46 protein-coding genes (1 of these 46 only partly in view) are annotated in these 45,828 nt (G+C 60.5%); 27 read left to right on the top strand and 19 right to left on the bottom strand.

Annotated features, from left to right (window positions below; genetic code table 11):
- From RHSP_RS35365 to cysQ, 3 genes are all read right to left on the bottom strand, one after another.
- On the bottom strand, positions 1 to 286 hold a 286-nt coding region (locus RHSP_RS35365; protein WP_210161676.1), incomplete at its 3' end, for a hypothetical protein.
- Positions 287 to 358: 72 nt separating this feature from the next.
- Positions 359 to 634, bottom strand: coding sequence for a CtrA inhibitor SciP (gene sciP, locus RHSP_RS00500; protein ID WP_004107124.1), 276 nt, complete (start codon positions 632 to 634; stop codon positions 359 to 361).
- 293 nt (positions 635 to 927) lie between these two features.
- Positions 928 to 1,722, bottom strand: a complete 795-nt coding sequence (gene cysQ / locus RHSP_RS00495; protein WP_004107122.1) for a 3'(2'),5'-bisphosphate nucleotidase CysQ — start codon at positions 1,720 to 1,722, stop codon at positions 928 to 930.
- Between the two features lie 326 nt (positions 1,723 to 2,048).
- On the opposite strand from cysQ, the gene RHSP_RS00490 reads away from it, so the two are divergent.
- From RHSP_RS00490 to ureG, 23 genes are all read left to right on the top strand, one after another.
- Positions 2,049 to 3,299: a sarcosine oxidase subunit beta family protein gene (locus RHSP_RS00490; protein ID WP_004107120.1), complete on the top strand. Its 1,251-nt coding sequence runs from the start codon at positions 2,049 to 2,051 to the stop codon at positions 3,297 to 3,299.
- Between the two features lie 13 nt (positions 3,300 to 3,312).
- The gene (locus tag RHSP_RS00485; RefSeq protein ID WP_004107117.1) at positions 3,313 to 3,591 is read left to right on the top strand and encodes a sarcosine oxidase subunit delta; all 279 of its coding nucleotides are present in this window, start codon (positions 3,313 to 3,315) and stop codon (positions 3,589 to 3,591) included.
- Complete coding sequence (locus RHSP_RS00480) at positions 3,588 to 6,545, top strand: sarcosine oxidase subunit alpha family protein (protein WP_004107114.1); 2,958 nt, start codon at positions 3,588 to 3,590, stop codon at positions 6,543 to 6,545. The genes RHSP_RS00485 and RHSP_RS00480 overlap by 4 nt, the downstream gene beginning before the upstream one ends.
- A 7-nt stretch (positions 6,546 to 6,552) precedes the next feature.
- Positions 6,553 to 7,107, top strand: coding sequence for a sarcosine oxidase subunit gamma (locus tag RHSP_RS00475; protein ID WP_004107111.1), 555 nt, complete (start codon positions 6,553 to 6,555; stop codon positions 7,105 to 7,107).
- Between the two features lie 220 nt (positions 7,108 to 7,327).
- A complete protein-coding gene (locus tag RHSP_RS00470; protein WP_037148662.1) occupies positions 7,328 to 9,754 on the top strand; it encodes a GcvT family protein in 2,427 nt (808 codons plus the stop codon).
- Between the two features lie 308 nt (positions 9,755 to 10,062).
- Positions 10,063 to 10,965, top strand: a complete 903-nt coding sequence (locus RHSP_RS00465; protein WP_004107106.1) for a branched-chain amino acid ABC transporter permease — start codon at positions 10,063 to 10,065, stop codon at positions 10,963 to 10,965.
- A 4-nt stretch (positions 10,966 to 10,969) separates the two neighbouring features.
- Complete coding sequence (livM, locus tag RHSP_RS00460) at positions 10,970 to 12,394, top strand: high-affinity branched-chain amino acid ABC transporter permease LivM (RefSeq protein ID WP_004107105.1); 1,425 nt, start codon at positions 10,970 to 10,972, stop codon at positions 12,392 to 12,394.
- Positions 12,394 to 13,266 carry an ABC transporter ATP-binding protein gene (locus RHSP_RS00455; protein WP_004107104.1) on the top strand — a complete coding sequence of 291 codons (873 nt, stop codon included), beginning with the start codon at positions 12,394 to 12,396 and terminating at the stop codon, positions 13,264 to 13,266. Before livM ends, RHSP_RS00455 begins: the two co-directional genes overlap by 1 nt.
- On the top strand, positions 13,266 to 13,994 hold the full coding sequence (locus RHSP_RS00450) for an ABC transporter ATP-binding protein (protein WP_037148658.1): 729 nt from the start codon (positions 13,266 to 13,268) through the stop codon (positions 13,992 to 13,994). The genes RHSP_RS00455 and RHSP_RS00450 overlap by 1 nt, the downstream gene beginning before the upstream one ends.
- A 24-nt stretch (positions 13,995 to 14,018) precedes the next feature.
- Positions 14,019 to 14,372 (top strand): DUF6867 family protein, encoded by a 354-nt coding sequence (locus RHSP_RS00445; protein ID WP_004107102.1) that lies wholly within the window; start codon positions 14,019 to 14,021, stop codon positions 14,370 to 14,372.
- A 181-nt stretch (positions 14,373 to 14,553) separates the two neighbouring features.
- Positions 14,554 to 15,675 (top strand): branched-chain amino acid ABC transporter substrate-binding protein, encoded by a 1,122-nt coding sequence (locus RHSP_RS00440; protein ID WP_004107099.1) that lies wholly within the window; start codon positions 14,554 to 14,556, stop codon positions 15,673 to 15,675.
- A 149-nt stretch (positions 15,676 to 15,824) separates the two neighbouring features.
- On the top strand, positions 15,825 to 16,796 hold the full coding sequence (locus RHSP_RS00435) for a 2-hydroxyacid dehydrogenase (RefSeq protein ID WP_004107096.1): 972 nt from the start codon (positions 15,825 to 15,827) through the stop codon (positions 16,794 to 16,796).
- A gap of 218 nt (positions 16,797 to 17,014) precedes the next feature.
- The gene (locus RHSP_RS00430) at positions 17,015 to 17,836 is read left to right on the top strand and encodes an urease accessory protein UreD (protein WP_004107093.1); all 822 of its coding nucleotides are present in this window, start codon (positions 17,015 to 17,017) and stop codon (positions 17,834 to 17,836) included.
- A 142-nt stretch (positions 17,837 to 17,978) separates the two neighbouring features.
- Entirely contained in the window at positions 17,979 to 18,281 is a 303-nt protein-coding gene (locus RHSP_RS00425; protein WP_004107086.1) for an urease subunit gamma, read from the top strand.
- Positions 18,282 to 18,288: 7 nt separating this feature from the next.
- Positions 18,289 to 18,543 carry a DUF1272 domain-containing protein gene (locus RHSP_RS33250; protein ID WP_081615271.1) on the top strand — a complete coding sequence of 85 codons (255 nt, stop codon included), beginning with the start codon at positions 18,289 to 18,291 and terminating at the stop codon, positions 18,541 to 18,543.
- A 10-nt stretch (positions 18,544 to 18,553) separates the two neighbouring features.
- Positions 18,554 to 18,859: an urease subunit beta gene (locus tag RHSP_RS00420; RefSeq protein ID WP_004107083.1), complete on the top strand. Its 306-nt coding sequence runs from the start codon at positions 18,554 to 18,556 to the stop codon at positions 18,857 to 18,859.
- Between the two features lie 20 nt (positions 18,860 to 18,879).
- Complete coding sequence (locus RHSP_RS00415; protein ID WP_004107081.1) at positions 18,880 to 19,314, top strand: lysozyme inhibitor LprI family protein; 435 nt, start codon at positions 18,880 to 18,882, stop codon at positions 19,312 to 19,314.
- 20 nt (positions 19,315 to 19,334) lie between these two features.
- The gene (locus tag RHSP_RS00410) at positions 19,335 to 19,958 is read left to right on the top strand and encodes a hypothetical protein (RefSeq protein WP_037148681.1); all 624 of its coding nucleotides are present in this window, start codon (positions 19,335 to 19,337) and stop codon (positions 19,956 to 19,958) included.
- A gap of 3 nt (positions 19,959 to 19,961) precedes the next feature.
- Positions 19,962 to 21,674: an urease subunit alpha gene (gene ureC, locus RHSP_RS00405; RefSeq protein WP_037148655.1), complete on the top strand. Its 1,713-nt coding sequence runs from the start codon at positions 19,962 to 19,964 to the stop codon at positions 21,672 to 21,674.
- A gap of 272 nt (positions 21,675 to 21,946) precedes the next feature.
- Positions 21,947 to 22,807 carry a GGDEF domain-containing protein gene (locus tag RHSP_RS00400; RefSeq protein WP_037148652.1) on the top strand — a complete coding sequence of 287 codons (861 nt, stop codon included), beginning with the start codon at positions 21,947 to 21,949 and terminating at the stop codon, positions 22,805 to 22,807.
- A 78-nt stretch (positions 22,808 to 22,885) separates the two neighbouring features.
- Entirely contained in the window at positions 22,886 to 23,377 is a 492-nt protein-coding gene (gene ureE, locus RHSP_RS00395) for an urease accessory protein UreE (RefSeq protein WP_037148650.1), read from the top strand.
- Between the two features lie 21 nt (positions 23,378 to 23,398).
- Positions 23,399 to 24,070, top strand: coding sequence for an urease accessory protein UreF (locus RHSP_RS00390; protein ID WP_037148677.1), 672 nt, complete (start codon positions 23,399 to 23,401; stop codon positions 24,068 to 24,070).
- 106 nt (positions 24,071 to 24,176) lie between these two features.
- A complete protein-coding gene (ureG, locus tag RHSP_RS00385; protein ID WP_004107069.1) occupies positions 24,177 to 24,788 on the top strand; it encodes an urease accessory protein UreG in 612 nt (203 codons plus the stop codon).
- A 38-nt stretch (positions 24,789 to 24,826) separates the two neighbouring features.
- Here the strand turns inward: ureG and RHSP_RS00380 are convergent, their stop codons facing one another.
- The 7 genes from RHSP_RS00380 to RHSP_RS00350 all read right to left on the bottom strand — a co-directional run bounded on the left by RHSP_RS00380 (position 24,827) and on the right by RHSP_RS00350 (position 33,975).
- Positions 24,827 to 28,150: an efflux RND transporter permease subunit gene (locus RHSP_RS00380; RefSeq protein WP_004107066.1), complete on the bottom strand. Its 3,324-nt coding sequence runs from the start codon at positions 28,148 to 28,150 to the stop codon at positions 24,827 to 24,829.
- Positions 28,151 to 28,164: 14 nt separating this feature from the next.
- Positions 28,165 to 29,325 (bottom strand): efflux RND transporter periplasmic adaptor subunit, encoded by a 1,161-nt coding sequence (locus RHSP_RS00375; RefSeq protein WP_240535330.1) that lies wholly within the window; start codon positions 29,323 to 29,325, stop codon positions 28,165 to 28,167.
- Between the two features lie 422 nt (positions 29,326 to 29,747).
- Positions 29,748 to 30,716: an ABC transporter substrate-binding protein gene (locus tag RHSP_RS00370; RefSeq protein ID WP_037148641.1), complete on the bottom strand. Its 969-nt coding sequence runs from the start codon at positions 30,714 to 30,716 to the stop codon at positions 29,748 to 29,750.
- Positions 30,717 to 30,773: 57 nt separating this feature from the next.
- Positions 30,774 to 31,907, bottom strand: a complete 1,134-nt coding sequence (locus RHSP_RS00365) for an ABC transporter permease (RefSeq protein WP_004107058.1) — start codon at positions 31,905 to 31,907, stop codon at positions 30,774 to 30,776.
- Entirely contained in the window at positions 31,904 to 32,791 is an 888-nt protein-coding gene (locus RHSP_RS00360) for an ABC transporter permease (RefSeq protein WP_004107056.1), read from the bottom strand. The genes RHSP_RS00365 and RHSP_RS00360 overlap by 4 nt, the downstream gene beginning before the upstream one ends.
- Before the next feature lie 2 nt (positions 32,792 to 32,793).
- Positions 32,794 to 32,961 (bottom strand): hypothetical protein, encoded by a 168-nt coding sequence (locus RHSP_RS35045; protein ID WP_167332636.1) that lies wholly within the window; start codon positions 32,959 to 32,961, stop codon positions 32,794 to 32,796.
- A 222-nt stretch (positions 32,962 to 33,183) separates the two neighbouring features.
- Entirely contained in the window at positions 33,184 to 33,975 is a 792-nt protein-coding gene (locus RHSP_RS00350) for an ABC transporter ATP-binding protein (protein WP_004107055.1), read from the bottom strand.
- Positions 33,976 to 34,099: 124 nt separating this feature from the next.
- Between RHSP_RS00350 and RHSP_RS00345 the strand changes: the two genes are divergently transcribed.
- Positions 34,100 to 34,513 carry a cupin domain-containing protein gene (locus tag RHSP_RS00345; protein WP_004107053.1) on the top strand — a complete coding sequence of 138 codons (414 nt, stop codon included), beginning with the start codon at positions 34,100 to 34,102 and terminating at the stop codon, positions 34,511 to 34,513.
- Between the two features lie 135 nt (positions 34,514 to 34,648).
- Here RHSP_RS00345 and hydA read toward each other — a convergent pair whose 3' ends face one another.
- Together hydA and RHSP_RS00335 are read right to left on the bottom strand one after the other, a co-directional pair.
- Positions 34,649 to 36,103, bottom strand: coding sequence for a dihydropyrimidinase (gene hydA, locus RHSP_RS00340; RefSeq protein WP_004107051.1), 1,455 nt, complete (start codon positions 36,101 to 36,103; stop codon positions 34,649 to 34,651).
- Positions 36,104 to 36,151: 48 nt separating this feature from the next.
- Positions 36,152 to 37,405: a Zn-dependent hydrolase gene (locus tag RHSP_RS00335; RefSeq protein WP_037148635.1), complete on the bottom strand. Its 1,254-nt coding sequence runs from the start codon at positions 37,403 to 37,405 to the stop codon at positions 36,152 to 36,154.
- A 307-nt stretch (positions 37,406 to 37,712) separates the two neighbouring features.
- On the opposite strand from RHSP_RS00335, the gene RHSP_RS00330 reads away from it, so the two are divergent.
- Positions 37,713 to 38,357, top strand: coding sequence for a TetR family transcriptional regulator C-terminal domain-containing protein (locus RHSP_RS00330; RefSeq protein WP_004107047.1), 645 nt, complete (start codon positions 37,713 to 37,715; stop codon positions 38,355 to 38,357).
- A 137-nt stretch (positions 38,358 to 38,494) separates the two neighbouring features.
- Here RHSP_RS00330 and preA read toward each other — a convergent pair whose 3' ends face one another.
- From preA to RHSP_RS00310, 4 genes are all read right to left on the bottom strand, one after another.
- Positions 38,495 to 39,808: an NAD-dependent dihydropyrimidine dehydrogenase subunit PreA gene (preA, locus tag RHSP_RS00325; protein ID WP_004107044.1), complete on the bottom strand. Its 1,314-nt coding sequence runs from the start codon at positions 39,806 to 39,808 to the stop codon at positions 38,495 to 38,497.
- 13 nt (positions 39,809 to 39,821) lie between these two features.
- Positions 39,822 to 41,180, bottom strand: coding sequence for an NAD(P)-dependent oxidoreductase (locus RHSP_RS00320; RefSeq protein ID WP_037148631.1), 1,359 nt, complete (start codon positions 41,178 to 41,180; stop codon positions 39,822 to 39,824).
- Between the two features lie 476 nt (positions 41,181 to 41,656).
- Positions 41,657 to 42,688 carry a sensor histidine kinase gene (locus RHSP_RS00315; protein WP_004107040.1) on the bottom strand — a complete coding sequence of 344 codons (1,032 nt, stop codon included), beginning with the start codon at positions 42,686 to 42,688 and terminating at the stop codon, positions 41,657 to 41,659.
- Between the two features lie 147 nt (positions 42,689 to 42,835).
- Positions 42,836 to 43,630, bottom strand: a complete 795-nt coding sequence (locus RHSP_RS00310; protein WP_004107038.1) for a response regulator — start codon at positions 43,628 to 43,630, stop codon at positions 42,836 to 42,838.
- Positions 43,631 to 43,895: 265 nt separating this feature from the next.
- Here RHSP_RS00310 and RHSP_RS00305 point away from each other — a divergent pair, with 265 nt between their 5' ends.
- Positions 43,896 to 44,102: a NepR family anti-sigma factor gene (locus tag RHSP_RS00305; protein ID WP_037148628.1), complete on the top strand. Its 207-nt coding sequence runs from the start codon at positions 43,896 to 43,898 to the stop codon at positions 44,100 to 44,102.
- A 12-nt stretch (positions 44,103 to 44,114) separates the two neighbouring features.
- Complete coding sequence (locus RHSP_RS00300; RefSeq protein WP_004107036.1) at positions 44,115 to 44,666, top strand: RNA polymerase sigma factor; 552 nt, start codon at positions 44,115 to 44,117, stop codon at positions 44,664 to 44,666.
- Between the two features lie 154 nt (positions 44,667 to 44,820).
- On the opposite strand, the gene RHSP_RS00295 is transcribed toward RHSP_RS00300, so the two are convergent.
- The 3 genes from RHSP_RS00295 to RHSP_RS00285 form a co-directional block, all read right to left on the bottom strand.
- Positions 44,821 to 45,225 carry a hypothetical protein gene (locus tag RHSP_RS00295; RefSeq protein ID WP_004107032.1) on the bottom strand — a complete coding sequence of 135 codons (405 nt, stop codon included), beginning with the start codon at positions 45,223 to 45,225 and terminating at the stop codon, positions 44,821 to 44,823.
- Between the two features lie 9 nt (positions 45,226 to 45,234).
- Entirely contained in the window at positions 45,235 to 45,585 is a 351-nt protein-coding gene (locus RHSP_RS00290) for a glycine zipper domain-containing protein (protein WP_004107029.1), read from the bottom strand.
- A gap of 167 nt (positions 45,586 to 45,752) precedes the next feature.
- A protein-coding gene (locus RHSP_RS00285) for a heme ABC transporter ATP-binding protein (RefSeq protein WP_004107026.1) crosses the window boundary here: on the bottom strand, positions 45,753 to 45,828 show its 3' portion. The gene runs 716 nt beyond the window's last position; only the last 76 of its 792 coding nucleotides appear in the window; its start codon lies off the right edge, out of view; the stop codon is at positions 45,753 to 45,755.

Genomic DNA, 45,828 nt, shown 5'->3' with positions numbered 1-45,828 from the left:
AGAGCATTTCCAGGAAAAGTGCGCGGCGGTTTTCCGTCCGGAATGCGTTGGGAAATAAGAGGATAGAGCGTTTTCGCGATTCGAAGAAAAGCGGAAATGCTCTAAAGGAGGTTAATGGCCTTTTACGTTCAACGGGAAAGTTCGCGACAAGCCGAAGTTGAAGTCCTTCTTCGTCAGTCGGATCAGATCGCTGCGCGGCTCCATCCGGGCGAATTCCGCCGATAAGCCTGTTCTTCGAAAAGGTGATTGAGACGTAAGTTCGCGCTTTAGAGCGGGCTTCGCCCAATAATTCGGGCCTCTGTCCCGTTTGGGAAAAGAGGCCCGAACAAAAGCTCAAAAATTGGTGCTGTCGCTGCGGTCAGTGGCGATACTGCTGTATACGCGTCGTCCGGAGACCGGCAAGGCCATGAGTATTAATGGACGACTGCCAGGAGAGGAATTCCTCGACAGTCAAAGTATAACGTTCGCAGGCTTCTTCCAAGCTGAGTAGACCACCACGCACGGCGGCGACAACCTCTGCCTTGCGACGAATGACCCAGCGGCGCGTATTCGGCGGCGGAAGGTCGGCTATCGTCAGCGGGCTGCCATCGGGGCCGATGACATACTTCACTCGGGGACGTATCATTTCGGTCATTGGACTCTCTACACACACTCAAGACCACGAGTGGCACTCTAGCTTGCCACATTTAAAAATTGCCTAAGCACATGGTAAGACTTTGCTAATAATTTTAATGATTGTGACAGGTGCCTGATTTGCTCTTGCCTTAGCCGGGTAAAGTGCCTTGTCTTTCCGCCATTTCAGAAGGAAGCGGCCGCCGGACCTATCATTTTTCGTCAGTGAAAACTTACGCTTTGAGGGCGATTATACTTGCGCAGAATACTTCTCCGCCGCAGGCTGAAACACTGCTCTACCTCTCAAAGGCAGCACTATGCGTGCAGGCCGTTCTTCTTTCCGCCCCAGCAGACGAAGCTCGGATTGGCGAAGTCGCAATCTTCGCTTTGGTTGGTTTTGCCGTAGGTCAGAAGATCGCCTTGCGTGGTTACGGTAGTGCCCCCGGCGGCGCGCAGCACGGCGTCGCCGGCTGCGGTATCCCACTCCATGGTGCGGGCAAAGCGCGGATAGACATCGGCCTTGCCTTCAGCGAGCAGACAGAATTTCAGCGAGGAGCCAATCGAGGTGCAGGCGGAAATCGGGTTGCCCGTCAGGAAGCTCTCGGTTTTTTCATTGCTGTGACAACGGCTGGCAAGCGCAGTCATCTTGTCTGGCCGTTCGCGCACGGCGATCGCAAGACGGTCAACGACGGTAAAGTGCTCGTCGACGATCAGCTTGCGGGCTTTGCCCGGCTCGCCCGTGAAGGCCAATCCCAATGCAGGAGCGTAGACGATGCCGGCGACGGGAATGCCGTTGACGATATAGGCGATGTTGACGGTGAACTCGTCGCGGTGCTCGATGAATTCGCGCGTGCCGTCGAGCGGATCGACCAGAAAGAAGGGGCGGCCGCGAATATCGGGAATCTTGCCGGCGGAGACGGATTCTTCCGCGATGGCCGGAATATCGGGGAAGTCACGCGCCAGATGCTCGAGAATGATGTGTTCGGCACGCTCGTCGGCGAGGGTGACCGGGCTCATATCCTGTTTGAGGACAACGGCATAACCGGCGCGGTAGACCTCCAATATGGCCTTTCCCGCCTCGAGTGCCGCCATTTCAAATGTTGCGAGCATTTGTCTGTTCGTCTTCCGCGCCATGTTCGCGCTTAAAGTGTCCGGACATTATAGATAGGAAGTCGCAAACACGGAGTTTAGAGGATGGATGATCCGGCTCCCTATGCCTTAGCGCCAGGGCGAGGCTTTCGCAACAAGGCTCTGCATGGCGGGCCGTCGTTAAACCCGCCGAGCGGCGGGGCGTGTCGTTTGAGAGACAATCGCTCAACGCCCGTGCGCATTCGGGAAAGAACATGTCCTGTTTGCGAAGCTTTTTCGTCCTTTCGGGACTTGTCGTTTTTATTGCATGTGCGAATGTGCGGCCGGGGTAGCATCGGGATGAATGCATGCGATATTCGGCATATCAGCTTCTAAAACAGGCATTTTCAGGCAATCGTCACTGGCAGCCGGTGTGGCGGACGCCCGAGCCTAAACCGCATTATGACGTGATCATCGTCGGCGGTGGCGGGCATGGGCTGGCGACGGCCTATTATCTCGCCAAGGAATTCGGCATCACCAATGTGGCGGTGCTGGAAAAGAGCTATATCGGCTCGGGCAATGTCGGGCGCAACACGACGATCATCCGCTCCAACTATCTGCTGCCGGGCAACGAGCCGTTCTACGAGTTCTCGATGAAGCTTTGGGAAGGGCTGGAGCAGGACTTCAACTACAATGCCATGGTCTCTCAGCGCGGCATCGTCAACCTGTTCCATTCCGATGGGCAGCGCGATGCCTATGCCCGGCGCGGCAACGCCATGCGCATGCACGGCGTCGATGCGGAGCTGCTCAATCGCGAGCAGGTCCGCCGGATGATGCCTTACCTGAATTTCGATCATGCCCGCTTTCCGATCCTCGGCGGCCTCTTGCAGCGGCGCGGCGGCACGGCGCGGCACGATGCGGTCGCCTGGGGCTATGCGCGCGGCGCCGACAGCCGCGGCGTCGATCTCATCCAGCAATGCGAAGTCATCGGCATCCGCCGCGAGAACGGTATCGTCACCGGCGTCGAGACCAATCGCGGCTTCATCGGCTGCAACAAGCTGGCGCTTGCGGCTGCCGGCCATATCTCGATCCTTGGCAATATGGCCGATCTTGATCTGCCGATCGAAACCCATGTGCTTCAGGCCTTCGTTTCCGAAGGGCTGAAGCCCGTCATCGACAATGTCATTACCTACGGCGCGGGACACTTCTATATCTCGCAGTCGGACAAGGGCGGTTTGGTCTTCGGCGCCGATATCGATTACTACAGCTCCTATGCCCAGCGCGGCAATCTCGCTACCGTCGAGCATACGATGGAGGAGGGCGTTTCGCTCATTCCCGGCCTGTCGCGTGTCCGCGTGCTGCGCACCTGGGGCGGCGTCATGGATATGAGTATGGATGGCTCGCCGATCATCGATCGCACCCCCATCGACAATCTGTATCTGAACTGCGGCTGGAACTATGGCGGCTTCAAAGCGACGCCGGCCTCGGGCTTCTGCTTAGCGCATCTGATCGCCAGGGGCGAGAGCCACGACGTCAGCCGCCTTCTGCGTCTTGACCGCTTCGAGCGCGGCTTTGCGATCGACGAAAGCGGCAAGGGTCCGCAGCCGAACCTGCATTAAGGGCACAATACCAATGGCAAGCTTGATCAACTGCCCGCATTGCGGCGTGCGACCCAAGGAAGAATTCTCCATTCGCGGCTCGGCGTCCGTCGTCCGCCCGGCGCAGACTGCGCCGGATGAAGACTGGAACCGCTACGTCTTCGTCCGCGACAACGAGCGCGGCCGAATTCAGGAATATTGGCATCACAGCGCGGGATGTCGCCGCTGGCTGGTCGTCGACCGCAGCAATGTCACCCACGAGGTCTTTTCCGTTACCGATGCCGAAGTCAAGGCGAAGGAGGCGGCACGATGACTGCTTATCGTCTGTCGGCCGGCGCCCTCGTCAATCGCAGTCGCCCGCTTTCCTTCAAATTCGACGGCAGGGAAATGAGGGGGCTGGAAGGCGACACGCTCGCAGCCGCCCTTCTTGCCAATGACCAGCTGCTCGTCGGGCGCAGCTTCAAATATCACCGGCCGCGCGGCATCCTGACGGCGGGTTCGGCCGAGCCGAATGCGCTCGTCACCATCGGCAGTGACGGCCGCACCGAGCCGAATACGCGCGCCACCGTCGCCGAGCTTTATCAAGGTATGACGGCCGTGAGCCAGAACCGCTGGCCGTCGCTGAAATACGACTTGGGTTCGGTCAACGGGTTGTTGTCGCCCTTCCTTGGGGCAGGCTTCTACTACAAGACCTTCATGTGGCCGGCCGCCTTCTGGGAGAAGGTCTACGAGCCGCTGATCCGGCGTGCCGCCGGTCTGGGCAAGGCTGTCATGCAGGCCGATCCGGACCGCTATGAGAAAGCCTGGGCGCATTGCGATCTGCTTGTTATCGGATCGGGGCCTGCGGGATTGATGGCCGCTCTGACCGCCGCTCGCGCGGGTCTGCGTGTCGTGCTGGCAGACGAAGGCTTTCGTCTGGGCGGTTCGCTGCTGTCGGAAAGGCTGGCCATCGGCGGCGTGTCGGCCGATGCCTTCGTACAGACGGTGCTGGACGAGCTGCAGAGCTTCGAGAATGTGACGCTTATGCCGCGTACGACCGTGTTCGGCTGGTATGACGGTAACGTCTTCGGCGCTGTCGAAAAGGTGCAGAAGCATGTGGCGATGCCATCGCCGGATCTTCCCGTCGAGCGTCTCTGGCGCATCGCCGCCAGGCGCGCCATCCTTGCCTCCGGCGCCGAAGAGCGGCCGCTGGTGTTCGGCGGCAACGATCGTCCGGGCGTCATGATGGCCGGCGCGATGCGTAGCTATCTCAATCGCTATGGCGTCGTTGCCGGCCAGAAGGTGGCCATCTTCACCAATGGCGGCTCCGGCTATCGCACGGCCGCCGATCTAGCCGCTGCGGGCGTCGAGATCTCGGCGATCCTCGATACGCGCGCCGCATCGGCCGATGCCGCGCCTCAGGGCGTTCGTGTGGTTCATGCCGCAAGCGTCCATGCGACCAAGGGCAAGTACCGTATCAGCGGCGTCATCGCCGATCGTGGCGGCCTGGATGAGCTGATCGCATGCGATGCGCTTGCCATGTCCGGCGGCTGGTCGCCGATCATCCATCTTGCCTGCCAGCGCGGCGCCAAGCCGGTGTGGTCGGACGAAAACCAGGCGTTCATGGCGCCGATCGTCGGCGGCGAGCTGGAGATTTCCGGCTCGGCAGCCGGTATCGAGAGCGTTTCCGGTTGTCTTGCCGATGGCGCGGAAAAGGCGCGGCTGGTCGTCGAAAGCCTCGGCCGCGCGGCTCAAACGGCGGACCTGCCCGAAGTCGAGGGCGAATACGATCCATCCTTTGCGGCGATCTGGCATGTGCCGGGCGCGAAGGACAAGGCTTTCGTCGACTTCCAGAACGATGTCCACGCCAAGGATCTCGGTCTTGCCCTGCGTGAAGGTTTTGGCCATGTGGAGCATGCCAAGCGTTACACGACGAGCGGCATGGCGACGGACCAGGGCAAGCTCGGCAATGTGAATGCCGCCGGCATCATCGCCGGCATGCGTGGCGTCAGCCCCGCCGCCGTCGGCACGACGACGTTCCGCCCATTCTACACGCCTGTTTCCTTCGGTGCGCTGGCCGGTACGGCGCGCGACAAGCATGCGCAGCCGGTCAGGGAATCGCCGCTGCATGGCTGGGCGAAGAAGAATGGCGCGACCTTCGTCGAAGCCGGTCTCTGGTATCGCTCGTCTTGGTTTGCCAGGCCGGGCGAGAAGGGCTGGCGCGACAGCGTCGACCGCGAAGTTCTGAATGTGCGCAACAATGTCGGGCTTTGCGACGTGTCGACACTCGGCAAGATCGAGGTCTTCGGCAAGGATGCGGCGGAGTTTCTCAACCGCCTCTATTCCAATGCCTTCCTGAAGCTGCCGGTCGGCAAGGCGCGCTACGGATTGATGCTGCGCGAAGACGGCATGGTCTTCGACGACGGCACGACGAGCCGGCTGACGCCGGACCATTTCTTCCTCACGACCACGACGGCAATGGCCGGCGAGGTGATGACGCATATGGAATTCTCAGCGCAGACGCTCTGGCCGCAGCTCGACGTCCGCTTCGTTTCCTCTTCCGATCAATGGGCGCAGATGGCGATTGCCGGCCCGAAGGCACGGCTGGTGCTGGAGCAGATCGTCGAAGACGATATTTCCGACTCCTTCTTCCCGTTCCTCGCCGCCGCCGAAGTCGTGCTGAAGGGCGGCCTGAAGGGGCGCCTGTTCCGTATCTCCTTCTCGGGCGAGCTTGCCTACGAACTTGCGGTTCCGGCCGGCTATGGCGAGGCGGTGGCGGATGCGATCATGGAGGCCGGCAAGTCGCATGGCATCTGCGCCTATGGCGTCGAAGCTCTCAACGTGCTGCGCATCGAGAAGGGCCACGTCACCCACAACGAGCTGGATGGCCGGACAACTCCCGACGATGTCGGCCTTGGAAAAATGATGTCGGCTCAGAAACCGGATTTCATCGGCAAGCGATTGTCGACGCGCTTCGGTCTGACCGCCGCCGATCGCGGGCAGCTCGTGGGGCTGAAGCCGCTCGACACGACGAAGGAGATCCACGCCGGCGCGCATCTTCTGAAGGAAGGTGCAAGGCCGTCGACCGTGAACGATCAGGGGCATGTGTCCTCGGCCTGCTTCTCGCCGGTTCTTGGTCATTCCATCGCATTGGCCTTCCTGAAATCGGGCCGCGAGCGGATTGGCGAACATGTGGTCGTCTGGGACGGGCTGCGTGGCGAAGAGGTGCCGGCGGAGGTCTGCAATCCGGTCTTCGTCGATCCGGACAACAAGAAGCTTTTCGGGTGAGGGATTGATGAGCGTCGCGTTTCAGAACAGGCATGTGCTGGAAGATCATATTTCCGGCTTCGAGGCTGCCGCCAATCCGAATCATCTCGCCGTCGTTCGCAGGCCCGCCATCTTTTCCGTCCTCGGCAAAGCCGGCGAGGAGGATTGGGTTCTGGCCGGGCTGAAGGTGATCGACGATGTTTCCGTTCGCAGCGCCGGGCCGAGGGAGTGGCTTGTCGTTTCCGAAACGCTTGGCACCGAGAGCGTGGCGCGCGATCTGTTCGGGCTCGATCCGGCTCGCGTTTCGTTTTTCGAGCAGAGTGATGGCCGGGTGCTGCTTCGCATCTCCGGTCCCAACGTCCGTCGCATTCTCGCCAAATGCGTGGCTGTAGACCTGCATCCGCAAGTCTTTGCCGAAGGGCAGTCGGCCAACATGCTGTGCTGCCATGTCAGCGCTAATGTCGCCCGCACCGGCACCGATCGCTTCGAAATCATCGTGCCGCGCTCCTATGCCGGCAGCGTCTTCGAAGAGATCATGGAGATGGGACGGGAGTTCGCGCTCACGGCCGGCTTCACCGACTGAAAAGCCTTATGGCTGCCGGACATCGAATGCCTTGCCAGCCGGCTTGCGCATCCGATGGTCGATGGCGCGATCCGAACAATCGCGATGGCGCAAACAGACATATCGGCTTCGCAGTTCGGGCTATTTGGCCTCTCGGATAGTCTCTAGGTTTCCTCATAAATGCGGTCGGTCGCGCGGGAAGACACCCGGCGGCTTCGTGCCGAAAACAGGGGATTCCTAGATGAAAAGCCATGCCAAGGTCGTCGTCATCGGTGGCGGTGTCGTCGGATGTTCGGTGCTCTATCACCTGACGAAATTCGGCTGGAAGGACGTGGTGCTGCTCGAGCGCTCCGAGCTGACATCCGGGTCGACCTGGCATGCCGCGGGCGGCATGCATACGATCAACGGCGATCCGAACGTTGCCAAGCTGCAGAAATATACGGTCGAGCTCTACAAGGAGATCGAGGAATATTCCGGTCAGGATATCGGCCTGCACCTGACCTCCGGCCTGATGCTGGCGGCGACGCCGCAGCGTTTTGACTGGCTGAAGTCCATTCTCGCCAAGGGACGCTATAACGGCCTGGAAGCGACGCTGCTGACGCCGAAGGAAGCGCATGAGATGATGCCGCTTCTCGACCCCGATCAGTTCGTCGGCGCGCTCTACGATCCCGTCGAAGGCCATCTCGACCCCTATGGTACGACGCATGCCTATGCGCGCTCGGCCAAGAAGAACGGTGCCGAAATCTATCTGCACACCAAGGTGGAAGAGCTGGTGCAGCGCGAGGACGGCTCCTGGCGGGTCATCACCAATCAGGGCGAGATCATCGCCGAGCATGTCGTCAACGCCGCCGGCCTCTGGGCGCGCGAAGTCGGCCGCATGGTCGGGCTGGAACTGCCGGTGCTTGCCATGGAGCACATGTACCTCATCACCGAAGACATGCCCGAGGTCATCGATTTCAACAGGACGACGGGCAAGGAGCTGATGCACTGCGTCGACTTCGATGGCGAGATCTATCTGCGCCAGGAACGGCAGGGCATGCTGATGGGCACCTACGAGAAGGCCTGTCGCCCCTGGTCGCCGGTAACGACGCCGTGGGATTTCGGCCATGAGCTGCTGGCTGAGGACATCGAGCGCATCACGCCGGAACTGGAAGTCGGTTTCCGCCATTTCCCGGCCTTCAACAATGCCGGCATCAGGAGGATCATCAACGGCCCGTTCACTTTCTCGCCTGATGGTAACCCGCTCGTCGGCCCCGTACGGGGTTTGAGGAACTACTGGTCGGCCTGCGCCGTCATGGCCGGCTTCAGCCAGGGCGGCGGCGTCGGCTTGGCGCTCGCCAACTGGATGATCTACGGCGATCCGGGCTTCGATGTCTTCGCCATGGATGTCTCCCGCTATGGCGACTATGCGACGCTCGCCTATACCAACGCCAAGGTGCGCGAGAACTATGCCCGCCGCTTCTCGATCCGCTATCCGAACGAGGAGCTGCCGGCCGCGCGTCCGCTGCTGACGACGCCGATCTACGACAAGCTGAAGGAAGGCGGCGGCGTCTTCGGCGCTTATTACGGCCTCGAACAGGCGCTGTGGTTTGCTCCCAAGGGCGAGGAGGACCAATTCTCCTGGCGCCGTTCCAACGACTTCGACGTCGTTGGTGCTGAAGCCAAGGCGGTGCGCGAGAGCGTCGGTCTGATGGAGACCTCGGGCTTTGCCAAGTATTCCGTGAAGGGATCGGGGGCTGAGGCCTTCCTCGACAGGCTGCTAACCTGCCGCATTCCGGCCGTCGGCCGCATGACTTTGGCGCCGATGCTGAAGCACGACGGCAAGCTCATCGGCGATTTCACGCTGGCGAAACTTGGAGAGGGGGATTTCCTTCTGATCGGCTCCGGCATTGCCGAAGCCTACCACATGCGCTGGTTCGAAAGCCTGCTGCCGAAAGATGGTTCGGTTCAGCTCGAGGCCCTCGGCCTCTCGCTTCTCGGCCTCTCGATCGCCGGCCCGAATGCCCGCAAGCTGATGCAGAAACTGACCCATCAGGATCTTTCGACCGCTGCCTTCCCCTTCATGTCGATTCGCCGCATGGATCTCGGCATGGCGCCGGCCATCGTCGGCCGCGTCTCCTATACGGGTGATCTCGGCTATGAAATCTGGATGAAGCCGGAATACCAGCGTTATATCTTCGACCTGCTGATGCGGGAAGGCGCCGAATTCGATATCCGGCTCTTTGGTCTAAGGGCGCTGAATGCGCTGCGTCTCGACAAGTCCTATGGCAGCTGGTCGCGCGAATACCGGCCGCTCTATGGGCCTTTCGAGGCCGGCCTCAACCGATTCGTGGCGCTGTCGAAGGAAGCCGATTTCATCGGCAAGGCCGCTGCGGCCAAGGAGAAGGCGGAGGGCGGCACGCTGCGGCTGCGCACCTTCGTCCTGAGCGCCAAGGATGCCGACGTTATCGGTGACGAGCCCATCTACCACAACGGCGCCGTCTGTGGCTGGGTGACGTCGGGCGGTTATGCCCATGGCTCCGGCCTTTCGGTTGCCGTCGGCTATGTACCGAAAGAAATCGCCGACGAAACGCAGGGGTGGTCGATAGAACTGCTTGGCGAGCTTCTGCCTGCGCGGCTGCAGGCCGAGCCATTGTTCGATGCAGACGGCGCACGCATGCGCGCGTAGGCGTTGTCGCTGTCAAAGACGACGGCGGGCCTGCAACGGGTCCGCCGCAGAGAAGAGCTTTTCAGAGCGGGCAGGTTGCCGGCCGGTTTTTGGCTAATTTTGAGCCATGAGCTGCCGCTTTTGTGTCATTTTTGGTCGGATCGGCATCAGCGCACAGCGATTTGAAAAGAATTTGTCAATTTCTCGCCTTTTTGGCTTCACATTTCTTTCGAAAGCGGTATGGAATCGCGGCTAAGGGCCTCTCGAAGGAACCTAAAAAAGTAATAAGAGATGCGGTCGCATGACGCCGCATCCAGGGGAAATGACATATGGATTATTTTATCCAGCAGCTCCTAAACGGGCTGACTCTCGGGTCTATTTACGGCCTGATCGCCATTGGTTACACCATGGTTTACGGCATCATCGGCATGATCAATTTTGCCCATGGTGATGTTTTCATGCTCGGCGGCTTTGCCGCCCTTATCACCTACCTGGTTCTGATCTCGCTCTTTGCCGGTTTGCCCGTCGCGATTATGCTTCTGGTGATGCTCATCGTCGCCATGCTGATGACGAGCCTTTGGAACTGGGTGATCGAGCGCGTGGCTTATCGGCCCTTGCGCGGTTCGTTCCGCCTTGCGCCGCTGATCACGGCGATCGGCATGTCCATCGTGCTGTCGAACTTCATCCAGGTTTCGCAGGGTCCGCGCAACAAGCCGATCCCAACGCTTGTGGGCGACGTCTATAACTTCGGTGAAGTCTCGCTGTCCCTGAAGCAGATCATTATCTTCATTATGACGGTCGTTCTGCTGGCTGCCTTCTGGTACATAGTCAACAAAACGGCGCTCGGCCGCGCCCAGCGCGCCACGGAGCAGGATCGCAAGATGGCGGCGCTGCTCGGCATCAATGTCGATCGCACCATTTCCGTCACCTTCATCATGGGTGCGGCGCTCGCCGCCGTGGCCGGCACGATGTATCTGATGTATTATGGCGTCGCTAACTTCACGGATGGCTTCGTCCCGGGCGTCAAAGCCTTTACCGCGGCGGTTCTCGGCGGCATCGGATCGCTTCCCGGTGCCGTTCTCGGCGGCCTCATGATCGGCTTCATCGAGTCGTTCTGGTCGGGCAACTTTGCCATCGCGTATAAGGATGTCGCGACATATGGCATCCTGGCCTACGTGCTGATCTTCAAGCCGACGGGTATTCTCGGTCGGCCGGAAGTCGAAAAGGTATAACGCCATGGCAAATTCAAATTTCGTTGCAGGCAAGGCCGCGCCCGGCCTTGTCCAGAAAGGCATCACGGACGCTTTCTGGACCGCGCTCATCGCTTTCGGCATGTTCGTTCTCTACATCGGTCTCAAGACCGATCAGAACATAGACAACAAGCTGATCATCGTTCAGCGCTGGGGCCTTCTGGCGATCATCGTCGCAATTGCCGCCGCCGGTCGCTTCGTCATGACGGTTTTCGTTCAGCCCGCTCTGGCAGCGCGTAAGGCAGCCAGGGCCAAGGTGGCGCCGGTGGAGGCTGAAGCTGGCTTCATCGGCAGGAATTTCACCAAGATCGCGCTTCTGCTCCTGCTCGTCTATCCGCTGGCGGCAGTGGCGATTTTCGGCCCGCAGGGATCGCTGACCTATGTCGACAACTTCGGCATTCAGATCCTCATCTATGTGATGCTCGCCTGGGGCTTGAATATCGTTGTCGGTCTCGCCGGCCTTCTCGACCTGGGTTATGTCGCCTTCTATGCGGTCGGTGCCTATTCCTATGCCCTGTTGTCGATGCATTTCGGCTTGTCTTTCTGGATCCTGCTGCCGCTTTCAGGCATGCTTGCCGGTCTTTGGGGCATGATCCTAGGCTTCCCGGTCCTGCGCCTGCGCGGCGACTATCTCGCGATCGTCACGCTGGCCTTCGGTGAAATCATCCGCATCGTGCTGACCAACTGGACCGATTTCACGCAGGGCAGCTTCGGCATCTCCAACATCACCAAGGCATCGCTGTTCGGTTTCTACACGTTCGATCTCAAGGATCCGCACAATCTCATCCGGACCCTGGGTCTGCCGATCTCGTCGGCTTGGTACAAGATCTTCCTGTTCTACGTCATTCTGGGGCTGTGCATGCTGACCGCCTATGTGACGATCAGGCTGCGCCGCATGCCGATCGGACGCGCTTGGGAAGCATTGCGCGAGGACGAAATCGCCTGCCGTTCGCTCGGCATCAATACGGTGACGACCAAGCTGACCGCTTTTGCCACCGGCGCCATGTTCGGTGGCTTCGCAGGCTCCTTCTTCGCGGCACGCCAGGGCTTCGTCTCGCCGGAATCCTTCGTCTTCCTCGAATCTGCCGTGATCCTTGCCATCGTCGTTCTCGGCGGCATGGGCTCGCTCAAGGGCATCGCGATTGCCGCGATCGCCATGGTCGGCGGCACGGAAGTGCTGCGCAACATGAGTTTCCTCAAGACCGGTCTTGTCTTCGGCGACACGACGATCATCCCCGGTTTCGGGCCGGACTTTACTCCGGAACTCTACCGAATGCTGATCTTCGGTCTCGCCATGGTGGTCGTGATGATCTTCAAGCCGCGCGGCTTTGTCGGCACGCGTGAACCGACCGCTTTCCTCAAGGAGCGAAAAGCGGTCTCCGGCAGCTTCACCAAGGAGGGCCACGGCTGATGAACGCTGTGACCGCAAACCCCAACGACATCCTGCTGAAGGTTGATCACCTGTCGATGAAGTTCGGCGGCCTGATGGCGATCAACGACTTCTCCTTCGAGGCGAAACGCGGCGACATCACTGCCTTGATCGGACCGAACGGCGCCGGCAAGACAACCGTGTTCAACTGCATCACCGGTTTCTACAAGCCGACGATGGGCATGCTCACGCTCCAGCAGAAGAGCGGCAAGGAATATCTCCTGGAACGGCTTCCGGATTTCCGGATCACGCGGGAAGCCAAGGTGGCGCGTACCTTCCAGAATATCCGCCTGTTTTCGGGCCTCACCGTGCTTGAAAACCTGCTGGTGGCGCAACATAACAGGCTGATGCGCGCCTCGGGCTATACGGTCCTCGGCCTGCTCGGCGTCGGCCCGTATCGAGCCGAGGCGAAGAATGCGATCGAGCTGGCACGCTTCTGGCTCGAAAAGGCCGATCTCATCGATCGCGCCGACGATCCTGCCGGCGATCTTCCATATGGCGCCCAGCGTCGACTGGAAATCGCACGCGCTATGTGCACTGGTCCCGAACTACTTTGCCTGGACGAGCCGGCCGCCGGCCTCAATCCTCGCGAATCGCTGGTTCTCAACGAGTTCCTGCGCAGCATTCGCAAGGATATAGGCACATCGATCCTGCTGATCGAGCACGACATGTCCGTGGTTATGGAAATCTCCGACCACGTCATCGTGCTCGAATATGGACAGAAGATCGCCGACGGCACGCCGGACGAGGTCAAGAACGATCCGAGAGTGATCGCGGCCTATCTGGGCGTCGAGGATGAAGAAGTGGAAGAGGTGATTGCCGAAGTCGAACACCTCCAAGAGGGTGAAAATTGATGGCGGGGCAACCACTTCTGAAAGTCGCAGGGGTCGAAACTTACTACGGCAATATCCGGGCGCTCGCCGGCGTCGATATCGAAGTCAATAGCGGTGAGATCGTCAGCCTGATCGGCGCGAACGGCGCCGGAAAATCGACGCTGATGATGACGATCTGCGGCAGCCCGCAGGCCCGCGCGGGATCCGTCATTTTCAACGGCCAGGATATCACCCATATGCCGACGCATGAAATTGCCCGGCTTCGCATCGCGCAGTCGCCGGAAGGGCGGCGCATCTTCCCGCGTATGACTGTCTATGAAAACCTGCAGATGGGCGCGAATCTCGACAAGCTCAAATATTTCAATGAGGACGTCGAGAAGATCTTTACGCTCTTTCCGCGTCTGAAGGAGCGCCAGTCGCAGCGTGGCGGCACGCTTTCGGGTGGCGAACAGCAGATGCTGTCGATCGGCCGTGCGCTGATGGCACGTCCCAAGCTGCTCTTGCTGGATGAGCCGTCGCTCGGTCTTGCGCCGCTGATCGTCAGGGGCATCTTCGAGGCCATCAAGGTCCTGAACCAGACCCAGGGGCTGACGGTGTTCCTCGTCGAGCAGAATGCGTTTGCGGCTCTGAAGCTCTCGGACCGCGCCTATGTGATGGTCAACGGCCGGGTGACGATGAGCGGCTCGGGCAAGGACTTGCTGGCCAATCCGGAAGTGCGCGCCGCCTATCTCGAAGGCGGCCATCATTGAGTTTCGTTTCGCGGAGAATTTGACATGCAGGGACTTCTCTTCGACAGCGATAGCGGCGGCCGCATGGTTATCCGCGCGGTCATCGTCATCCTTAGTTTCTGGACTGCGTGGCGCGCCGGTCGCGCCGTCGCCTCCAACTGGGAAAACTATCCGCTCGTCGTCATCTACTGCTTTCTGATCGGCCTTGGCCTGCAGTTCCTGCACCATGCGCTGTTCAATGGGCCGGTGTTCGATCTTACCATCTACATCATCGACGTCGTTCTTGTACTGGTCTTTGCGACGGCAGGATACCGGTATCGGCGTACCGATCAGATGGTCAATAACTATTACTGGCTTTATGAAAAGACCTCGGCCTTTTCCTGGAAGAAGAAGAATTGACAGGGTGCCTAAACTAGGCACAGTCTGCACCAACGTAAGTGTCGTCCTGCCAATAACATAAATGACACAGGGCAGGATCATGCTTCCAGAGTTCGGAATACAAGCGTTACCGGCGTGATGATTGGTGGGTATCGCGCAGGGCGAATCAAACGGAACCCGCTCAAAAATTGGGAGTAACAATATGAAGAAGTATCTTCTGTCGGCGGTGGCTTTGTCGGCGATGATCGCATTCGGTGGCGTTGCGAAGGCTGACATCATCATCGGCGTTGGCGGTCCCTTGACAGGCCCGAACGCCGCCTTTGGTGCACAGCTTCAGAAAGGCGCCGAGCAGGCTGCTGCCGATATCAATGCGGCCGGCGGCATCAACGGGGAAAAGGTCAAGATCGAACTTGGCGACGACGTCTCCGACGCCAAGCAGGGCGTTTCGGTCGCCAACAAGTTCGTTGCTGATGGCGTGAAGTTCGTCGTCGGTCACTTCAACTCGGGCGTCTCCATCCCGGCTTCGGAAGTCTACGCCGAAAACGGCATCATGCAGATCACGCCGGCTTCGACCAATCCGAAATTCACCGAGCGGGGTCTTTGGAACACGTTCCGTACTTGCGGCCGTGACGATCAGCAGGGTGTGGTTGCCGCCAAGTATATCGTCGACAACTTCAAGGGCGCCAAGGTTGCCGTCGTTCATGACAAGACCCCCTATGGTCAGGGCCTTGCCGATGAAACCAAGAAGAACCTCAACGCCGGTGGCATGAAGGAAGTTCTCTACGAAGGCATCACCCCTGGCGACAAGGACTACTCGGCCCTCATCGCCAAGATGAAGCAGGCTGGCGTCGACTTCGTCTACTACGGCGGTCTCCATACCGAAGCCGGGCTGATCCTGCGCCAGATGGCCGACCAGGGCGTGAAGGCACACTTCATGTCGGGTGACGGTATCGTCTCGAACGAGCTGGCTTCCATCGCCGGCGACGCCGTCGACGGCACGCTGATGACCTTTGCGCCGGATCCACGCAAGAACCCGGCTTCTGCCGATCTCGTCGCCAAGTTCCGCGCTGCCGGCTATGAGCCGGAAGGCTATACGCTGTACTCCTATGCCGCCACTCAGATCATCGCCGCTGCGGCAAAGGCTGCCGGCTCCAACGATCCTACGGCCGTTGCAGATGCAGCCAAGGCAAAGGGCCCGTTCAAGACCGCTATCGGCGACCTTAGCTTCAACGCCAAGGGCGATATCACCCGTCCGGACTACGTCATGTACAAGTGGTCCAAGGGTTCCGACGGCAAGTACACCTACGCCGAAATCGCGAAGTAATCTTCGCGTTGCCGGTTTCCGGCTTCGACACGATCTGCAAAGCCCGGCTACGCGCCGGGCTTTTTTCGTTACCATAGGCGGAGGATCGGCATTTCCTTCGCAGCAGACCTGCTTTAAATCTGCCCGTTACAGGCAGGAGGATAAGCAGCATGAGCAAACCCAGGGTTCTTGTTACACGCCGCTGGCCGGTTTCAGTCGAGGCGGCCCTTTCGGAACGTTTCGACGCCACGCTGAGCAAGGACGATGCCGCGCTCGATGCGGCGCAGTTGCGGGATGCGCTTCTCTCCTATGACGCCGTTCTCCCCACCGTTTCCGACAGGCTTCCCGCGGCGCTTTTCGAGGGTGATGCTGTCCAGTCGAAGATCATCGGCAATTTCGGCGTCGGCTTCAATCACATCGATGTCGCCGCCGCCAGGGCGAAGGGTATCGTCGTCACCAATACGCCGGGCGTACTCACCGATTGCACCGCCGATATCGCCATGCTGCTCTTGCTCTCCGTCGCGCGGCGGGGCGGGGAAGGGGAGCGGGAGTTGCGCGCTGGAGCGTGGACCGGCTGGCGACCGACGCACCTGGTCGGCACTAAGGTTACCGGCAAGACTGTCGGCATCATCGGCTTCGGCCGCATCGGCAAGGCGTTTGCGCAGCGCTGCCATTTCGGCTTCGGCATGGATGTCGTCTTCTACAATCGCTCAGTCGTCGATCCGGCGGAGGCCGCGCGCTATGGCGCCAGGCAACTGCAGACGGTGGAGGATGTGCTCCAGGTCTCCGACTTCGTTTCCCTTCACTGCCCTGGCGGCGCGGAAAATCGCCATCTGATGAACGCGGCACGTCTCGCCGCCATGAAGCCGGGTGCTTTCCTCATCAATACCGCGCGCGGCGACGTAATCGACGAAGCGGCTCTGATTGCGGCGCTTGAGCAAGGCACGATCCGCGGCGCCGGCCTCGATGTCTACGAGGCGGAACCGCATGTGCCGGAGCGGCTGAGGGTGCTGGACAATGTCGTGCTTCTGCCGCATCTCGGCAGCGCCACCGAAGAGACCCGCACGGCCATGGGCATGAAGGTGGTGGACAATGTCACCGCCTTCTTCGCCGGTCGCGAGCCGCCGGACCGCGTGGTCTGACGCACTTCCTCTCGTAAGACGACCGGGCGAATTGCGGGCATCTGCAATCGGACGCAGATGCCTTTCTTTTCGGCGTTTGCCGAAAGGCGATGCACACGCACCCGGGATTGGGGGCGTCATCGCAGATGATCGCGTAAGGCACAGAAATTGCTTGCCTTTATTTCGTTGCGGGTTTCAATGATCCGATATCCGCGCGATGTGGCAACCGGAGAGACGAAATGGCATTGACGGCCATAGGCACAAGACCGCAGAGGGCGCGTGGTCGCGGCCATCTTGCGGCCAAGTCGCTTGGCGGCCGCACGCGCCTTGCCGAGCTGTTTCAGGAGGGCGCGGCAAAGATTCGTCTGCCTGAGACCTTCGATAGCTCCATGGAAGCGGTCATTATCAACACGGCCGGCGGCCTTACCGGCGGCGACCGCATGGATTGGAGCATCGTCGCGGGGCCAGGCACGCGTATCGACGTGACCACGCAGGCCTGCGAGAAGATCTATAAGGCTTCCAGCGACACCGCCGAGGTCGGGACCTCCATCAGCGTGGGGTCTGGTGCGCGCGTCGATTGGCTGCCGCAGGAAACCATCCTGTTCGAGCGCGCCTCGCTCTCGCGCAGGCTGGATGTCGAGCTTGACGAAACGGCTGAATTTCTTGCCATCGAAGCGATCCTGCTTGGGCGCAAGGCCATGGGCGAGGCGATGGCCGAAGGGCTGTTTCGCGACCGCTGGCGCATCCGTCGCAGCGGATGCCTGATCCACGCCGAGGAGCTGCGGCTCGATGGCGATATCGCGGCGTTAACGGCCAAGAGCGCTGTGCTCGGCGGCCAGGTTGCCTTCGCGACCGTGCTCTATACCGGAGCGCTGGCGGAGACCTATCTCAGCCGGGTCCGGCCGCTGGTCGAGGCGCATATGGCAGGCGCCAGCCAGTGGAAAGACAAGCTCGTGCTGCGGCTTGCCGCTGCCGATGGCTTCGCGCTCAGAAAAGTCCTGATTCCGGTCATTTCCACCTTGCGCAACGGAGCGCCAGTGCCGAAAGTCTGGAACCTGTAGTCCCAAGAGCCGGATGATTTTAGGCCTGCTTGACCTAAAATCATCCGGCTCCAGAATCAAAAAAGTAGAGCATGATGTCGTCCGAAAACCGCTCAGACTTTTCGGCATCATGCTCTAGAAACAGCAATCCGATAGGTAGGCGATGAACCTCACTCCGAGAGAAAAAGACAAGCTGCTGATTTCCATGGCGGCAATGGTGGCGCGGCGACGGCTGGAGCGCGGCGTCAAGCTCAACCATCCCGAAGCCATCGCACTGATCACCGATTTCGTGGTCGAGGGCGCCCGCGACGGCCGTCCGGTCGCGGAGCTTATGGAGGCCGGCGCTCACGTCATTACCCGCGATCAGGTGATGGAGGGCATCGCCGAGATGATCCACGATATTCAGGTGGAGGCGACGTTCCCGGATGGAACGAAGCTCGTCACCGTGCACGAACCCATCCGCTGAGGCAGCCATGTTGGAACTCAGACCCAATTGCGAGTGTTGCGACGGGGATTTGCCGCCGGAAAGCCGGGAGGCGATGATCTGCACATTCGAGTGCACTTTCTGCACGGATTGCGTCGACAAGGTCTTGGGTGGTCGCTGCCCGAATTGCGGCGGCGAATTCGTCCAGCGCCCCGCTCGCCCGGGGGCACTGCTCGCCAAATATCCTGCTTCGACGAAACGTGTTCTGAAGGCCGAGGGATGCGCTCCCGTTCGGGCAGCATGAGGAGAGAACCATGATCCCAGGTGAAATCATCGCTGCCAGCGGCGACATTGAGCTCAATGCCGAAGCGCCGACTGTGACGCTTGAGGTTTCCAACACCGGCGATCGACCGGTGCAGGTCGGAAGCCATTATCATTTTGCCGAAACCAACGCCGGGCTTGCCTTCGATCGCGACAAGGCGAGGGGCATGCGGCTCGATATTCCTGCGGGAACCGCGGTGCGTTTCGAGCCGGGCCAGACGCGCTCGGTGACGCTGATTCCGCTATCGGGCAAGCGCGAAGTCTATGGCTTCCGTCAGCAGATCATGGGCAAGCTCTAGGTCTTCTTTGGGGGAGTTCGATGTCGTTGAAATTGCTTTTGCCTGCTGCAGCTCTTGCCGCAGCACTGATCTGCGGTCCGGCCTTTGCGCAGAACAATCCGGATGAACAGAAGATCGATTGCGCCAAGGCAGAGGCGCAGACGGATATGAACATCTGTGCTGCGCTCGATTTCGACACCGCCGATAAGGCGCTGAACGTACAATACAAGAAAACCCGCGCTGCGATGGCTGCCATCGATTCGGATCTCGACAACGACATGAAGGGGGCTGAAAAGGCGCTCATCAAGGCGCAGCGCGCCTGGGTGGACTATCGCGACGGTGAGTGTGAGGCGCAAGGGTTCCAGGCACGCGGCGGCTCCATGGAGCCCATGATGGTTTCCGGCTGCAAAGCGGATTTGACCAGGAAGCGGACCAAGGAACTGAAAGAGCTCGCCGACGGGCTCGGAGGCAATTAGTGAGCAATAGACGCAAGGTGGTGATCGTCGGCAATGGAGAGATCGCCGCAGGGGCGGCAGCGACAATCGATGCTGCCGATCTCGTGATCCGCTTCAACGACTGCCGTTCGATGGGTGCCGGCGGCAGCCGGACCGATGTCGTTGCTGTCTGCAACACCGGCCGGCCGGCGCGCGCCATGCTCGGCTCGGCGGAATGGCGAAAGAGCCCAGCCGTTGCCTCAGCTTCGGAAATCTGGAGCGTGCGCGATCCCCGCAAATTCGCTGCTTTGCGCGCGTCCTTGGCGATCTCGCATCCGGAGCTCGATGATTTCTGCGACGATTACACCGATCAGTTCGCCGCCTTCTGCAAAGCCACAGGCAAGCGGCATGTCGTGATCGATCAGTCCGTTCACGACGATGTCGATACGGCGCTCGCCGCCTATGAGCCCGGCTCTTATGTCGTGCCGAGCAGCGGCATGATCGTCATCGCCGAGGTACTGGCCCGCTATCCCGACGACGATGTCGCCATTACCGGTTTCAGCCATACGGGTTGGAACGAGCATCCCTTTGCCGCCGAGCAGCGGCTTGTCGACGGCTATGTTTCCCTCGGCCGTCTCAAGCGCCTTGTCGATACGAACCTCATTTCTGCCTCCCAAGGAGACTGACCCATGCCCTACAGGATTTCCCGTGCCTCCTACGCCAGCATGTTCGGGCCGACGGTCGGCGACAAGGTGCGCCTGGCCGATACGGAACTGTTCATCGAGGTCGAGAAGGATTTCACCACTTATGGCGAGGAGGTGAAGTTCGGCGGCGGCAAGGTCATTCGCGATGGCATGGGGCAGAGCCAGGTGACGCGCGCGAACGGAGCTGTCGACACCGTCGTCACCAATGCGCTGATCCTCGACCATTGGGGGATTGTGAAGGCGGATATCGGCCTGAAGGACGGCCGCATCGTCGCAATCGGCAAGGCCGGCAATCCGGATATGCAGCCTGATGTCAACATCATCGTCGGGCCGGGCACGGAGGTGATCGCAGGCGAGGGCAAGATCGTCACCGCCGGCGGCATGGATAGCCATATCCACTTCATCTGCCCGCAGCAGATCGAGGAAGCGCTGATGTCGGGCATCACCACCATGCTTGGCGGCGGCACCGGCCCGGCGCATGGAACGCTTGCGACCACCTGTACGCCCGGACCATGGCATCTGGCGCGTATGATCGAATCCTTCGATGCCTTTCCGATGAATATCGGCCTTTCCGGCAAGGGCAATGCCTCGCTGCCGGCGGCGCTGGAAGAGATGGTGCTTGGCGGCGCCTGCTCGCTTAAGTTGCATGAGGACTGGGGTACGACGCCGGCGGCGATCGACTGCTGCCTCAGCGTGGCCGACGCCTATGACGTGCAGGTGATGATCCACACGGATACATTGAACGAAAGCGGCTTCGTCGAAGATACGATCGGCGCCATCAAGGGCCGTACGATCCATGCCTTCCACACGGAAGGCGCAGGCGGCGGCCACGCTCCCGACATCATCAAGATCTGCGGCCAGGCGAACGTCATCCCGTCATCGACCAATCCGACGCGGCCTTATACGGTTAACACGATCGCCGAGCATCTCGACATGTTGATGGTCTGCCATCATTTGTCGCCGTCGATCCCCGAGGATATCGCCTTTGCCGAAAGCCGCATCCGCAAGGAGACGATCGCGGCGGAGGATATTCTTCACGATATCGGCGCCTTCTCGATCATTTCATCCGACAGCCAGGCCATGGGCCGCGTCGGCGAAGTGGCTATCCGCACCTGGCAGACCGCCGACAAGATGAAGCGCCAGCGCGGTCGTCTGGCGCAGGAGGTCGGCGACAACGACAACTTCCGCGTGAAGCGCTATATCGCCAAGTATACGATCAATCCCGCCATCGCCCATGGCGTCAGCCATGAGGTCGGGTCGATCGAGATCGGCAAGCGCGCCGATCTGGTGATCTGGAACCCGGCCTTTTTCGGCGCCAAACCCGAGATGGTTCTGCTTGGCGGCTCTATTGCTGCGGCGCCAATGGGAGATCCCAATGCGTCCATCCCGACACCGCAGCCGATGCATTATCGCCCGATGTTCGGCGCTTTCGGCAAGAATCGCACGAATTCTTCGGTAACCTTCGTTTCCCAGGCTGCCTTCGACGCGGGGCTTGCCGGCAAGCTTGGCGTCGCCAAGACGCTGCTGCCGGTCAGGAATACTCGCGGCGGCATCTCGAAGGCGTCGATGATCCATAACAGCCTCACCCCTCATATCGAGGTGGACCCGGAGACCTACGAAGTGCGCGCGGACGGCGAGCTTCTCACCTGTGAGCCGGCGACGGTGCTGCCGATGGCGCAGCGCTATTTCCTTTTCTAAAGAGCGCGCCGATTCGTTGCCAGCGACACATGCGAGGGCCCCGGTTTCCGGGGCCTTCGTGGTTTTATGCGGTTAATTCAGCATTATCATAGGCTTGTGGAGGCGGTTCCGCACTTCGCCTTCTGGTTTGCGGAGGCGGGAGCGCGGCTGGCTATCAGAGATTGTTCACAAGTTGGGAAATGCCGGGCATTTTAATGATTCCATTAAAGACCTGGAAGCGCCTTCACCCCTATCTCACATGACTGAAACGGTGGCAGAGGAAGGTGAATCGCATGAAACAATGGATTTCGCTGCAAGCCGAAGTCGGCAATTTTCAGCAGAAGCGTGCGATTTATATTTTCGCGCTTAAGATGAGTTTTGCAGCTGTCATCATGTCGCTTGCGATCATGGTCGCGATGCTTCCCGTGTTGCAATGGCTCGATCTCCTGCCATTGCCGATCATGGAGGTCATGCGTTTCGGCGTTCTGCTCGCCTGGATCATCGGCGGTACCGTTTCCGGTGCGCTGGCGATATTGGCCGGTTTCTCGATTCACAAGCTTGCCGTTTCCCGTGCCGAATTCGAACGGCTGAGCCGTACCGATGGGCTTTCCGGCCTGCTCAATCGCCGCGCCTTTACGGAAGCGCTGACCAAGGCCGGGCACGGCGCCTCGTTGGTGATCTTCGACGTCGATCGCTTCAAGACGATCAATGACCGCTTCGGTCACGCATCCGGCGATGCCGTGATCATCGCGGTCTCGCAGATATTGGGGCGTGTCTTCACGGGTGAGGACATGATCGCCCGTCTCGGCGGCGAGGAGTTTGGCGCGATTATCCATGGTGGTGATATCGATGAACGCATTGCCCGTGTCGAAGCCATCAAGGAGCAGGTCGCCAATCATCCGATCGCGATCGACGGTGGCTCGGTCAAGATTACCGTCTCGGCCGGAATTGCCGACATAGGCAAGGATCGCAAGACGGAGGGCGTCTATGCCGCCGCCGACAAGGCGCTTTATCTGGCCAAGACGCTCGGGCGCAATCGCGTCGTGCACGAGCGCGAGCGTCTGTCTCAGGTCTGGCGCCGCTATACCACCGAGCAGGAAGAGGATGTCCCGCCGGCCCTCATGGAATTGCAGCGCTACGTGTATCGCATGTAGCGCCGCCGAGCGGCATTCGCGCTTGCGCGGGGAGCGACTATTCTGCATGCTCCCGCGGAGCTTTAATTTGGATCCGCCATGCAACGCGTCACCTCCTATCTGCCAGCCGGCACTCCATCCTCCAATCCCATCGATCGTGTTGTCCTGCCGCATGATCTCAGGCATTTGCGCCGCAAGCTGCTGCACCTCGAAAACGGTGAGATGGTCATGCTCGACCTGAAGGAGCCGGTGCTGTTTGCCAATGGCGATCTGCTCGTGCGAGAGGACGGCGAGTTGATCGAGATCGTCGCGGCGGACGAAAAGCTCTTCGAGATCAAGCCACGGGATCGCCGGCATCTGGTCGAGCTTGCCTGGCATCTCGGCAATCGCCATCTTTCCGCTCAAATCGAGGAAGAGCGTATCCTCATTCTGCGCGATCATGTGATCCGTTCCATGCTCGAAGGGCTTGGCGCGACGGTTTCCGAGGTCAGCGAGCCGTTCCAGCCGGCGCGTGGCGCCTATCATTCTCACGGCAGCCATTCGCAAGGGCATCATCATGATCATGGGCACGATCATCATTCCCATGACTGAGTGCAGGCGATCGACATGGCGATGACCGATGATCGCGATCTTCAGGCTTTGCTGCGGCTGATGGCCTGGCTGTCGCCGGCTTTTCCGGTGGGATCTTTTGCCTATTCCGGCGGTCTCGAGCGCGCTGTTCATGACGGGCTGGTTTATGATGTCGGAAGTCTGCGGGACTGGATCGCGACCATGATGCACCACGGCGCCGCCTGGAACGACGCCGTTCTGCTGGCGGAAGCGCACCATGCCGGAGAAGACGCGCCGCGGCTCGCAGCCGTGGCGGAACTTGGCGAGGCGTTGGCGGGCTCGAAGGAGCGCCACACCGAGACCATGCTGCTTGGGGAGGCCTTTCTGGCGGCTGCCGGTGCCTGGCCGCACGAGATCTTTGCGATGCTGCCGGCAAAGACCGTCTATCCCGTTGCAGTGGGCGCCGTTGCCCGTGCGCATGATGTTCCCCTTCAGAAGACGCTTGCTGCCTTCCTGCATGCGCTTGCGTCGCAGATGCTGTCGGCCGGCATCCGGCTCGGTGTGACCGGGCAGAAGGATGGCGTCGCCGTTCTCGCGGCCTTGGAGGACGTTATCGCCGAAGTGGCGAAACGCGCGGCGCAATCCGATCTCGACGATCTCGGCGCAGCGACCGTGCAGGCCGACATTGCGAGCCTGCGCCACGAAACCCAGAGGACGCGGCTTTTTCGCTCGTGATGCGCGGCCCGAAGAAAATCCCACCGCCGAGGTTCATCCTACGTCATTCACCGCTGTGCGGCGCGCGGATGCTTCGCTATCCTGCTATTTTACCGGAGTTGCGACTATGAAATCGAGAAATGGACCTTTGCGCGTCGGCATCGGTGGGCCCGTCGGCTCGGGCAAGACGGCGCTGACGGAAAAGCTGTGCAAGGCGATGCGCGACGATTATTCCGTCGCCGTCGTCACCAACGACATCTATACGACGGAGGATGCGGAAGCGTTGGTGCGGATGCAGGCGCTGCCGTCGGATCGCATCGTCGGTGTCGAAACCGGCGGCTGCCCGCATACCGCCATTCGCGAGGATGCGACGATCAACCTGCAGGCCATTGCCGGCCTCAACGAACGGCTCCCCGATCTCGACGTAGTCTTCATCGAATCCGGCGGCGACAATCTTGCGGCAACCTTTTCGCCCGATCTTGCCGATATCACCATCTATGTCATCTCGGTGTGTCAGGGCGAGGAGATACCGCGCAAAGGCGGCCCGGGCATCACCAAATCGGACCTTCTCGTCATCAACAAGAAGGATCTGGCGCCCTTCGTCGAGGTGGATCTTGAGGTGATGGATCGCGATGCGACCCGGATGCGTCAGGCGCGTCCCTTCGTCTTTTCCGACATGAAGCGGGGCGAGGGCGTCAGCAAGATCGTCGATTTCCTAAAGGAACAGGGCGGCCTGTGAGCCGCCCCGTCATTATTCAAGGATCCGAACAGGCTGCTCTATTCAGCCGCAAAAGGCGGCAGTCTTAGCACGTTCGTACCTTTCGGCTTGGAGCCGCGCGTATCCCTGTTTTCCATGGCGTCCACGCGCTCCTCCAAGGTGGCAAGCGACTGGCGGTTTTCGTTGACGGCGGTTGCCAGGCCTTCCTTGGTCACCACTTCATCATCCGCATCCTTCTTGCCGACCAGCCTGCCGAAGAGGAAGCCGAGCAGGCGCGATACGTCGTCCATGATCAGGAAGAAGGACGGCACGACCACCAGGCTCAGCACCGTCGAGACGATGATGCCGCCGATGACGGCGATCGCCATCGGCGCGCGGAAGGTGCCGCCTTCGCCGACGCCGAGGGCTGACGGCAGCATGCCGGCCGACATGGCGATCGAGGTCATGATGATCGGACGGGCGCGCTTGCGGCCGGCTTCGATGACGGCATCGAGCCTCGGCATGCCCCGATGCATCATCTCGATGGCGAAATCGACCAGCAGGATGGCGTTCTTCGTTACGATGCCCATCAGCATGAGAATGCCGATCATCACGGGCATGGAGAGCGCGTTGCCGGTCAGGATCAATGCCAGCGCCACGCCGCCGATCGCCAGTGGCAGCGAAAACAGAATGGTGAAGGGCTGGATCACATCCTTGAACAGCAGGATCAGCACGGTCAGGACGAGCAGAAGGCCGAGCAGCATGGCATTGCCGAAGCTCTGCACCATTTCCTTCTGGACCTTGGTGTCGCCGCTCACCGCCAGATGTACGGTGGCCGGGATCCTGGCGCTATTGACGATATCGAGGAAGTGCTCCGATGCCGTATCCAGCGCCACGCCCTGCGGCAGATCGGCGCCGATGGCGACGACGCGATAGCGGTTGTTGCGCTTGATCGACGACAGGCCTTCGGAATATTCGATATCGGCAACAGTCGACATCGGCACCGTGGCGCCCGTGGATGTCTTGATACGCAAGGCGCGGATTGCGGCAAGATCGCGCCGCATGCCGAGCGAGGCCTGGACGCGGATCGGGATCTGGCGATCGTCGAGCGAGATCTTGGCAAGCGAAGCGTCGATATCGCCGATGGTGGCCACGCGCACCGTGTCGGAAATCATCTGTGGCGTGATGCCGAGGCGAGCCGCCTCGTCCTTGCGCGGATAGATCTGCAATTCGGGACGCGGCAGCGCGCCGTCGGCACTGACGTTTGCGAGTGCCGGATCGGTGCGCAACTCTGCTTCCAGAATGCCGACCGCCTGCTTCAGATCCTTTTCGCTACGGGAAAGGAAATTATAGGTCAGGTCGCGGTCGCCACGGTCGTTGAGCTTGGTGATGCGCACGTCCGGAATCGAGCGCAATTTTGCGAAGACTTCCTTTTCCACCTCCCATTGCGGGCGCAGGCGGCCATGCACCGCGACCTTCGGCAGGTAGGGGCCGATGACGGGCAGCGAGCCGAGGACATCGTTGACGAGCTTCTTCGTCAGCGACTGGTCGAGCTTGCCGAGCTCCAGCGTCACCGTTGCGCGGCGCAGCTCCAGATCGCCTTTCGGCGAGGCGCCGCCGAGCACGAAGACGTTTTCAATACCGTCGATGCCCTTGACGCGACGATAGATCTCATTGGTCACCTGCTCGGTATCATCGAGCCGTGCGTTCGGGGGAAGCTCGGCCGACAGCACGATGCGCGAGGAGTCTTCCGGCGGGATGAAGCTGCCGGGGACGAACATGATGAGCGCGGCCACGGAGGCGATGGAGAAAGCGAATGCCGCAATCAGCGTCGGGTAGCGCGTATACCACTTCTTGGTCGTCATTCGCACGAGCGCGCTATAGCCGCGCATGAAGCGGCCGTCATTGTCGTGATGATCGTCGACGCCGTCTTCGGCGCGCATGAGGTAGGCGGCCATCATCGGCGTGATCAGACGCGCGACAAGCAGGGAGAAAAACACCGAGAAGGCGACCGTCAGGCCGAACTGGATGAAGTACTGGCCCGGAATGCCTGGCATGAAGGAAACGGGCACGAAGACCGCGATGATGGTGAAGGTCGTCGCGATGACGGCGAGGCCGATTTCATCTGCCGCGTCGATGGCGGCGCGGTACGGCGTCTTGCCCATCTTGATGTGGCGGGAGATGTTTTCGATTTCGACGATGGCGTCGTCTACGAGAATGCCGGTCGCGAGCGTCAGCGCGAGGAAGCTGACGAGGTTCAGCGAAAAGCCGATCTGGTTCATGATCCAGAATGTCGGGATCGCGGACAGCGGCAATGCCACCGCCGAAATCAGCGTTGCGCGCCAGTTTCTCAGGAAAAGGAACACCACGATAACGGCCAGGAGCGCGCCTTCGAGCAGCGTATGCATCGCCGATTCATAGTTGCCGTAGGTGTAGTAGACCGCGTCGTCGATCATCTCGATCGAGACGTTCGGATTTTCGGCGCGCACCTTGTCGAGCGTGTCGGCGACGGTCTTGGCGACGGTCACTTCGCTGGCGCCCTTGGCGCGGAATACGCCGAAGGTAACGACAGGGGCGCTATTGAACCGCGAGAACGACTTCGGCTCCTGATAGGTGTCCTTGATCACGCCGAGGTCGGAGAGCTTGACGAAGCGGCCGTTGGTCAGCGCAATCGTCGTGTCGGCCAGCTGAGCGACGGCACGGGCGTCGCCGAGCACGCGGATAGCCTGCTCGCTGCCGGCGACCTGGCCGCGACCGGATCCGAGATCGATATTGGTGCCGCGCAACTGCTGGCTGACGGACAGCGCAGTGATGCCATAGGCGTTCAGCTTGTTCGGATCGAGTTCGATGCGCACTTCGCGGTCGGCGCCGCCATAGCGGTCGACGCGGCCGATGCCCGCCTTGCCCTGCAAAGCGCGCTTGACCGTGTCGTCCACGAACCAGGACAGCTCTTCCAGGGTCATGTTGGGCGAGGAGACTGCGAAGCTCTGGATCGCCTGGCCGACGACGTCGACCTTCGAGACGATCGGCTGGTCGATCGTGGACGGCAGGGTGCCGCGGATGCGGTCGATGGCGTCCTTGGTGTCCTGAACGGCCTGCTGTGTCGGTACTTCGAGACGGAAGATGACGACGGTCTGCGATTGGCCGTCGGTAACGGTCGATTGTATCTCATCGATGCCGTTGATGCCGGCAACGGCGTCTTCGACCACCTTCGTCACCTGCATTTCGAGTTCGGCCGGCGAGGCGCCGCTCTGCGTCACGGTGACGTTGACAACAGGCACGTCGATGTTCGGAAAGCGCGTGATCGGCAGATTGAAGAAGGCGTGTGCGCCCACGATCATCAGCAGGAAAAAGCCGAGGAGCGGCGCGACCGGATTTCGGATGGACCAGGCGGAGAAGTTCATGGGGTCGTTCTCGCTCAGTTGGAGGCTTGCGAGGCATCGCGCACGGGCGTGATGCGGTCACCGTCGCGGACATAGGCGCCGGCCTTGGCAACGACATCGTCGCCGGCCTTCAGGCCCTTGAGAATCTCGATATAGGCGCCATCCTGAATGCCGGTCTCGACATTCACGAACTTGACGACGCCGTTCTCGACCTTACGGGCGGAGGAGCCGTTTTCGTCCGTGTTGACGGCCGTCAGCGGCAAGGCGACGCCTTCTTCCTGGCGAATGATGATCTCGGCGCTGCCATACATGCCGGCGCGGGCTTTTTCGCCGTCGTCGATGGAGATGTGCACCGCGCCGAGGCGGGTGACGGAATCGACGATCGGAGCGACGAGACGGATGGTGCCGGCAAGCTTTTCACGGCTGCCCGACAGCGAAATCCGGGCCTTCTGTCCGACGGCGATCTTGGTGATATCGCTTTCGGAAACGTCGACCACCAGTTCGAGCTGGCTGTTGCGGATGATGGTAAAGAGCGGATCGCCATTGCCGCTGGCGATGGCGCCGACACGAGCGCTGCGGGACGCGACTGTGCCTGCGACAGGGGTCTTGATGCCGGTGCGGGCGAGCTTGAGGTCCGTATCGGCGATCTGGCTGTCGGTGACTTTGAGGTCGGCCTCGGCAACCGCGATCGCCTGTTCGGCCGATGCCTCGCGCGCCTTGTTGGCGGCCGCTGCGGCATTCGCCTGTTCGACGGAGGAGGTCGACATCGTGCCCTTGGCGCCCATTGCGACGGCGCGGACGCGCTGCAGTTCGGCCTCCTCGGCGTTGGCGCGGGCCTCGGTGAGCTGCGCGTGTAACTGGGCAAGGCTGGCCTCGCCCTTGGCTCGCGTTGCCTGCATCTGGCTCTTCTGCAGGACCAGCGCGTCGTCATTGAGCGTGGCGAGCGTGCTGTTCGCCTCGACCTTGTCGCCGACATCGGCATCGAGCGTGCGGATCGAGAGGCCATCGACCTGTGGCTGGATGTAGACTTCTTCGACCGCCTTCACTGTGCCCGTTGCAACCACCTTGTCGGTCAGCTTCCGCGTGGCGGCGGTGGTGATGACGATCGCGGGCAGATTCTGCTTCGGTTTCGTAACGACAGGCTCATCGGCCAGTGCGGCGGGCGCTGTCAGCAGGGAAAGCAGGATTGCAGTCATGCTTAGTAGTCTAAACGGCGTGGAGGCCATGCGTCCGGTTCCAGTTCGGCAATTGGTCAAAGGGATTTCGCTGTTTTCCGTCGCGAATACGGGGATCAATGCATGCGAGCCGGCTATTCCCGGCGGATCAACATCCGTCTTTCATGCTTGCAGATCCTCATCCTAAATTTGCTCTCTTAAATGGGAGCGGTTTTCAAATCCCGCAAGATCACGAGAAAATGATTTCGCGGGTATTTCTACCTGTCGCAACCATGCGAAGCAATCACGGCATTGTGATGTCGCAATTCAAATAGTTGATGACTGACCGCTTTTTAGGCAACTGCGGCGGCAAAGCTAGCTTTTTGTTGCTATTGTTACAAAATGAAAAAAACGCGCGTGGTGATGAGCCCCGCGCGTTTCTCTGCCGTTGGCCGGTATTGGACCTATTTCAACGCCGCGTCCGTGATATCGTGCGTATAGGCGCCGGAAGGCTTCTTGGTGATGATCTTCTGATTGAGCAGCGCCTCGACTGTGCGGTCATAGAGCTTCATGTCGAGCTTGCCGCTGCCGATTAGCTTGGCGACTTCGCCTGCCATGCGCTTCTGATGGTTCTCGTCCTGACCGCCATTGTCCACGACGATTCCGGCGGCTTCGTCCGGATGTTCGACGGCGTATTTCCAGCCCTTCATCGAAGCGCGGACGAACTTCACCATGTTGGCCTTGAACTTCGCGTCCTTCAGCTTGTCTTCCTTGACATAGAGGCCGTCTTCCAGAAGGTCGTTGCCGAGCTTGGTATAGTTGAAGACCGTCAGGTCTTCAGCCTTGAAGCCGGCATCGATCGCCTGCCAATACTCGTTATAGGTCATGACGGAGATGCAGTCGGCCTGCTTCTGCACGAGCGGCTGGACGTCGAAGCTCTGCTTCAGCACGTTGACGCCGTCCTTGCCGCCGTCGGTCTTCAGGCCGAGTTTATGCATCCAGGCGAAGAACGGATATTCGTTGCCGTAGAACCAGACGCCGAGCGTATGGCCCTTGAAGTCCTTTTCCGTCTTGATCGGGCCATCCTTCGGGCAGATCAGTTCCAGGCCGGACTTTTCGAAAGGCTGGGCGATGTTGATCAGCGGCACGCCCTTTTCGCGGGCAACGAGCGCACCACCCATCCAGTCGACGATGACGTCGGCGCCGCCGCCGGCGATGACCTGCTCGGGGGCGATATCCGGGCCACCCGGCTTGATCTCGACGTCGAGGCCTTCTTCCTTGTAGAAGCCCTTGTCCTTGGCGACGAAATAGCCGCCGAACTGGCCCTGGGCCACCCATTTCAGCTGCAGCGTTACCTTGTCGGCGGCCATTGCCGCCTGGGCGGCCGCCAGGGTCACTGCACTTGCCATCAATGCGAGCATTATTTTTTTCATGTCTTCACCCTTTTTCCCTCTGAAGTTATGCCTTGATCCCTTGGAAGGGATCCCGGATTACGTCTGCCCACCGCGGATAGACGGATGCCAGAACGTCGTCATTCTCTCGACAATGGCGACGATACCGTAAAAGACGGAGCCTGCGACCGCGGCGACTGCGATCTCAGCCCAGACCATGTCGACATTCATTCGGCCGATTTCGGTCGAGATGCGAAAGCCCATACCCGACATGGGTGTGCCGAAGAATTCCGCCACGATGGCACCGATAAGAGCCAAGGTCGAGTTGATCTTCAGCGCATTGAAAATAAAGGGCGCGGCAGCCGGCAGGCGCAGCTTGAACAGCGTCTGCCAGTAGCTCGATGCATAGGTGCGCATCAGGTCGCGTTCCATGTTGCCGGATGCGGCAAGGCCGGCCACCGTGTTCACCAGCATGGGGAAGAAGGTCATGATGATGACGACGGCGGCCTTGGATTCCCAGTCGAAGCCGAACCACATGACCATGATCGGCGCAACACCGATGATCGGCAAGGCGGAGACCAGATTGCCGATCGGCAGCAGGCCGCGGCGCAGAAAGGCGACGCGATCCGCGAGAATGGCGACGATGAAGCCGCTGGCGCAGCCGATGATGTAGCCGAACAGCACCGCCTTGAAGATCGTCTGCTGAACATCCGTCCACAAGGTCGATACGGAGCCGGCTATCCGCGCACCGATTGCGCTCGGCGGCGGCAACAGAATGAAGGGAATGCCGGCGCCGCGCGTGGCGGCTTCCCAGATGATGAGGATCCATGCACCGAAGATCGCCGGGACCAGCAACCGCAGCGTATAGCTTCCGGCGGGCGACAGCGACCGGACGGTCGACAGGATGGAGACGCAACGCCAGGCCAGCAGCCAGGCAGCGGCGATCAGAAGGAAGAAAGACGCCTGCGCCTTGCCTTCGTTGCCCGAGATCCCCGACAGCAGCAACCAGGTGACGGCATGGGCTGCGAAGAAGAGAATTGCGGCGCAAAGGGTTTCGGACATATTCATGAACGAAAGAAGCGCGGCAGCGGCAATGAGAATGAAGATGACGAAAGTCGTGCCGCTGCTGACGGGCGTGGCTGCATCCGAGCCGAGCAACGGCAGCGCCGGGATCGCTACGAGACAGAGGAGAAGAGAGACCACGGCCTGCCAGGAGAAATGAAACTGCTTCATGCCGTTCTCCCTCCCATCGAGCGATCGACGATGCGTGCGGCGACACTGACGATGGCGACGAGCATCGCAGCCAGAATCGAGCCTGCCACCAGTGCCGCCCATATGTCGATCGTCTGGCTGTAGTAGGAGCCGGCCAGCAGCTTTGCACCGATGCCGGCGACGGCGCCCGTCGGCAGTTCGGCGACGATTGCGCCGACGAGGCTTGCGGCAATCGCTACCTTCATTGAAGTGAAGAGAAAGGGGACTGAGGCTGGCACGCGCAGTTTCCAGAAGGTCTGCGAGGCGCTGGCATTGTAGGTCCGCATCAGGTCGAGATGCATGACTTCCGGAGAGCGCAGCCCCTTCACCATGCCGACGGCAACGGGAAAGAAGGAGAGGTAGGTCGAGATCAGCGCCTTCGGAATGAGGCCGGTAATATTGATCGCGGCAAGCACGACGATGACCATCGGTGCGATCGCCAGGATCGGCACGGTCTGCGATGCGATGATCCAGGGCATAAGGCTGCGGTCCAGCGCCACGACATGCACGATTCCGACTGCGATCAGGATGCCGAGCACCGTCCCTAAGGCGAAGCCGACTGCTGTAGAGGACAGCGTGACCCATGCATTGTAGACGAGGCTGCGGTTGCTTGTGGGAGCGCGAAGGAAGGTATTTTCGAAGACGTTTTGCGCCACCTGATGCGGCGCGGGCAGGGTCGGCTTCGGCTGGGCCAGCGTCTTGCCGATGAATTCCATCGTCGTCGAGGTGACGTTGGCGCGCCGGTCGAGATCGCGCTGGAACGGCGCGTTGAGGACGACCGCGAAGACATACCAGAGAACCAGGATCGCGAGCACGATGGTTCCGACCGGCAGGATCTTGTGTTTGAAGACTTGTTCCTTCTCCATCGTCATGTCCTCCCTTGCGCGGGGAGCAGCATCAATGCCATGGCGGCGACGCCGAGCGCCGAGATCAGGACCAGTATGTTGTTGCTGGCGATATAGGCGCGCGAAGCAGTCGCTCCGCTGATGAAGATCGCCATCGCGCCGGCAAGCCAAAGGAGGAATTGCGGATTCATAACACTCCTCCTGTCATGGCGCTGCCCCTCATCCGGTCTTCTGAGTACTTATTGAAGGGCGGCCACCTTCTCCCCGTTTTGGCGGGCAGAAGAGGATGGAGGCGCCTGCAGCCTTCCCATCGGCGGATGAGGTTGGCGGGCTTGCCGAGGTCATTCCCTCTCCCCGTGCACGGGGAGAGGGTTAGGGTGAGGGGCCGTCGCGCGACGGAGCTATCCATCATCCTATTCCTCATAGCTATGCCCCGCTCTCAAACCTTCGCGGACCCGATGGGCGATTTCCAGGAATTCGGGCGTTTCGCGAATGCCGAGCGGCCGTTCCGTCGGCAGCGTCGATTCGATAACGTCGGTAACACGGCCCGGACGGGGTGACATGACGACGATTTTGGTGGACAGGTAGACCGCCTCCGGGATGGAGTGCGTGACGAAGCATATGGTCTTGTTCGTCCGCTTCCACAGCTTCAGCAATTGTTCGTTGAGGTGGTCGCGGACGATTTCGTCAAGCGCGCCGAAGGGCTCGTCCATCAGCAGGAGATCGGCATCGAAGGCCAGCGCGCGGGCAATCGAGGCGCGCTGCTGCATGCCGCCCGAGAGCTGCCAGGGGAATTTCTTCTCGAAGCCGCTGAGATTGACGAGTTCCAACGTCTGCGCGATGCGCTTGTCCTGTTCGTTTTTGTCATAGCCCATGATCTCGAGCGGCAGAGCGATGTTCTTTTCGATGGTGCGCCAGGGATAGAGGGCGGCCGCCTGGAAGACATAGCCGTAGGCACGCGCCTTACGGGCTTCTTCCGGCGACATGCCGTTGACGGTGATATCGCCCGAGCTCTTGCGTTCGAGATCGGCGATGACCCGCAGGAAGGTGGTCTTGCCGCAGCCCGAAGGGCCGATGAAGGAGACGAAATCGCCCTTGCGAACGTCGAGGTCGACGTTGCTCAGTGCATGCACCGGCCCGTCGTTCGTATCGTAGGTGAGACAGAGATTCCGCGCGGCGACGACGGAAGAAGCGGATGACGTCATTAACACCTACCAGTCCTGTTTTCTCCGCTCGGTCGGGGCGGATTGCGTGTTATCGTGTCTGACATTGCTGCAGCCTGGATTGGCGAGGGTGCCTTGCGGCTGCTGGATCCAGGGGAGCAATGCCATGCGTCTTTCATCGAAGCCCACCTGCCGTGTCGTGCGGCCCGGCAGCACCTATGCCGGAAAACAGGGCCTCAACTATTTTGAAGGGATCGCCGCCGAGACAGTGGGCTCGACAGGGATCTGCATGCATCTTTTGACCATCCCGCCGGGCGGCCGCGCCAAGGCGCATCTTCATGCCTCGCATGAAACGGCGATCTACGCGATTTCCGGCGAGACGCATTGCTGGTTCGGCGACCAACTGGAAGAGCACGTCATCGTTCGCGAGGGCGAGATGTTCTATATTCCGGCAGGCGTTCCGCATCTTCCCGCCAACCTCAGCGACCAGCCGGCGACAGCCGTCATCGCCCGCACCGATCCGAACGAGCAGGAAAGCGTGGTTCTGCTGCCGGATTTGGAGCGGTATGTGCCGCGCTAGAGCCGTTTCGCTTTTCCTCGAATCGCGAAAATGCTCTATCGCCTTGTTTTTACGCAATTCCGGACGGAAAACCGCTACGCACTTTTCCTGGAATTGCCCTAGGCGGCCGATGAGCCGAAGTGCCGTGCCCAAGCTTTATACCCCGCTGGCGGGGATGCCGCTGCGCTGAACCTTGCGCGGCGCGGTGACTTCCTTCCAGGTCGAAAGCGCCCGGTTGGCGGCGGTGAAGGGATCGCGCTTGACGAACTCGCCGTGGCCTTCCTTCGTCTTGACCGCGCCTTCCTCGATGGCGACGACGCCGCGCGTCAGCGTGTAGCGCGGCAGGCCGGTCACTTCCTTGCCCTCAAAGACGTTGTAGTCGATCGACGACTGCTGCGTCTTGGCGGCGATGGTCTTCGAACGCTTCGGATCCCACACGACGATATCGGCATCGGCGCCGACGAGGATCGCGCCCTTTTTCGGATAGATGTTGAGGATCTTGGCGATGTTGGTGGAGGTGACGGCGACGAATTCGTTCATCGTCAGGCGGCCGGTGTTGACGCCGTGGGTCCAGAGCATCGGCATGCGGTCTTCAAGGCCGCCGGTGCCGTTCGGGATCTTGGTGAAGTCGTTGATGCCGAAGCGCTTCTGCTCGGTCGTGAACGCGCAGTGGTCGGTCGCGACCACCTGTAGCGAACCCGAGGCAAGGCCGGCCCAGAGGCTGTCCTGATGCTGCTTGTTGCGGAATGGCGGCGACATGACGCGGCGGGCGGCATGGTCCCAATCCGGATTGGCATATTCGCTTTCGTCGAGCGTCAGGTGCTGGATCAGCGGCTCGCCATAGACGCGCATGCCCTTCTGGCGGGCGCGGCGAATGGCTTCATGCGCCTGCTCGCAGGAGGTATGGACGATATAGACCGGCGAGCCGGCCATATCGGCGATCATGATGGCGCGGTTCGTTGCCTCGCCTTCGACCTCCGCGGGGCGGGAATAGGCATGCGCTTCCGGTCCGTTATTCTCTGCGGCCAGCAGCTTTGCCTGCATCTGCGCGACCACGTCGCCGTTTTCGGCGTGGACGAGCGGCAATGCGCCGAGCTCGGCACAGCGCTGGAAGGAAGAGAACATCTCGTCGTCATCCACCATCAGCGCGCCCTTGTAGGCCATGAAATGCTTGAAGGTGTTGATGCCCTTGTCGCGGACGACGGCTTCCATCTCGTTGAAGACCTGTTCGCCCCACCAGGTGATCGCCATGTGGAAGGAATAGTCGCAATTCGCGCGGGTGGACTTGTTGTCCCACATGGTCAGCGCTTCGAGTAGCGACTGGCCGGGCGAGGGGAGCGCAAAATCCACCACCATCGTTGTGCCGCCGGCCAAGGCTGCCCGCGTGCCGCTTTCGAAATCGTCGGAGGAATAGGTGCCCATGAACGGCATTTCGAGATGAGTGTGCGGATCGATGCCGCCGGGCATGACGTAGCAGCCGGAGGCATCCAGCACTTCGTTGCCCGAGAGATTCTGCCCGATTTCGACGATCTTGCCGCCGTCGATCTTGACGTCCGCCTTATAGGTCAGGTCGGCCGTGACGATGGTTCCACCCTTGATGACTGTGCTCATGGCGCATGCTCCAGATGTGTGAAATTCCGATGTTGGGAATCGTGGCCGTCAGGCCACGATCTCCGCCGTCTCGACGACTGCGTGGAACAGCACATCCGCGCCGGCGGCGGCCCATTCCTTGGAGATTTCTTCGGCTTCGTTGTGCGAGAGGCCACCGACGCAGGGGCACATGACCATCGTGGCGGGAGCGACCTTCGCGGCCCAGCAGGCATCGTGACCGGCGCCGGAGATGATGTTCATGTGGCTGTAGCCGAGCTTCTCGGCTGCGTTGCGCACCGATGTAACGAGCTTCGGATCGAAGGTCACCGGTTCGAAATGGCCGATGGCTTCGACCGAGCAGCCGACGCCAAGACCATCGCAGAGCTCTTTCGCCTCCGCTTCGATCCTGGCACGCATGCGATCGAGCTTTGCCTTGTCCGGGGTGCGGATGTCGACCGTGAAGACCACCTTGCCAGGCAGGACGTTGCGCGAATTCGGTGAGAAGAAGACCTGGCCGACGCCGCCGACGGCGCCCGGCTGGTTTTCCATCGCCACGCTCTGCACCATCTCGACGATCCGCGACATGGCAAGGCCGGCATTGACGCGCATCGCCATCGGCGTCGAGCCGGTATGCGCTTCCTTGCCGGTCAGGGTGAATTCCAGCCACCACAGGCCCTGACAGTGCGTGACGACGCCGATGGTCTTGTTTTCGGCTTCGAGGATCGGGCCCTGCTCGATGTGATATTCGAAATAGGCATGCATCTTGCGGGCGCCGACTTCTTCGTCGCCGAGCCAGCCGATACGCTTCAGCTCGTCGCCATAGGTCTTGCCGTCCGGGTCCTTGCGGCCATAGGCATATTCCAGCGTATGCATGCCGGCGAAAACGCCCGAGGCCAGCATGGCGGGCGCAAAGCGCGCGCCTTCTTCGTTGGCCCAGTTGGTGACCACGATCGGATGCTTGGTCTTGATGCCGAGGTCGTTCATCGTGCGGACGACTTCGAGCGCAGCGAGCACGCCGAGAACGCCGTCATACTTGCCGCCGGTCGGCTGCGTATCGAGATGCGAGCCGACATAGACAGGCAGCGCGTTCGGGTCGGTGCCGGCGCGGGTCGCGAACATCGTGCCCATCTTGTCGACGCCGACGGTCATGCCGGCCTTGTCGCACCATGTCTTGAAAAGGCTACGTCCCTCGGCGTCGGCATCGGTCAGCGTTTGGCGATTGTTGCCGCCGGCAATGCCGGGGCCGATCTTCGCCATGTCCATCAGCGTATCCCAAAGGCGATCGCCATTGATACGCATGTTCTCTCCTGGCGCTGCCACCATGATGCTATCCTCACCTGTTTGTCTTTGGGCACGCAAGGTGCATGCCCGATTGTTCCCGTTGGTCTTATTCCAGATTCCGGAGCGGCGTCTTGTTTTTCTCGCCCGGAAAATCGCCAGTTGCCTTTAAGAAACATCTGACAGATAATTTGACCGATTGGTAAACATTACAACTTCCGTGGCGCGGCTCAAGACGAAAAGCACGAAAATTTCCGATAAAATTTCAGGCGATTGCCTAAATTCGATGCATCGACAGGGTGAATGAGAGCTCGGCCGAAAGGCTTGGATTTCAAGGAGAAACAGAGCACACATGGCCATCCCCAGAGCCGCCAAGACCCAGCGCCGCACCCGAATCCAGGAAGAGAAAGAGGAAATCATACTCGAGGCTGCGCTGGATGTATTTTCCGTAAACGGCTTCCGCGGCACGACCATCGACCAGATTGCCGAAGTCGCCGGCATGTCAAAGCCGAATCTTCTCTATTATTTCCGCACCAAGGAAGCGATGCATCGGGCGCTGATCGACCGCGTGCTGTTTACCTGGCTGGAGCCGCTGCGCGCCTTCGATGCCAACGGCAATCCCGAAAGCGAAATCCGCTCCTACATCCGCCGAAAACTCGAAATGGCGCGCGATTTCCCCCGCGAAAGCCGGCTTTTCGCCAATGAAATGCTGCAGGGCGCGCCGCATGTCGAGGACGAGCTACGCGGGCCGCTGAAAGCCCTTGTCGATGAGAAGGCCGAAGTCATCCGCGCTTGGGCAACGGCCGGCAAGATCACCAAATGCGATCCCTATCACCTGATCTTCTCGATCTGGTCGACCACGCAGCATTATGCCGACTTCGACGTGCAGGTGCGCGCCGTCCTGGGGCAAGAACATGCGGGCGAGGGGCGATTCGAGGATGCCGCCCGCTATCTGGAAAAGCTCTTCGTCGACGGTCTCGGCATCCGCCGGTCATGAGCGGCGGCGCAATCCGTGAAGGAATCGTGCCGTACTTGGCGGTGAGCGAACTCAGCTCCGTTTTCTTGTGATCAACGCCAGCGGCGACCGCAGCAAGCTGCGACCGCCCTGTAGCACCAACCCGGATATTGCCCCTATTATTCCGCTGCCTGCCGCGCCATCGGGTTGTTCGGATGGGTCGTCCAGTTGGCATAGTTCGGGTCGACGATCTTGCCGGTGCGCTTGTCGAGGCTGCCTGCCGGCAGCTCTTCCATAGTGATGCAGTTCTCAACAGGACAGACGCTGACGCAGAGATTGCAGCCGACGCATTCCTCGTCCATCACCTCGAAATGTCTGGCGCCGTCGACCATGTTGGTGATCGCCTGATGCGAGGTGTCCTCGCAGGCGATGTAGCAACGGCCGCACTTGATGCAGGCGTCCTGATCGATCTTCGCCTTGGCGATGTAGTTGAGGTTGAGATACTGCCAGTCGGAGACGTTCGGAACAGCACGGGCGATGATATCGTCCAGGCTGCGGTGACCCTTTTCGTCCATCCAGTCGGAAAGGCCCGAAATCATCTCCTCGACGATCTTGAAGCCGTAGGTCATGGCCGCCGTGCAGACCTGCACGTTGCCGGCGCCGAGAGCCAAGAATTCCGCCGCATCGCGCCAGGTGGTGACGCCGCCGATGCCTGATATCGGCAGGCCACGGGTTTCGGGATCGCGGGCGATCTCGGCCACCATGTTGAGCGCGATCGGCTTGACGGCCGGGCCGCAATAGCCGCCGTGACTACCCTTGCCGCCGACGGTCGGATTGGGGGCGAAGCTGTCGAGATCGACCGAGACGATCGAGTTGATCGTGTTGATCAGCGACACGGCATCGGTGCCGCCGGCCTTGGCGGCGCGGGCGGGCTTGCGGATGTCGGTGATGTTGGGCGTCAGCTTGGTGATGACGGGCATGCGGGTGTACTGCTTGCACCAGCGCACGACCATCTCGATATACTCCGGCACCTGCCCGACCGCGGAGCCCATACCGCGCTCGGACATGCCGTGCGGACAGCCGAAGTTGAGCTCGATGCCGTCAGCTCCGGTCTCTTCGACCAGCGGCAGGATGGCCTTCCAGGCCTGTTCCTCACAAGGCACCATGATCGAGGCGATGAGCGCGCGATCCGGCCAATTCATCTTCACCTGCTTCATTTCGCGCAGGTTGGTGTAGAGGTCGCGGTCGGTGATCAGCTCGATGTTATTAAGGCCGAGCAGGCGGCGGTCGGCCCCCCAGATCGCGCCGTAGCGCGGGCCGTTGACGTTGACGACGGGCGGTCCTTCCTCGCCGAGCGTCTTCCAGACGACGCCGCCCCAGCCCGCCTTGAAGGCGCGTTCGACGTTGTAGGCCTTGTCGGTCGGCGGCGCGGAGGCAAGCCAGAACGGGTTCGGCGATTTGATGCCGATGAAGTTATTGCGGAGATCAGCCATGTCGGTTCTCCTTTCAGGCGACTGCAGCGGCCGACTTGGCGGCAGCGAGCGCATTGTTGATAGATTCGGCCGCGTCGCGACCCTGTGCTACGGCCGAGACCGTCAGGTCATCGCCGCCGAGCACGCAGTCGCCGCCGGCCCATACGCCTTCGATCGAGGTCCGGCCTTCGCCATCGATGGCGATGCGGCCGGATTCCATGCGCAGCGCGCCGAGGCCCGATGCTTCGAACGTCTGGCCGATGGCCTTGAAGATCTGATCGGCGGCAATGATGCCGACATCGCCGGTGGCGGTGAGCTTGCCGTCGCGCAGTTCGGTATATTCGACTTCGATGCCGGCGACCTTGCCGTCCTTGTCGAGGATGCGCTTCGGTGCCAGCCAATGACGGATGATGACGCCCTTGGAGGCGGCCAGATCCTGCTCGAACTCGGAGGCGTTCATGTGCTCCTTGCCGCGGCGATAGCAGATCGTCACCTCTTCGGCGCCGAGCAGCTTGGCCTGCACGGCCGCGTCGATCGCGGTCATGCCGCCGCCGAGAACGACGACGCGGCGGCCGATGGCGATGTCGGCCTTGCTGCCGGCCTGGCGCAGCTCGGCGATGTAGGCGACAGCATCGGCGACGCCATCGAGGTCCTCGCCTTCGGTGCGCAGCGCGTTGACGCCGGCAAGGCCGAGGCCGAGGAAGACGGCGTCATACTGCGAAGACAGATCGGAAAGGCTGAAATCGCGGCCGAGCGCCTGGCCGTTCTTGACCTCGATGCCGCCGATGGCGAGCACGTAGTCGACTTCCTTCTGGGCGAAGTCGTCGACCGTCTTGTAGGTGGCGATGCCGTATTCGTTCAGGCCGCCGGCCTTTTCGCGGGCATCGAAGATAGTGACGTCATGACCCTTGACGGCAAGACGATGGGCACAGGCAAGACCGGCGGGGCCGGCGCCGACGACGGCGATCTTCTTGCCGGTGGATTCGGCACGCGAATAGAACTGCTTGTTTTCGGCCATGGCCGTATCGGTCGCATAGCGTTGCAGCCGACCGATTTCCACAGGGCGCTCTTCGGCCGTGTTGCGCACGCAAGCCTGCTCGCAGAGCTGTTCGGTGGGACAGACGCGGGCGCACATGCCGCCGAGGATGTTCTGGTCGAAGATCGTCTTGGCCGAGCCGATCGGATTGCCCGTCGAGATCTGGCGAATGAACATCGGAATGTCGATGGATGTCGGACAGGCCGTCATGCACGGCGCGTCGTAGCAGAAATAGCATCGGTCGGATGCGACCAGCGCCTCGTGTTTGTTGAGACGCGGGTGAAGATCGGAAAAGTTTGCATCATATTCGGCGGGCGTGAGCCTGCCTTTATGAATCCCAGTTTCCAGTCGTCCCATTGAAGTTCCCTCTTATAGTAAACGGCTAGTACAGGAACGGTAACTCAGCTTAAAAAATTTATCAAACGGTAAAATTTTGGAGCACGAATCTGGTTGGGTGGATGTTTCGAACAAGTGGGTCCGCAGCGTCGAGAATCCGCGAACTGCTTCCAACGGTTTGTTTTTACGTGCTTAAATTCGCATCGCTTTGCTGGCACTGCGAAGCCGGAGACGTTGCGGCACTCGCTGATGGAGGCGCGGGTCGCGCCAAACGGCGAACAATCTCTCGCTGATTGGAGTGAATGTGAAGAAAAATGAAATTTTCCGACGCCGGATGGAACCAAGAACCGGCAGCGCCGTTAATCAACTGTCGCGATGATGATTGCATCTCCCTGATGCAGCTCAATAGCATCATCGGACATCTACTCACGGTCCCCTCCCGATGAGTGTAAAGCAGCCAGTGCGCCGCCCTCGCACTGGCTGTTTTCTATTCCGCGTCAGCGACGTCTCAGGATCTCGTACTCGGTCTCGGGAATGGTGAGGCGATAGCCGATGCTGCCATCGCCCATGGCGAAGTCGGCGCGACCGTTCATGGAGGTCGGCACGACGCGCTCGAGCACGGTGCGGCTGAAGCTGTTGTCTTCGAACTCATGGTTGCCGGGCGCATAGAAACGCTCGGACCATGCCACTTCGATCGCCTTCCTGCCGTCGAGTTCGGCTTCCTTGCAATTCAGCGTGATGCTGGTTGCTCCGGCCGAGATCGCTCCGTGAGAGGCGGAGTTGACGATCAGTTCATGGAGGGCAAGTCCCAGATGCACGGCGGCATTGGGTGTCAGATGGGCATTGATGCCAAAGATCGGCATGGGCACGCCGGCATCGGGCCAGTAGGGAGCGAACTGCTTTTCCGCAAGCTCGAACAGATAAGCGCCGCGCCAGCTCGAGTCGGTGATGAGATCCTGCGAATTCGACAGGGATTGCAGTCGGCCGCGGAACTTGATCAGGAAATTGTCGACCGAAAGCGTATGGCGCGCGGTCTGTGTCGCGATGCCCTGAATGATTGCCAGCAGATTCTTGGAGCGATGCGACAACTCGCGCAACAGCGACTTCAAAACCTTTTCGCGATGGCGGCTCTCGGTGATTTCTGAGATGACGGACAAGACGCCTTGCGGCTTGCGGCCGCCGATGCGCTCCATTTTCAGCTCGTAGATGCGTATGCCATCGCCGCTTGGAATTTCGACTTCGGCGGTTGCCGGCTTACCACTATCGAGTACACCTCGCTTCAGGCGCAAGAGATGCTCGCCGTCTTTCTCGCCGAAAAGATGCAGATCGTTGCCGCCAATCACGAGCGATGGCTGCAGATGATCCGGCAGATTGTCGGCATAGCGTATTGCAAGCGTCTTATCCTGAAACAGGATAGACACGCTGGCGCTCGCAAGCGCGCGCTCCATCAGAGCGGCTTTGCCTTCCAAACTCAAAGGCGCGCCGGGTAATGGTTCAGACGTATTCACCGGCTTGCCTTTCACTCGCATTTCGAGAATCCCGCCGATAGGGTATCCTCGTTCGTAAGAACTTGAACCGACCTATAAAATCGCCCGGCATAATACTCGGTAAACCGACCATCTTCGACACCAACGCCCGGCTGCAATCTTTGTTCCGCCGCAGGGTTTTCACTTCGATCAGGCAGCTACTTTTGTGGTTTCATTGAAGAAGAGGGCCTGGCTGATCAGGGCCTTCACCATGTCCGGATTGAACGGTTTGGTCACGAGGAAGGTTGGTTCAGGCCGCTCGCCCGTCAGCAGCCGCTCCGGGAAGGCGGTGATGAAGATCACCGGAATGCTGGCTGTCTTCAGGATATCGTTGACGGCATCGATGCCCGAACTGCCATCGGCAAGCTGGATGTCGGCAAGCACCATTTTCGGCTTCGTAGCATTGAAGAGCGCAACGGCTTCCGCATGGGTGCGGGCGATGCCGGTGACGCGATGCCCGAGGCTTTCCACCATCTGCTCGATATCCATCGCAATCAGCGGCTCATCCTCGATGATCATGATTTCGGTCGCCACCTGGCGCGAGATTTCCTGCGACGCGGTGTCCAGCAGGTGCATGGCCTCGTTTTCGGAGATGTCGAGAATATCCGCGATCTCGCCGAGGCGGAAACTTTCTACGGAAGCGAGCAGAAACGCCTGCCGCGCACGCGGAGAGACCTTGGACAGGTTGACCGATGCGCGCTGTTCCCAGGCGAAAGGAGAGGCCGGCTCGGGAATCTGAAGTGTTACGGAACCGAACAGCCTGGTGAACAGTTTATAGAGTGCGACGCGGTCGCTGTCCGTGTCGGGGAAGATCGAGATGTCGGTGATGATGGCTTCCAAAACCGCAGCAACATAGGCGTCCCCTGACGTTTGCGTTCCGGTCAAAGCACGAGAATAGCGACGCAAATACGGAAGATGCGGCGCGATGCGTGTGGAAAGTGTCATCAGTGGCTCCCGCCCTTTATCAAATTCTAAATAAAATACAGCGTGGAAGCTGCAGCGACTAACAAACGTCAGTTCAGTAAAAAAGTTCCTCTTTGCCGGAACTTTTTTTATGCAGTCGCATTACAATGCTTACAGTCAGTCGGCTTCATCCTTTACGATTCGTAAGGAAACAGTTTTGGGCGAAGTTGACTGGTCTCCCGGGCGGAAAAGCGGTGATATAAAACCCGCCCATGAATGCGAGACAATCGAAGAGCGAGCAGGGTAAATGACCATCCAAAATTCCGAGGACGCAGACAAGAATGTATCGGACCTGAGCGCAATGGACATTCTCGATCCCAACAATCAGATCGGCAACAGGCTGCGCTCCTTTTATTCCGCCGTGCAGGATGAAGCCATTCCGGATCGCTTCCTCGATCTGCTCGAGAAGCTGGATCACGCCGAGCGCCTGGCTTCCGCAAAGGTCTCCGAATAGGGGGTGGGCGCGATGGAAACGCAAACGAGCTTCAAGCGCGAGCTTCTCGCGGCCCTTCCGAGCCTCCGAGCCTTCGCTATTTCCCTGACCGGTCGCCATGATCGGGCTGACGATCTTGTGCAGGACACGATCATGAAGGCCTGGGCGAAGCAGGATCATTTCGAGATGGGCACCAATATGAAGGCCTGGCTCTTCACCATTCTGCGCAACGAGCTTTATAGCCAGATGCGCAAGAGCGGCCGCGAAGTGCAGGACAGCGATGGCGTCTTCACCGAATCGATGGCGACGCATCCCTCGCAATATGGCGCGGTCGACCTGCAGGATTTCCGCAAGGCGCTGGATCAGCTGCCGCCGGATCAGCGCGAAGCCATTATCCTGGTTGGTGCTTCCGGATTTTCATATGAGGAAGCGGCGGAGATTTGCGGCTGTGCGGTCGGCACCATCAAGAGCCGCGTCAACCGCGCGCGCCAGCGGCTGCAGGAGTTACTCGATATCTCCGGCGAGGCGGATTTCGGCCCTGACGCCACCTCGGCGCCGCTGACATCCAAGGCATTCGCCTTCTGACAAATAGCCCGGTCGATAGACCGGGTTTTTCTCATCCGCGCAAATTTAGAGGAGCCTTGTGTTTTCGTTGGGGCCCTTCCGCATTCCGGGTGGAAAACCGTTGCGCACCTTTCCTGGAAGTGTCTGGCAAGCCCGGGCGTCGAAGGCAGCCGGATCAGTCGTCCTTATCGCTCGTTCCGAACAGATTGCCGAATACCAGCGCCGCCACAATGGCGGCTGTCATCAGCGGCTGCTTGCGCACGAGGCCGAGGACTGCGGTGGCCATCGATTCCATCGCCAGCCGACGTTCGCGAGCCCGGCGCTGCTCCTGCTTGTCGATGATCGCCATGATGACGAGGACGATCAGCCCCAGCAGCAAAGCTCCTGCCGCTATCAGCAGCGCCGAGACTGCGGCGCCATAGATGGTCGCAAGCCAGATGGCTGCCGCCACGAGTGCGAATGCATAGGCGGTGAGCAGGAGCAGGACCGCGATGGCAATGAAAATACCGTTGCGCTTGGTTCGCGCAACGGTGCGATTGAATGTGCCTGACAGAAGCAGGCCGAGTATCGGAGCGATCATCCCGCCACCCTAGCGGCGAGACAGAAGCAGAGCAACGGCAAGACCGAAGGCTGCAGCAGCGCCAATGGTGGCAACTGGATGCTGGCGCACGGTTCTGCGGACCTGACGCGAACCTCTCGCATAGCCGCTTTGGAGTTCGCGCAGCAATTCCTCACCGCGGGCCGTCAGGTCATCAAATCCCGTTTCGGCACTCGCGCGCAATTTCTCGCCCCGCTTTGCGCCGCTCTCGCTGATGAGCTTGGCAAAGGCCGCGACTTCCTCGCGCAGCGATTCGATCTGTTCTTCGATGCTGGCCTCAACGTTCTGCAGGTTGCTGCCATTGCGCTTGCTTCGCGCTGAATGAAGAAAGGATGTCGCCATATCTAGCTCCCTTTGCTTTGCATAGGCACCCGAAGCGCCTGTTGTTCGCGATGATCGTGTATCGTTCATCACGCTAAACCATGTAGCGCGCGGAACATTGATTCAGATCACCGAACCTCAACGCGCGGGTGTAGCAAAAGGTTCCGGGTCGGGTGCCTGAAGGCGCATCAGTCGGCGAGCGCGCTGTGGGCAAGAACGAAGGGAGCATCGTTGGCAGGAACGCGATTGACCCGCAGACTGCAG

The organism is Rhizobium freirei PRF 81, from assembly GCF_000359745.1.
Taxonomy (GTDB): domain Bacteria; phylum Pseudomonadota; class Alphaproteobacteria; order Rhizobiales; family Rhizobiaceae; genus Rhizobium; species Rhizobium freirei.
The sequence above is the reverse complement of the archived record's forward strand: the minus strand, read 5'-3'. Positions and strand labels throughout refer to the sequence as shown.

What these genes read in the sequence shown, in the direction of transcription:
- RHSP_RS00310 (WP_004107038.1), bottom strand. Translation starts at nt 43,630, where the DNA reads ATGACACTTTCCACACGCATCGCGCCGCATCTTCCGTATTTGCGTCGC.
- RHSP_RS00320 (WP_037148631.1), bottom strand. Translation starts at nt 41,180, where the DNA reads ATGGGACGACTGGAAACTGGGATTCATAAAGGCAGGCTCACGCCCGCC.
- RHSP_RS00470 (WP_037148662.1), top strand. Translation starts at nt 7,328, where the DNA reads ATGAAAAGCCATGCCAAGGTCGTCGTCATCGGTGGCGGTGTCGTCGGA.
- RHSP_RS00435 (WP_004107096.1), top strand. Translation starts at nt 15,825, where the DNA reads ATGAGCAAACCCAGGGTTCTTGTTACACGCCGCTGGCCGGTTTCAGTC.
- RHSP_RS00375 (WP_240535330.1), bottom strand. Translation starts at nt 29,325, where the DNA reads ATGACTGCAATCCTGCTTTCCCTGCTGACAGCGCCCGCCGCACTGGCC.
- RHSP_RS00360 (WP_004107056.1), bottom strand. Translation starts at nt 32,791, where the DNA reads ATGGAGAAGGAACAAGTCTTCAAACACAAGATCCTGCCGGTCGGAACC.
- livM (WP_004107105.1), top strand. Translation starts at nt 10,970, where the DNA reads ATGGCAAATTCAAATTTCGTTGCAGGCAAGGCCGCGCCCGGCCTTGTC.
- hydA (WP_004107051.1), bottom strand. Translation starts at nt 36,103, where the DNA reads ATGAGCACAGTCATCAAGGGTGGAACCATCGTCACGGCCGACCTGACC.
- RHSP_RS00445 (WP_004107102.1), top strand. Translation starts at nt 14,019, where the DNA reads ATGCAGGGACTTCTCTTCGACAGCGATAGCGGCGGCCGCATGGTTATC.
- RHSP_RS00365 (WP_004107058.1), bottom strand. Translation starts at nt 31,907, where the DNA reads ATGAAGCAGTTTCATTTCTCCTGGCAGGCCGTGGTCTCTCTTCTCCTC.
- preA (WP_004107044.1), bottom strand. Translation starts at nt 39,808, where the DNA reads ATGGCTGATCTCCGCAATAACTTCATCGGCATCAAATCGCCGAACCCG.
- RHSP_RS00345 (WP_004107053.1), top strand. Translation starts at nt 34,100, where the DNA reads ATGCGTCTTTCATCGAAGCCCACCTGCCGTGTCGTGCGGCCCGGCAGC.
- RHSP_RS00440 (WP_004107099.1), top strand. Translation starts at nt 14,554, where the DNA reads ATGAAGAAGTATCTTCTGTCGGCGGTGGCTTTGTCGGCGATGATCGCA.
- cysQ (WP_004107122.1), bottom strand. Translation starts at nt 1,722, where the DNA reads ATGCTCGCAACATTTGAAATGGCGGCACTCGAGGCGGGAAAGGCCATA.
- RHSP_RS00390 (WP_037148677.1), top strand. Translation starts at nt 23,399, where the DNA reads ATGACCGATGATCGCGATCTTCAGGCTTTGCTGCGGCTGATGGCCTGG.
- RHSP_RS33250 (WP_081615271.1), top strand. Translation starts at nt 18,289, where the DNA reads ATGTTGGAACTCAGACCCAATTGCGAGTGTTGCGACGGGGATTTGCCG.
- ureE (WP_037148650.1), top strand. Translation starts at nt 22,886, where the DNA reads ATGCAACGCGTCACCTCCTATCTGCCAGCCGGCACTCCATCCTCCAAT.
- RHSP_RS00485 (WP_004107117.1), top strand. Translation starts at nt 3,313, where the DNA reads ATGGCAAGCTTGATCAACTGCCCGCATTGCGGCGTGCGACCCAAGGAA.
- RHSP_RS00475 (WP_004107111.1), top strand. Translation starts at nt 6,553, where the DNA reads ATGAGCGTCGCGTTTCAGAACAGGCATGTGCTGGAAGATCATATTTCC.
- ureC (WP_037148655.1), top strand. Translation starts at nt 19,962, where the DNA reads ATGCCCTACAGGATTTCCCGTGCCTCCTACGCCAGCATGTTCGGGCCG.
- RHSP_RS00455 (WP_004107104.1), top strand. Translation starts at nt 12,394, where the DNA reads ATGAACGCTGTGACCGCAAACCCCAACGACATCCTGCTGAAGGTTGAT.
- RHSP_RS00350 (WP_004107055.1), bottom strand. Translation starts at nt 33,975, where the DNA reads ATGACGTCATCCGCTTCTTCCGTCGTCGCCGCGCGGAATCTCTGTCTC.
- RHSP_RS00330 (WP_004107047.1), top strand. Translation starts at nt 37,713, where the DNA reads ATGGCCATCCCCAGAGCCGCCAAGACCCAGCGCCGCACCCGAATCCAG.
- RHSP_RS00315 (WP_004107040.1), bottom strand. Translation starts at nt 42,688, where the DNA reads ATGCGAGTGAAAGGCAAGCCGGTGAATACGTCTGAACCATTACCCGGC.
- RHSP_RS00465 (WP_004107106.1), top strand. Translation starts at nt 10,063, where the DNA reads ATGGATTATTTTATCCAGCAGCTCCTAAACGGGCTGACTCTCGGGTCT.
- ureG (WP_004107069.1), top strand. Translation starts at nt 24,177, where the DNA reads ATGAAATCGAGAAATGGACCTTTGCGCGTCGGCATCGGTGGGCCCGTC.
- RHSP_RS00490 (WP_004107120.1), top strand. Translation starts at nt 2,049, where the DNA reads ATGCGATATTCGGCATATCAGCTTCTAAAACAGGCATTTTCAGGCAAT.
- RHSP_RS00370 (WP_037148641.1), bottom strand. Translation starts at nt 30,716, where the DNA reads ATGAAAAAAATAATGCTCGCATTGATGGCAAGTGCAGTGACCCTGGCG.
- RHSP_RS00335 (WP_037148635.1), bottom strand. Translation starts at nt 37,405, where the DNA reads ATGGTGGCAGCGCCAGGAGAGAACATGCGTATCAATGGCGATCGCCTT.
- RHSP_RS00415 (WP_004107081.1), top strand. Translation starts at nt 18,880, where the DNA reads ATGTCGTTGAAATTGCTTTTGCCTGCTGCAGCTCTTGCCGCAGCACTG.
- RHSP_RS00300 (WP_004107036.1), top strand. Translation starts at nt 44,115, where the DNA reads ATGGAAACGCAAACGAGCTTCAAGCGCGAGCTTCTCGCGGCCCTTCCG.
- RHSP_RS00450 (WP_037148658.1), top strand. Translation starts at nt 13,266, where the DNA reads ATGGCGGGGCAACCACTTCTGAAAGTCGCAGGGGTCGAAACTTACTAC.
- RHSP_RS00290 (WP_004107029.1), bottom strand. Translation starts at nt 45,585, where the DNA reads ATGGCGACATCCTTTCTTCATTCAGCGCGAAGCAAGCGCAATGGCAGC.
- RHSP_RS00305 (WP_037148628.1), top strand. Translation starts at nt 43,896, where the DNA reads ATGACCATCCAAAATTCCGAGGACGCAGACAAGAATGTATCGGACCTG.
- RHSP_RS00400 (WP_037148652.1), top strand. Translation starts at nt 21,947, where the DNA reads ATGAAACAATGGATTTCGCTGCAAGCCGAAGTCGGCAATTTTCAGCAG.
- RHSP_RS00425 (WP_004107086.1), top strand. Translation starts at nt 17,979, where the DNA reads ATGAACCTCACTCCGAGAGAAAAAGACAAGCTGCTGATTTCCATGGCG.
- RHSP_RS00420 (WP_004107083.1), top strand. Translation starts at nt 18,554, where the DNA reads ATGATCCCAGGTGAAATCATCGCTGCCAGCGGCGACATTGAGCTCAAT.
- RHSP_RS35045 (WP_167332636.1), bottom strand. Translation starts at nt 32,961, where the DNA reads ATGAATCCGCAATTCCTCCTTTGGCTTGCCGGCGCGATGGCGATCTTC.
- RHSP_RS00295 (WP_004107032.1), bottom strand. Translation starts at nt 45,225, where the DNA reads ATGATCGCTCCGATACTCGGCCTGCTTCTGTCAGGCACATTCAATCGC.
- RHSP_RS00480 (WP_004107114.1), top strand. Translation starts at nt 3,588, where the DNA reads ATGACTGCTTATCGTCTGTCGGCCGGCGCCCTCGTCAATCGCAGTCGC.
- sciP (WP_004107124.1), bottom strand. Translation starts at nt 634, where the DNA reads ATGACCGAAATGATACGTCCCCGAGTGAAGTATGTCATCGGCCCCGAT.
- RHSP_RS00380 (WP_004107066.1), bottom strand. Translation starts at nt 28,150, where the DNA reads ATGAACTTCTCCGCCTGGTCCATCCGAAATCCGGTCGCGCCGCTCCTC.
- RHSP_RS00430 (WP_004107093.1), top strand. Translation starts at nt 17,015, where the DNA reads ATGGCATTGACGGCCATAGGCACAAGACCGCAGAGGGCGCGTGGTCGC.